Below are 56,574 nucleotides of genomic sequence, written 5' to 3' on the forward strand. Positions count from 1 at the left end.
GCGTCGGCGTCGCCGCCATCGCCGGCGCCAAGCTGGCCGGTGCGACCACGATCATCGCCGTCGACATCGACGCCAACAAGCTCGAACGCGCCAAGGAACTCGGCGCCACCCACACCGTGGACTCCTCCAGCCAGGACCCGGTGGAGGCCATCCGGGCCCTGACCGGCGGCAACGGGGCCGATGTGGTCATCGAGGCCGTCGGCCGGCCCGAAACCTACCGGCAGGCCTTCTACGCCCGCGACCTGGCCGGCACCGTCGTCCTGGTCGGCGTCCCGACCCCGGAAATGACCATCGAGCTGCCGCTGCTGGACGTCTTCGGCCGCGGCGGCGCGCTGAAGTCCTCCTGGTACGGCGACTGCCTGCCCTCCCGCGACTTCCCCATGCTGGTCGAGCAGTACAAGCTGGGCCGCCTCGACCTGGACGCGTTCGTCACCGAACGCATCAGCATCGACCAGATCGAGGAAGCCTTCCACAAGATGCACGAAGGCAAGGTCCTGCGCTCCGTGGTGGAAATCTGATGACCCCCGCACCCAACACAGCACAGAACGTACGCGTCGAGCATCTGGTCACCTCGGGGACGTTCTCACTCGACGGCGGCACCTGGGACGTGGACAACAACGTCTGGATCGTGGGCAACGACGACGAATGCGTGGTGATCGACTCGCCGCACGACGCCGAGGCCATCGTGAAGCAGGTCAGCGGGCGCAAAGTGACCGCCATCCTGCTCACCCACGGGCATGACGACCATATCCGCGCCGTCCAGGACGTCGCGGCGGCCGTCAATGCGCCGATCTACCTGCATTCGGCGGACATGATGCTCTGGGAGCGGGTCTTCCCCAACGTCGACCCCGACCATGAGGTCTCCGGCGGGGACGTCTTCGAGGTCGCCGGCACCCGCCTGCAGGCCATCCATACTCCCGGACACTCCCCCGGCTCCACGTGCTACTACCTGGAGAGCGAAGGCACCGTTTTCACGGGGGACACGCTGTTCAACGGCGGTCCGGGGGCGACCGGGCGGTCCTACAGCGACTTCGGCACGATCATCGACTCCATCCGGGACAATCTGCTCACGCTCCCGCCGGAGACGGTGGTCCGCACCGGCCACGGGGACAGCACCACCATCGGCGCCGAAGCGCCGCACCTGCAGGAATGGATCGACCGCGGCCACTAGGCTGTGTAGCTCACCTGCCGGTTTACCTGCAGTACGACGGCGGCGGTACCCTTTCCCGGGTGCCGTCGCCGTTTGCCTCCGGTAACGCCTACGGCCCGATTCCCGGCAAGCTGCCGTACAGCGGCTGGGTCAGGACATCCGGTACTGGCTGCTCCAGGGCAGCCGACCCGAATCGTCCGCCCAGACGGCCTGCAGCGGAATCCTCATGCCGGCCGTGAGCATCTGCTCGCCGGCGAAACCTGGGCGGCCAGGTCGTTCAGCAGCTCAACCGTCTCGGACTGCCGCCGGCCCGTCATGATGAGTTCGGGATGCCGGAGTTCGGTCAGGCCGACGGTGTAGCCGAAGGCGGGGCTGGTCCAGGAACCTTCGACGAATTGGAACTGCCAGCCGTGGCGGGCAACAGTGAGTTTGGCCTTCTCCACCACCTGCCGTCAGGCCATCCCGTTGCACATGTCGCACATCATGCCTCCTGGAGGAAAAAGCGTTGTGCGGTCAGTGTGCCCGCTCCTGCCGACGGATCATACACACGTTCGGCTGCCTGCGGATTATTTGGTCCCGTCGCGGCTGCCCATCCGCAGCTCCAGGCTGCGGACCGGAGGCAAGCTGCTCTGCCGGTAGTTCCGCTCGCTGGGCACAGCCGCCGGCGCATCGGCAGCCGGCTCCGGCAGGTCCTGCGGCTTGGCAGCGGTGAACAGCCACTCCTCGAACAGGGGATCTAGGTTCCGGCCGGACTCGGTCTCGGCCAGCTCGACGAATTCTGCGGTGGAAACGTTCTCTCCCTCATGGGCAGCGACCCATCCGGCCAGGATCCGGAAGAATACGTGGTCCCCCACTTCGGCACGCAGCCGGTGCAGGGTCATGGCTCCGCGCACGTATACCGGTTCGTCGAAGAGCGCTTCGCGTCCGGGGTCGCCAATGACCAGGTTCCAGAAGGGATCCTCGGCCGGTGTGCCGGCATGGAAATCAAAGAGTTCCTGGACTGTTCCCATACCTTCGCGCTCGCTCCACAGCCACTCCGCGTAGGTCGCGAACCCCTCGTTCAGCCAGGTGTGCTGCCAGGTATCAACCGCCAGGCTGTCGCCGAACCACTGGTGGGCCAGCTCATGGACGATGATCGATTCGCCCAGGACCGGGTCGAAGAAGAACACCTTGCCGTACACCGGACGCGTCTGGTTCTCGAGGGCGAACATCATCTCCTCCGCATCATCCACGATGGCGCCGGCGTCCCTGAACGGGTACTCGCCGAACAGGCCGGACAGGAAGCCGATGATCTCCGCCTGCCGGTCCAGCGAACCGCGGATCCTGGTGCCCAGCGGAGGCGGCAGCTGGGCCTCGGTGCTCCAGTCATTGGTATTTGCGGCGCTTCCCGGCGGCGCGCCGGGAACGGTCCAGCCGTCAAACCGGTCGCCGTCGTCCTCGAAGGAGGTGCTGTCGGGTCCGCCGTCGATCACGATGTCGTCCAGGAACACGCCGTCGCCCTGGACCTGCTCGTTGCTGGCGTAGGTAAGCGAGACCTCGACGTCCTGGCCGGCGTACGCCGCCAGGTCCACCTCCCACTGCTCCCAGCCGGTGCCGGCGCCGCTGGCCGCCCACCAGATGCCCGTCGTCCCTGCCGGCTCGCACCGCCCGTTCCCAGTGTCCGTCTGGTAGTGCGCCAGGAACGGGTGCACGGACAGCCACCCGGGGCAGGAAAAGCCGGTCGCCTGCATGGTGTGCCCGTTCCGGTCACGCAAGGTGGTCCAGTCCTCGGTTCCGGCCTTTCGTGCCTCGACGAAGAAGAAGTCCGCCCCGGGTTCTGTTAGCCGATAGGTGCTGAAGGACAGCCGGGCCCCTGCCTCCGGAACACTGATGGTTCCGGACAGCCGCTTGTAGGAACTGTCAGCGGCCTGGGACCAGGCCAACGCCGTACCGGACTGCGGGGACGCGATGGGGCCGAAGAGATCCGGATCCAAAGCATCGCTGAACCGGACCTGCCCGCTTGGGTAGGTGTCGACGTCGAACTCGCCGATTGCCACCGTCGCCAGATAGGAGGCCATAGGCTCCTCCGCCTCCCATGTCCACGCCGTCCACTCATCGTTCGTCCGCGTGTCCGCCAGCCGGCCGTTGGCCACCGCTTCGAGCCCCGTGGGAACCGAGATCCGGAACGTATAGGATGCCTTGTCACGTGGATGGTCGTTGACCGGGAACCAAGTGGCCGCGACATGCGGTTCACCTGCCACTACCGCGCCGTCGTCGGTATGCAGGAAACCGGAGGTGCCGAAGGGGGCGCTGATGGCCTTCGGGGTTCCGCCGTAGGCGACCACGGTACTGAAGCGCTGCCCTTCCGGGATGCCGCGGCGGGGCGTGACGGTCAGTTCGCCCCCCGACCGGGTCCAGACCGCTGCTTCCCCGTCCACTGCCACGGAGTGCACGGTCAGTCCGTCCAGGTCCAGGTTGAAGGCAGCCAGATCCTGCGTGGCCTCGGCGGTGATGGTAGCCGTTCCCTGCAGCAGATCCGCGGACGGGTCGTAGCTGAGATCCAGCAGGTAGTGCCGGGCGTCGTAGCCGCCGTTGCCGTCCAGTGGAAAATAGGGGTCGCCGAGCCCTGGCGCTCCGGGGCGGAAAGCCGGGTAGCGATGGTCCGCCGGGTCGTCCGCGGCGGCAGCACCCCCGCAACCGGCGGCAGCGAACATGATGATGAACAGGAGCAGGAAGACGCGCCGGCATGCCGGTGGCTCCATGCCGTCAGGACGGCGGACCGCCGTCCCGGATCTGGTTTTCATGGCTGCCAACTCTCGGTCTGCAGGCCCCTGTGAAATTGGATCGACAGAGGCAACGGTCCTCCGTTGGTCCCCGGCTGTCAATCAATGTTCAAGCAGCCGGCACTGCGGCAAGCAGTTCCGTCATTGAACGCTCAACGATCGCCGCATCCGCACCGTAGGCTGCCAGCACCGCTGCGGCCACGGCTTCGACATCCAGGTACGGGACCAGATCGTCCACTGCGCCCGCGGTCGCCGAATCCCAGTCGAGGCCGAGGGCCGCGTAGGCGCCGGTCATCACCTCCCGCAGCGGCCGGGAGTTCTCCACCACGATCACCGATGAGAACAGCCAGGCACCGGACACCACCCGCTGGGCGGTCCCGACGAGCTTGACGCGCCGCAGCCCATCCCGGGGGTCCGAGCCGTGCACGCTGAATTCCCCGGCGCAGTACTCGCCTGGAATCTCGCCGACCGCCGCCTTGACGCCGGCGGATTGCAGGGCTTCGGCAAACAGGTCGCCGAACCGTGCGAACCGGCGCCGGGCCCCCATGATCGCGTCCGGATCCGGCTCCACATGGTCAACGATCAGGCAGCCCTGGTGGTAGGCCGCTGCCCGGCCGCCGGCCTTGCGGACCAGCGGCTCGAACCCCTGCTGCCGGCACAATTCCGCGGCCTGATCGAAACCGGGCAGGCGGGTGTCACGCTGGCCAAAGGCGACCGTGGGCTGCGGCCGGTACAGCCGAAGCGTCGGTCCGAGCCGGCCGTGCTTGCCCGCGTCGAGCATCCGCAGCCCATAGTCCAGGTCTTCGGCGCGGCCCAGGGATTCGGTCTGCCGGACGACGTCAAGGACGGCTGGTTTCCCGTTCACGGCAGACATGGAACTCCGGTTTCCCTTCGATGGCGTACCTGTCAACTTTACCGTCCGGGCACGCGGCTCTGTCCGCCGGCTGCCGTCCGCAGATACGGCAGCGCCCCGGCTCCGCAGGGAACCGGGGCGCCGGACGGGCGGGCGGGCGGGTTAGAACTCCCAGTCCTCGTCCTCGGTATTGACGGCCTTGCCGATCACGTAGGAGGAGCCGGAGCCGGAGAAGAAGTCGTGGTTCTCGTCCGCATTCGGGCTCAGCGCCGACAGGATCGCCGGGTTCACGTCCGTGACGCTGGACGGGAACATGGCTTCATACCCCAGGTTCATCAGGGCCTTGTTGGCGTTGTAGTGCAGGAACTTCTTGACGTCCTCGCTCATGCCGACGCCGTCGTAGAGGTCGTGCGTGTACTGGACTTCGTTCTCGTACAGCTCGAACAACAGCTCGAAGGTGTAGTCCTTCAGCTCGTCCCGCTTCGCCTGGTCCACCCGCTCCAGCCCGCGCTGGTACTTGTAGCCGATGTAGTAGCCGTGCACAGCCTCATCGCGGATGATCAGCCGGATCAGGTCCGCGGTGTTCGTGAGCTTGGCCCGGGAGGACCAGTACATCGGCAGGTAGAACCCGGAGTAGAACAGGAAGGATTCCAGCAGGGTGCTGGCCACCTTCTTCTTCAGCGGATCGTCACCGGTGTAGTAGTCGACGACGATCTGCGCCTTCTTCTGCAGGTATTCGTTCTCCGTGGACCAGCGGAAGGCGTCGTCGATGTCCTTGGTGTTGGACAGCGTGGAGAAGATGGACGAATAGCTCTTGGCATGGACGGATTCCATGAAGGCGATGTTGGTGTAGACCGCTTCCTCGTGGGGAGTCAGCGCATCCGGGATGAGGCTGACGGCGCCGACGGTCCCCTGGACGGTGTCCAGCAGGGTCAGGCCGGTGAACACGCGCATGGTTAGCTGCTGCTCCTCAGGCTTCAGCGTGTTCCACGACTGCACGTCGTTGGACAGCGGCACCTTCTCCGGCAGCCAGAAGTTGTTGACCAGCCGGTTCCAGACCTCCGCGTCCTTCTCGTCCTGAATACGGTTCCAGTTGATCGCCTCCACGTGGCTGAGCAACTTGACCTTTTCCGTCATTTCTTACCCTCGGATTTCTGTGAGTGAAGTGTGGAACTGGTGCGACGACGGCGGGCGGCTGCAGCCGTCGTCGCACTTTTAGTTGTGGGTGACAACTAGAGCATGCAGCTGACGCAACCCTCCACCTCCGTGCCCTCCAGCGCGAGCTGGCGGAGCCGGATGTAGTAGATCGTCTTGATGCCCTTGCGCCAGGCGTAGATCTGCGCCTTGTTGATGTCGCGCGTGGTGGCGGTGTCCTTGAAGAACAGCGTCAGGGACAGCCCCTGGTCCACGTGCTGCGTGGCCGCGGCGTAGGTGTCGATGATCTTCTCGTAGCCGATCTCATACGCATCCTGGTAGTACTCCAGGTTGTCGTTGGTCAGGTACGGCGCCGGGTAGTAGACGCGGCCGATCTTGCCTTCTTTGCGAATCTCGATCTTCGAGGCCACCGGGTGGATGGAGGAGGTCGAGTTGTTGATGTAGGAAATCGAGCCGGTCGGCGGGACGGCCTGCAGGTTCTGGTTGTAGATGCCGTGCTCCATGACCGAGGCCTTCAGTTCCCGCCAGTCGTCCTGGGTGGGAATGTGGACGTCGGCGAAGAGCTCGCGGACGCGCTCGGTCTGCGGCTCCCAGGCCTGGTCGGTGTACTTGTCGAAGAACTCGCCGCTGGCGTACTTGGACTTTTCGAACCCGCCGAAGGTCTCGCCCTTCTCCATGGCGATCAGGTTGGACGCCCGGAGGCAGTGGTAGAGCACCGTGTAGAAGTAGATATTGGTGAAGTCCAGGCCCTCTTCCGACCCGTAGTGGACCCGCTCGCGCGCCAGGTAGCCGTGCAGGTTCATCTGGCCCAGCCCGATGGCGTGGGACTGGGAGTTGCCCTTGGCGATGGACGGCACCGAGGCGATGTTGCTCATGTCCGACACGGCGGTCAGCCCGCGGATCGCCGTCTCGATGGTCCGGCCGAAGTCCGGCGAATCCATCGTCTTGGCGATGTTCAGCGAGCCGAGGTTGCAGGAGATGTCCTTGCCGGTCTCGTTGTAGGACAGGTCTTCGTTGTACGTCGTCGGCTGGGAGACCTGCAGGATCTCGGAGCACAGGTTGCTCATGATGATCTTGCCGTCGATCGGGTTGGCCCGGTTCACCGTGTCCTCGAACATGATGTACGGGTAGCCGGACTCGAACTGGATCTCGGCCAGTGTCTGGAAGAACTGGCGGGCGCGGATCTTGGTCTTTTTGATCCGCGAATCGTCCACCATCTCGTAGTACTTTTCGGTGACCGAGACGTCGGAAAACGGCACGCCGTAGACGCGCTCCACGTCGTACGGCGAGAAGAGGTACATGTCCTCGTCCTTCTTTGCCAGCTCGAACGTGATGTCGGGGATGACGACGCCCAGGGACAGGGTCTTGATGCGGATCTTCTCATCCGCGTTCTCCCGCTTGGTGTCCAGGAAGCGGTAGATGTCCGGGTGGTGGGCGTGCAGGTACACCGCACCCGCGCCCTGGCGGGCGCCGAGCTGGTTGGCGTAGGAGAAGGAGTCTTCCAGCAGCTTCATGACCGGAATGACACCGGAGGACTGGTTCTCGATCTGCTTGATCGGAGCACCCACCTCGCGGATGTTGGTCAGCGCGAACGCCACGCCGCCGCCGCGCTTGGACAGCTGCAGCGCGGAATTGATGGAGCGGCCGATGGACTCCATGTTGTCCTCGATGCGCAGCAGGAAGCAGGACACGAGTTCGCCGCGCTGCTTCTTGCCGGTGTTCAGGAAGGTCGGAGTGGCCGGCTGGAACCGGCCTTCGATGATCTCGTCGACCAGCTTGGAGGCCAGTTCCTTGTCCCCCTGCGCCAGCCCCATGGCCACCATGCACACGCGGTCCTCGTAGCGCTCCAGGTAGCGCTTTCCGTCGAACGTCTTGAGCGTGTAGGACGTGTAGTACTTGAAGGCGCCCAGGAAGGTTTCGAAGCGGAATTTGTGGGCGTAGGCCTGCTTGAACAGCGACTTGACGAAGTCGAAGCCGTACTGATCCAGCACGTCCTTCTCGTAGTACTCGTTCTCGATCAGGTAATCCAGCTTTTCCTTCAGGCTGTGGAAGAACACCGTGTTCTGGTTGACGTGCTGCAGGAAGTACTGGCGCGCGGCGGCATGGTCGGCCTCAAACTGGATTCGGCCGTCCGGGCCGTACAGATTAAGCATGGCGTTCAGCTCGTGATAGTCCAGGCCCTTGAAGCGCTCGGGAATAGCGTCTTCCTTCTTGGCCGCGGCCGGTGCCGTCACTGTTGTCTCCAAAACGAATTCAATCCTTCATTGACGCGGGCGACGTCCTCGGGGGTGCCCATCAGTTCGAAGCGGTAGAGCAGCGGAACCTTGCACTTGGCCGCGACAATATCGCCGGCCAGGCAGTAGGTTTCGCCGAAGTTTGAGTTGCCGGCGCTGATCACTCCGCGGATCAGCGAACGGTTGTGTTCATCATTGAGGAATTTGATCACCTGCTTGGGCACGAGGCCCTTGCCGGACAGTCCGCCGTACGTCGGCAGCACCAGCACATAGGGCTTACTCGCGTGCAGGGTCTCATCCTTGGCGTGCAGCGGCAGCCGGGCCGCCCTGCGGCCCAGTTTCTCGATGAAGCGGTGGGTGTTTCCGGATATCGACGAAAAGTAGATCAGCGGTGCATCGGTTGCCGTTTCAGGCACAGGTTCCGCTGGTACCGGATCCGAATGGTCCGGCATCGTCAGCGTCATGGGAAGTCACTGTCCTGAGGTAGTGCGGAAGGGGAAGTTCAGGCCACCGAGGAAGCAGCGGAATCGGTCAGCCCGGCGATCTTGTCCGGACGGAATCCGGACCAGTGGTCCTGGTCCGTGACGACCACGGGAGCCTGCATGTAACCGAGGGACCGGACCCGCTCCAGGGCGGCGGGATCCTGCGAGAGATCGACACTCTGGTAGGCGATGCCCTTCTTGTCCAGAGCACGGTAAGTGGCGTTGCACTGCACGCATGCCGGCTTGGTGTAAACCGTTACAGTCATGGTCCCTCTCCTCTTGTGAAGCCCTAGTGCTTCTGCTGCAAAATTCTGCTGTAAGACTCTGCTGCGCGGCTTTCCTCGCCGGCGGTTTCAATACTACATCTAGTGCATCGCGCTGCAGCGGACCCCAAGATGATGTATTACAAGTATGTCATTTACCGCCACTTTAATCCACATTCCATGCACAGGCGGAGCCGCCGGAAACGGCTGAATCCGGGGGCCCGAAGGCACGTCATCCACACGTGTGGACGGCTTCCCCCACATATCCCCAGATTTAAAATCCCTGCGTGTCGCGGCGTGTGGGCGTGTCGGACGAGGGGGTCTGCAGCACCCCCTCGCTTACCCTTGGAGGGAGCGAGGAAAAGGAATCTTGATGGTCAATCCCGTGCATCTGCGTACCCTCCTGGAGGTCATCCGCCTGGGCTCCTTCGCCGCGGCCGCCGCCCGGCTCGGTTACACGGCCTCGGCCGTATCCCAGCAAATGTCCGCACTGGAGAAGGACACCGGCACCGTCCTGTTCGAACGGTCGGCGCGCAGCGTGCTGCCGACGGAGGCCGCCGTCGTCATGGCACGGCACGCTGCCAAGGTACTCACGGACATCGATGCCCTGCTGGCGGCCGCTGCCAGGACGCAGGCCGGCACGGAGCCGGAACTGCGGCTGGGCATCTTCCCCAGCCTGGCCACGCATGTGCTGCCCCGCCTGCTGCAGAGCCGGCGCTGGCGGGACCTCGGCCTCAGCCTGCGCGTGTCCGTAGCCGAACCGGGGCAGACCATCCATGGTCTGCGCACCGGCGGTGAACTGGACGTCGCCCTGGTCTACCAGGTGGGCCAGGGCGGACTCGCCTGGCCCTCAACCATCGACCGGCAGTGGATCGGCGACGACAACTTCCGCGTGGTCCTTCCGGAGTCCTGGGGCATCCGTCCCGGTGCGTCCGTCACTGCCGGCCAGCTGACCGGCATGCCATGGATCCTCCATCATCCCGGAACCAGCGATGCCGTGGTGATCGAGCGGCTCTTTGCCAGCTGCAACCTGCATCCTCGGGTAGTGGCCAGCTGCGACGACTTCAACGCGTCGCTGCAGTTGGCCGCCTCCGGGCTCGGCGCGGCGCTGGTACCCGAGCTGGCCATGACCAGCGGCACGGAGGGCGTCGTCGTGCTGGATGTGCCGGAGATCCGGCTGGCGCGCAGCATCTTCGCCCTCCGGATTCCCGCGCGCTCCGGCGCAGCCGGCACGAAAACGGTCGGCACGAAAGCGGCCGGAGCCATGGCCGCCGAAACGCAGCCGGCAGATGCCACGGCGCACGCGGCCAAGGCCGGCGTGCTTGTCGACCTGCTGGCCGAAACCCTGGCCGAAACCCTCTCCGGGACGCAGCAGGGCCGCGGGGCTGTACCACCCCGCGGCCCTGCCCGCATGAACACCGGAGTCAGACGCTGACCGCCAGCCGGCTGCGCACCGCCTTCGCCGCGGCCACCAGGTTGCGCAGGGACTCCCGGGTTTCGGCGTAGCCGCGGGTCTTCAGCCCGCAATCCGGGTTCACCCACAGCTGGCGGGCCGGCACGCTGCGCAGGGCGATCTCCAGCAACTCCTCGATTTCCGCCGCGGAAGGGATGCGCGGCGAGTGGATGTCGTAGACGCCGGGGCCGATCCCCCGCCCAAAGCCGGAACGTTCCAGATCGTCGACGACCTCCATCCGCGAGCGCGCGGCCTCGATGCTGGTCACGTCCGCGTCCAGCGCATCGATCGCCTCGATGATCTCGCCGAATTCGGAGTAGCACAGATGGGTGTGGATCTGGGTTTGGGCGCCGACGCCGGAGGTCGCCAGCCGGAAGGCATTGACGGACCAGTCCAGGTAGGCCGGCTGGTCCGCGCGGCGCAGCGGCAGCAGTTCGCGCAGGGCCGGTTCGTCCACCTGGATGATGCGGATCCCTGCCCGTTCCAGGTCCGCGACTTCGTCCCGCAGGGCCAGGGCCACCTGGTGGGCGGTCTCCGCCAGCGGCTGGTCGTCGCGGACGAAGGACCAGGCCAGGATGGTGACCGGGCCGGTCAGCATGCCCTTGAGCGGCTTGACCGTCAGTGACTGGGCGTACGACGCCCAGTCGACGGTGATCGGAGCGGGCCGGCTCACGTCTCCCCACAAGATCGACGGGCGCGTGCAGCGGCTGCCGTAGGACTGCACCCAGCCCTGTTCGGTGGTCGCGAAGCCGTCCAGGTTTTCCGCGAAGTACTGGACCATGTCATTGCGCTCCGGCTCACCGTGTACCAGGACATCGAAGCCGAGCTCCTCCTGCAGTTCCACCACGCGGCGGATTTCGCCGCGCATCAGCCGGCGGTATTCGTCCGCCGTCAGCTCGCCGCGGCGGGTCCGGGTCCGGGCCGCGCGCACCTCGCCGGTCTGCGGGAAGGAACCGATGGTGGTGGTCGGCAGGGGCGGCAACCCCAGCGCGTCCTCCTGGGCCGTCCGGCGCGCGTCATAGGCACTCCGGGTAAAGTCCGACGGCGCCAGCCCACCCGTGCGGGCCCGTACCGGACCACGGTGCACCCCATCCGCGGTGCGGCGCCCGGCCAGGACCGCGGCGGCGGCCCGGATCTCGGTGTCGATGGCCTCGGTGTCGACGACCGCTGGGTCTACCAGCACCCGGGACAGCGTGACGACTTCCTGGACCTTCTGGTCGGCGAAGGCCAGCCAGCTGCGCAGCTGGGGTTCCAGTGCCGTTTCCTCGGTCACGTCCAGCGGGACATGCAGCAGCGAGGTGGAGGTGGACACCGCCAGCCGGCGCCTGCCGGACGCGCTCCGGCCCAGCGCCGCGGACAGCTCCGCAAGCCGGCCGCTGGCGGCCTCCAGATCCGCCTTCCAGACGTTGTGTCCGTCCACGACGCCAGCCACCAGGGTGGCCTGCCCCAGCGGAGCCAGCCCGGCGCCATCCGGAACGGCGCCCTTGAACACATCGATATGCAGCGCCTCGATCGGCGCGGCGGCAAGCACCTGCAGCAGGCTGCCCAGCGAACCGTAGGGCGTGGCCACCAGCACGGCCGGCCGTTCCACCTCACGGCCCAGGAAGGCGTACGCATGGCGCACCGCCGCGGCCAGTTCCGCTGCGTCGACCGCCTGGTCCGCGGCCAGGGCCGGTTCGTCCAGCTGCACCCATTCGGCTCCGGCTGCTACCAGGCGCCGCAGCAGGTCGGCATACACCGGCAGCAGGTCGGCCAGCCGGGACAGCGGGTTGAAGCCCTCGGGGGCGCCGTCGGCGGCCTTGCTCAGCAGCAGGAAGGTGATCGGACCCACCAGCGTGGGCCGCACGGTGAAACCGGCCTCCTTGGCTTCGGTGAAGCTGCGGACCACGGCGTCGTTGGCCACCCGGAAGGTGGTGTCACGGCCGATCTCCGGAACCAGGTAGTGGTAATTGGAGTCGAACCATTTGGTCATTTCCAGCGGCTGGCGTTCCTTGTCTCCGCGGGCCAGCGTGAAGTAAGCGTCCAGCCCAAGCCGTCCGCCGCCGTCGTACAGGTCCGCAAACCGGGAGGGCACGGCGCCGACGGCCACCGCCGTATCCAGCACCTGGTCATAGTAGGAGAACGATGCGGGAATCGCGGAGTTGCCGGTGTCCAGTCCCAGTTCGCCCAGCCGCCGGTAGGAGTCCAGCCGCAGCTGCCGCGCGGCGGCTTCCAGATGGGCCTGACTGGAGGTGCCGGCCCAGTAGGCCTCGACGGCCTTTTTCAATTCGCGGCGGCGGCCGATGCGGGGGTAGCCGATGATGGTGGCGGCGGGGAATTCGGGGAAGCGCTGGGTGCTCATGGGAGAAGTCCTTTGACGTTCGGTTGGTTGGCTATTGGTTGGTCAGGCATGGGGTGGCCAGGCGTCAGTAGACCAGTGCCGGGGGCGCCGGACGGCTGAGCTGCAGCCTGTCCAGCACCTCCAGCGCGGACGAATGCTCGTTGAAGGTGTACAGGTGCAGGCCGGGAGCGCCGGCGTCGAGGGCGGCATTGGCCAGATCCACCGTGGCCTGGATTCCGATGCTGCGGCGCTTCGCCTCGTCGCCGGCGGAGACCAGCCGGTCGTAGAGCGCGTAGTCGATTTCGATGCCGGCCAGCTGGGTCAGGCGCTCCAGCCGCCGCACGCTGGTCAGCGGCATCACCCCGGGAATCAGGGGAATGTCCACGCCGGCCCGCCGCGCGGACCGAACCAGCCGCGCATAGTGCCCGGGGTGGAAAAAGACCTGCGTGATGGCGAAATCCGCCCCGGATCCCTGCTTGGCCAGCAGGACTTCCAGGTCGTGCCGGAAGCTGGGCGATTCCGGGTGCTTGGTGGCGTAGGCTGCGACGCCGACGGCGATCCGGCCCGCACATAAGTGCGCGGACCGCCTGCGCTCCACCTGGCGGATCAGCTCGACCAGTTGTTGGGCGTACCGCAGGTCGCCCTCGCGGGTCCCTTGCTGCTGCGGCAGGTCGCCGCGCAGCGCCAGGATCCCGCGGACACCGCGGTCGACCAGATCCTCGATCAGCCCGGTCAGTCCGTAGTGGCTGTTGCCGACGCAGGTCAGGTGGGCCAGCGGCCGGAGGCTGGTGGCGGTCAGCAGGTGTTCCAGGAGTTCGACGGCGGTGGTCCGGTTGGAGCCGTTCGCACCGTAGGTGACGGCGACATAGTCCGGCGCCGTATGCTCCAGTTCGCGGATGGTCCGCCGGAGCGCATCGTGGGCGGTGGTGTTCCTGGGCGGAAAGAGCTCGTAGGACAGGGCCGGATGCGAGTGCTGCGCTGATTCCGGATTCGGCTCCGGATATGGCTGTGCCAGGGTGGGTGGTGGCATTTGGATCCTCAGGGCTGGTTCGTTCCCCGGGTACGGCACGCAGGGCATGGCGGTCCGGGGAAGGATTTACGTGAAGGATGCACAGGAAGACGCACCGGCCGTGCGGCCGCAGGACCGGGAACTTCTGTGCGCAAATGTCAGGCCCACATGGGGGCACCCACACCCTCTGAGCAGAGGGTCGCTGACCTGTTACGGAAGTAACTTGGCTACGACGCTACGCCGGACCACCGGCCGCCTTCAAGGTCCGGGGGCCCATGACGCCACATTGCGTTCCGTTACGGCAGACGGCAAAAGATTACGGCAGGCCGGGACTACAGCAGGCCGAGCTGCTGCAGCTGCTGGGCCAGACCGGCTCCGTCCGGCGACTGCACCCACGGAACACCATGCAGATGACGGCTCTGGCCCACCGCGCGGCCGCCGGCCAGCACCGCCTCGCTGATGGAGAGCTGGCGGATGGCAATCGCGGCGACGTTCTCCGGATGGCTGGCCGCGAAGTCCGCATAGATCTGCGGGTCATGCTGGCCGTCATCGCCGATCAGGATCCAGCGGGTGTCCGGGAACTGCTGGGCCAGGCGCCGCAGGTTGCCGCGCTTATGCTCCACACCGCTGCGGAACCAGCGGTCCATGGTGGGTCCCCAGTCGGTCAGCAGCAGCGCACCGGCCGGATACAGGTTGCGGGTCAGGAAGCGGCTCAGCGTCGGGGCGACATTCCAGGCACCGGTGGACAGGTAGATTACGGGAGCGTCGCTGTGGCGGGCGGTTAGCCGTTCCATCAGGACGGCCATCCCGGGAGTCGGCGACCGCGCGTGCTCATTGAGCACGAAAGTGTTCCAGAAAGCCAGCAGCGGACGCGGCAGTGCCGTCACCATGACCGTGTCATCGATATCGGAGAGGATGCCCAGTTTCACATCCGGCGGCGCGACATAGACGGTGGCCTCGGCCGGGACGCAGTCTTCGACGCTGAGCCGGACGGTGTGCTCGCCCGGTGCCAACTCAACGGGAACGACGACGTCGACCACGCCTCCGCGGTCGGCCACCACCTCGTGCCGCACGGAGGCGACCTCGATGGTCACGCGCGCGTTGGCCATTGGAACGCTGGTGAAGCTGCGCCAGCCCCGGATACTGGGCACATGCTGCGGCTTCGCAGCCTGCTCCGGCGGTTCGGTGCCGGTACCGGACCGGGGATTGCCGGCGTCGTGCCCGCCCGGGTGGCGGCTGCGGCCGTTCGGATTGGCCAGCATCGTCCGCCCCAGCACCCGCACCCACCCGGAGGAACCATAACCGGCGTAGGGAATCATCGCGGGCTGGTAGCCGCGCCGGCGGGCGTTGCGCTCGCGGAAGGCATGGAGCCTGTCCTCGAGCCGGGCGGCAATGTGCTTGACGGACGCAGCCGAGCCGGCCGTCTGGTGAGGTGCGCGCATGGCTCCAGTCTTACACGAAGGACCGGCCCATGCGTGCCCCGGTCACGCATTCTCTGGGCGGCAGGCGCAGCGGACCGATGCGGCGTCCGGTGGCTGCGGTGCCATACTGGGGCCATGGCAGGAACCCGCACCGAACATCCGCACCGCTACCGCAGCCCGTCCGGAAAAGTCCCGAACAAACTGGGCCGCCTGGTCCGCGCCCTTTTCGCCAGCGGACGTCCCCAGCTCGCCTTCAAGGCGGCCCTGGCTGCGGGCATTGCCTGGTCCATCGCGCCGCTTATGCCCGGGGTGGCAGCGCAGTATCCGTACTACGCCCCGCTGGGGGCGCTCGTCTGCATGTACCCCACCGTGGCAGGGTCGGCTAAACAGGCGCTGCAGACGCTGCTGGGCCTGCTCATGGGCATCGCGCTGGCAATCCTGATCATCGCGCTGGGCGAGCCGACGGTGGTGACCGTGGCGGTCGTCGTCGGGCTCGGCGTGCTGATCGCCGGCCTGCCCCGGCTCGGCGCTGGGCGTGACTGGATTCCGATGGCGGCCCTGTTCGTCCTGGTGCTCGGCGGTACCGACAATGCGGATGAATTCTCCTTCGGCTACGCCTCCCAAATGCTGGCCGGCGTCGTGGTCGGCCTCACCGTGAACTTCCTGGTCTTCCCGCCCCTGCATTTCAGTCACGCCATCCAGGGCCTGGAAGAGCTTCGCTCAACCCTGGCACGCCAACTGAAGGAAATGGGCACGGCCATGAAGGAAACCTGGCCGCCGGAGCATGAAGAATGGGCTACCCGCGAATCAGGGCTGTCCCAGCTGAGCCGTGACGTGCATGCGGCGGTGAAGCTTGCCGAATCCAGCCAGCGGGCCAATGTGCGCCGGCGGATCCATCCCCGGGACATCACCACGGAACATTCGGCCCTGCAGGCCCTGGAACGCATGACCTTCTACGTTGAGGACATGACCGAGGTACTCTCCGGGGTCATCTGGCGCAGTCCCGAGGAAACGCCCGTTCCGCTGCCGCTGAGCGAACCACTGGGCAACGCCCTCATTGCCGCCGGCGAAGCGGTGGATGATTGGCATGACAAGGAACTGCTGGCGGCAGCCGAAGCAGCGCAGGACCACCTGGCTACGGAAATGAACAGGCTGGCATCGCCGGACGATCCCATTGACGCGACAGCATCGCTGGCGCTGGCGCTGCGCCGGATCGTGCGGACGATGCGCTCGCTCTCCCAGGACTGACCCCGCGGCATGCAAAAAGGGCCGCCCAGCGGGCGGCCCTTCGGAAAGTGGAGCTGAGGGGACTCGAACCCCTGACCCCCTGCATGCCATGCAGGTGCGCTACCAGCTGCGCCACAGCCCCCTTCGGCATCTGGCGGACACAGTCGATGACTGCCGGATGCCGTTGGCCGGAACCCACTGCAGTCCGAGGACCGCCGGTTCCGATAGAAAATGATCTGTCACCCCAGGGTGTTCCGGGGTGGTATCCACTTTTCCAGTGGAGCTGAGGGGACTCGAACCCCTGACCCCCTGCATGCCATGCAGGTGCGCTACCAGCTGCGCCACAGCCCCGTTACCGGTGGTTCCTTCTTCGCTGTCCGCTCCGAAGCAACTTGAATAGTTTAGATGAAAGCCGGCCCCGATACAAAATCGGGCCGCTGTGCCGGCCGTCAGCCTTCCTGGACGGTGACCGGCTGCGGGAGGGTGCCCGCGTTGTGTTCGCTCAGGCGCCAGCGCACTGCGTCATGCGCGGCTGTCCGCTCGATCTCCTCCAGGATGGACCAGTTGCAGTTCGCCAGTCCGGACAGCACGCTCCAGTGGTCATGCGGCAGGTCCAGCAGCTGTGCGATGCCCACGCGGGCGGCGCCGCCGTGCGTGGCAACTACCAGTGTCCCGTCCGGCTCCAGTCCCTGCGCAGCTTCCAGGACGGCGGCCGTGACGCGCTGGCTCACCTCCACGCGGGTTTCGCCGCCGCCGGGCCGTACGTCCACACGTCCGGCGGTCCAGTTTGCCTGTTCTTCGGGAAACTGCTCCCCGATCTGCGCGAAGGTCAGGCCCTGCCAGGTGCCGGCATAGGTCTCGCGCAGCCGCGGGTCCGGTGCCACTTCGAGCCCCGTCAGGGCTCCGAGCGCGAGCCCCGTGTCATGGGCGCGCTGGAGGTCCGAGGAGATGATCCGGGTGGGCGCCAAGGCCTGCAGCAGTGCCGCCGCCCGTGTTGCCTGTTCCTGTCCGACGGCGTCCAGCGCGATATCCGTCTGTCCTTGGAAGCGGCCCAGGGAATTCCATTCGGTCCGGCCATGGCGCCAGAAGATGATCCGGCGCCTGACCCGCTCCGGATGCCAGAATGGCAGCCTAGGCATGCTGCTCGCCGGGTTCGGCGGGCGTGCTGCCGCCGGCCTTCCGGCTGTCGTCGTCCAGCTGCAGATCGACCATCGGGCAGTCCTTCCAGAGCCGTTCCAGCGCGTAGAAGACGCGGTCCTCCTCATGCTGGACGTGAATGATCACCTCTGCATAGTCCAGCAGGACCCACCGTCCCTCGGACCGGCCCTCGCGGCGGACCGGCCTCAGGTCCCGTTTGATCAGCTCCTCTTCGATCCCGTCAACGATGGCGTTGACCTGCCGCTCATTGGGGGCTGAGGCGATCAGGAACACATCGGTGATGGCCAGCCGGTCGCTGACATCGATGGCCACAATGTCCTGGGCGATTTTTGCGGATGCCGCGTGGGCGGCTATGCGCGCGATCTCAATGGATTGTTCAGTGGCGGTCATGTGTCTCCTTTGGATTGGTCAGCAGCCTAGGCCACAAAAATCATGAGCAGTCCGGCGATCAGGGCGGTTCCGCCCAGCGCCAGGATGCCAAGCCGGACCAGGCGTTCCCGTTTCAGCCGGGCTAGTCCTGCCGTTGCCGCATCAAGCGGATCCAGACCGTAGGCGCGGGCCGCCAGGACCGGCTCCGCCTCCGTTCCCGGGCGGCGGATGTCCGCGTCCGGACCTCGGCTCAGCGTGGACGCTGCCGGCACGGCGAGCGGGATGTAGGTCGTCGGCGTTGTCAACACCGGCTCGTCCACTCCCGCGGCCGGGACAAACTTCAGCGGCGTGGCCACGGCGAGGTTGTCGGGGACCGTCGGGTCGTTCCGGTCGGAACCCGGTTGCTCCTGTTCCGTCGAACCGTGCTGCAGGTCCCCGGCCTGCCGGTTCAGCGCTGCTGCACGTTGGGCCAGTGCCTGTTGCTGGGCGAGCACCACCGGATCAATGGCCAGCGGATCCTCCTGCTGGCGCCCGGCAAGCGCAGCCGCGTGTTCCCGGACCTGGACCGCCAGCTCGTCCCGTGCCGCTGCGGCCTGCTGGGCGGTCATTCGGGTGGGCGCTTCGCCGGCCGTTCCTGCCGCCGCGCGGGCGGCCTCCTCGGCGCGGCGCTGGCGCCGGCCACCGGGAACCGGAGTCCGCTGCTTTGCAGAGGGTACCGACGGCGGAATGGCATCGACCGGTCCGCCGGCTGCGCGGCGCCTCCTGCGCGGGGCAGTTGTCTCGTTGCTCATTCCCATTCACCCGGTGATCGTTGTCAGGATGCCGGCGCGGGGCCGGCCTTGGCTGGATCCGGCTCATCCAGGTAGAGCCGGTGTTTTGCGATGTACTGCACCACCCCGTCCGGCACCAGGTACCAAACGGGCAAGGCTTCGGCCACGCGCTGCCGGCAGTCCGTCGAGGAGATGGCCATCGCCGGCACTTCCAGCAGGCTGACGTCCTTCCGGCCCATGCCGTCCAGGATGTGTCCGGGCCGCGTCACTCCGACGAAATGCGCCAGGGACCACAGTTCGTTGATGTCCTTCCAGGACAGAATCTGGGCCATGGCATCGGCGCCGGTGATGAAGAACAATTCGGCTTCGGGACGTGCCGCTCGAAGATCACGCAGCGTGTCGATCGTGTAGGTCGGTCCGGGGCGGTCGATATCCACCCTGCTGACGGTAAAGCTGGGATTCGAGGCCGTGGCGATCACGGTCATCAGGTACCGGTGCTCTGCCTCGCTGACCTTCCTGCCCGATTTCTGCCACGGTTCGCCGGTGGGAACGAAGACCACTTCGTCCAGTTCGAAGACAGCCGCCACCTCGCTGGCTGCCACCAGGTGGCCGTGATGGATCGGATCGAACGTTCCGCCCATCACACCCAGGCGGAACGGCCTGTCCCTGGCTGCTTCGTCGCCCGCCCGCGGGCGCGTGGAAGCCGACCTGGCAGCTGAAACCGAAGACAAGGCGGATTAGTGAGTGGTCTCGCCGTGGTCGTGCTTGTTGGGGTGCTGACGGTGCGGATCCGCATGCTCTTCAACGACCGAGTGGCGCTTGCCGACACTGCTGAAGGACATGGTGGCGAACATCATCAGGAGGAACGCGGCCATCATGCTGACGGCAATGACCCAGGCCGGGACCGGCAGTTCAACGTGGGTTTCGGCCGTCTCGGCGGCGGTGACTGCAAGCTGTATCAGCATCAGGTTCCCTTAGAAAACTCGTACGGCTGGCCGGATAGCGCCCAGCCAGAATGGAATCATTCCTATGTTACGCGGTGGAAGGCACAGGTCCCATCACGCCGGGCTGCCAGCGTGCCGCGGAACCCGGTGAGCCTTGGTCCGCTTACTGGCGGACCTGGCCTTCGCCCTGCACGATCCACTTGGTGGTCGTCAGCTCCTGCAGCCCCATAGGTCCGCGGGCGTGCATCTTCTGCGTGGAGATGCCGACCTCGGCACCGAAGCCGAATTCACCGCCGTCGGTAAAGCGCGTGGAAGCGTTGACGATCACCGCGGCAGCATCCACCTCGTTGATGAACCGTTCGGCGTTGGCCATGTCATTGGTGATGATGGCCTCAGTATGACCGGTCGACCACTTGCGGATATGGTCCATGGCCTCGTCGAGGGTGTCGACCATCGCCACCGCCAGGTCCAGGTCCATGTACTCCCGGCCCCAGTCCTCATCGGTTGCCGGCTCGGCGGCCACATCCTGCGGGAGCCGGCCCATGATCCGGTCATCGGCGTGGATACGGACACCGGCCCGCGACAGCGCGGCCAGGACGTCGGGCAGCGCCTCGAAGTCGCGGTGCACCAGCAGCGTTTCCACCGTATTGCACACGCTGGGCCGCTGGGTCTTCGCATTGAGCAGAATGTCAACGGACATGTCCGCCGACGCGCTGCGGTCCAGATAGATATGGACATTGCCCTCACCGGTTTCGATGACCGGAACAGCGGAATTGGTGACAACGGACTGGATCAGGTCATGACCTCCGCGCGGGATCAGGACGTCGATGTAGCCGCGTGCCTTCATCAGCGCGTTGGCGCCGTCGCGGCCGTAGTCGTCCACCGTCTGGACGGCATCGGCGGGAAGACCGGCTTGCTCCAGTGCGCCGCGGATGGTCGCTACCAAAGCCTTGTTAGTGCTGGCCGCGGCACTGCCGCCGCGCAGGATCACAGCATTGCCGCTCTTCAGCGCCAGGCCGGCGATATCCACGGTGACATTCGGGCGGGCCTCATAGATGGCGGCCACGACGCCCAGCGGCACCCGCACCTGGCGCAGCCGCAGCCCGTTGGGCAGCGTCTGCCCGCGGACCACGGACCCTACGGGGTCAGGCAGGGCAGCCAGTTCCTCAAGCGCCTTTGCCAGTCCGTCGATCCGTTCGGGGGTCAGGCTGAGCCGGTCCAGCAGCGCCTTGCTGGTTCCGTTGGCCTTGCCCTTCTCCAGATCCACGGCATTCGCCGCGAGGATTGCCTCGCGCTCCGCCACGATGGCGGCCGCGATGGCGCGCAGGACCCCGTCCTTGCGGGACCGGTTCGCGGCTGCCAGAGCCCGGGAGGCAGTCCGGGAGCGCTGGGCGATCGCCTGCACTGCAGCGGTGACCTCCGACGGCGGTGCGGCAGGTGCCGGGGCCAGGGCCTGCCCGGCCGGGCTGCCGGTGCCGCCCGCGGGCACGTTCGATGTGGGAGTCACAGCTGCTTCAGTCATGCGTCCCAGTCTATCGGCCCGCAGGCGCCCCGGTCGAAGCCGCGGCAGCCGCCGGCGTCTGCCGGTTCCGGCTGTACGGGCGCCGCAGCAGGACGACGTCGTCCGCGTGGACGACAACCCGCTCATAGTCGCTGCCGAAATTCTCGGCCAGTTCCCCTGTAGTCCGGCCCAGCATGCGCGGCAGTTCGAAGGAGGTGTAGTTGACCAGGCCGTGGGCGATCACTTCGCCGCTCTCCGTTGCCAGTGCCACGGGATCTCCGGAATCGAAGTCGCCGCTCACCGAGGTGATGCCTGCCGGCAGCAAAGAACGCCGCCGCTGCATGGCCCGCGCCGCCCCGTCGTCGAGGATCAGGGTGCCCTGGATCCGCGCCAGGTGCGCCAGCCACAACAGCCGGATGGGCTTGCGGTTTCCGGTGACGCTGAACCAGGTTCCTACGTCCTCGCCGTTCAGCGCGGCCCGGGCGTTCGGCGTCGACGTCACCAGGGCCGGGATGCCGGAGGCGGAAGCAATGGTCGCGGCTTCGACCTTGGTGACCATCCCGCCGGAACCGACGCCGGCACGGCCGATGGTACCGATCTTCACACCGTCAAGGTCCTCCGGACCGTGCACCTGCGGAATCCGCTTGGCGCCCTCGGACGGTGGCCCGTCATAGAGCGAGTCGACATCGGACAGCAGCAGCAGCGCCTCGGCCTTCACCAGGTTCGCCACCAGCGCAGCAACCCGGTCGTTGTCGCCGAACCGGATTTCCTGCGTCGCCACCGCGTCGTTTTCATTGACGATGGGTATGACGCCCAGGTTCAGCAGCCGTTCAAGGGACCGGTGGGCATTGGCGTAGTGCTTCCGGCGGATCAGGTCCTCCACGGTCAGCAGGACCTGGCTGACGGTGACGCCATGGGCGCCGAAGGCGTGCGTGTAGCGGGCCATGAGCAGCCCCTGGCCTACGCTCGCGGCCGCTTGCTGGGTGGCAAGGTCCCGGGGACGCCTGTCAAGTCCCAGCGGAGCCAGCCCGGCGGCGATCGCCCCCGATGACACGAGGATCACTTCGGTGCCGCGGTTGCGCAGTTCGCCGAGGACGTCCGCGAGCCCGATCAGCGCTTCCTCGTCGATGCCGCCGGCCAGGGAGGTCAGGGACGACGAACCGACCTTGACGACCACCCGCTTGGCCTTGGGCAGATCCGTCCTCGTGACTACGGGACTCTTCTCGCGCTTAATGCTGATCGCCCTCCACGTCCTTGGCAGCGTCACCGGCCGCATCCGCGGCACTATCCTCAGCGGCAGCCTGCCGGCCCTGCCGCCCGGCGGCCGACTCGGTCCAGATACCGGCCTGGCGTTCCGCCTCCAGTTCGGCGCGCGCGGCGGCCTTGGCATCCTTGCGCTCCTGGTATTCCTCGCGCTTCTGGCTGCGGGTGGGCCGTTCCCAGTCCGCGAAGCGCACGTCGGTGCCGCGCGGGCCTCCCAGCAGTTCCGCACCGGTGACCATCGTCGGTTCCCAGTCAAAGACGACGCCGTCGCCCTCGCCAATCACGATGGTGTCCCCCGGCTTGGCACCGCTCTTGAACAACTGGTCCTCGATGCCCAGCTTGGCCAGCCGGTCGGCCAGGTAGCCAATGGCTTCCTCGTTCGTGAAATCCGTCTGCTTGACCCAGCGCTCGGGTTTCTCCCCCAGAATGCGGAACAGCGGCTCCAGGTTCTTCTCCTCGCGGCGGATCGTGAAGCCGGCCTCGTTGACCGCCCGCGGGCGCAGCACCGGGGGCGCCACCTTCGGCGGTGCGGCCTTGACGGACTCCCGGGCGGCCTTCACGATTTCGGCCATGGCGAACCCCAGTTCGCGCAGGCCCTCGTGCGAGGCGGCGGAGACCTCGAATACCCGGTAGCCGCGGGACTCCAGTTCCGGGCGGACAAACTCCGCCATGTCCCGGCCATCCGGCACATCGACCTTGTTCAGGGCCACGAGCTTGGGGCGTTCATTGAGCGGCACCACAGCGCCGTCGGTGCCGGCGTAGCTCATGTCGACGGCGTACCTGTCCAGCTCCCGCTCGATGACGGCCAGGTCGTTCAGCGGATCCCGGTCCGGCTCCAGGGCCGCACAGTCCAGTACATGCACCAGCGCGGCACAGCGTTCCACGTGGCGCAGGAAGTTGTGCCCCAGTCCCTTGCCTTCGCTGGCGCCCTCGATCAGTCCGGGCACGTCGGCAATGGTGAAGCGCACGTCACCGGCCTGGACGACGCCCAGGTTGGGTATCAGCGTGGTGAAGGGGTAGTCCGCGATCTTGGGCCGGGCCGCCGACATGGCGGCGATCAGGCTGGATTTGCCGGCGGACGGGAAACCGACCAGTGCGATGTCGGCGATTGATTTCAGTTCCAGCACGATGTCCCGGGCTTCGCCGGGAATGCCTAGCAGTGCGAAGCCGGGCGCCTTCCGCTTCGCCGAGGACAGGGCGCTGTTGCCGAGTCCGCCCTGGCCGCCGGCAGCGGCCACGAATTCGGTTCCCTCACCCACCAGGTCCGCCAGGACCTGGCCGTCCGTGGTCTTGACCACCGTCCCGTCCGGAACCGGCAGGATGAGGGTCTCGCCGTTGCGGCCGCCCCGCCAGTCCCCCATCCCCGGGCCGCCGTTGGTGGCGTGCCGGTGGGGCGCGTGATGGTAGTCCAGCAGTGTCGTCGTCTGGGCGGAGACGCGAAGGATCACATCGCCCCCGTTGCCGCCGTTGCCGCCGTCGGGCCCGCCCAGGGGCTTGAATTTCTCACGCTTGACAGAGACACAGCCATGACCGCCCGTTCCTCCGGATACGTGCAGAACCACCCGGTCCACAAAGCTTGCCATGAGTCTCCTTGATGCAGAATTGCCTGACACCGATTCTAGTCGGCTTAAAAAACAGGTGGGGTGAGCCTCGAAGGCTCACCCCACCCTAAAGTTATTGCAACCTGGGCCTGCCCAGGGTCCCTGCCGCTCCCGGGACGACTGTCCAGGGAAGCGCCCGGGAATTATTCAGCTGCAGCAGCAGTGACGATGTTCACCACGCGGCGGCCACGGCGAGTACCGAACTCGACCGCACCGGCCTCGAGGGCGAACAGCGTGTCATCTCCGCCGCGGCCGACGTTAGCGCCCGGGTGGAAGTGGGTGCCCCGCTGGCGCACGATGATTTCGCCCGCGGAAACAACCTGACCACCAAAGCGCTTGACGCCCAGACGCTGAGCGTTGGAATCGCGACCGTTGCGAGTGGAGCTCGCACCCTTCTTATGTGCCATTTGAATGCCTACCTTTTGTGTCTGTGAAACTACTACCCAGAGGCCGGGCCGGCGGTGCCGGCGGCCACCGAAGTTCTACTTGATGCCGGTGATCTTGACCTTGGTCAGTTCGGAACGGTGACCCTGGCGCTTCTTGTAGCCGGTCTTGTTCTTGAACTTCTGGATAACAATCTTCGGACCACGCAGGTTTTCGACGACCTCGGCCGTAACCTTGACCTGTGCCAGGTCGCTCGCTGCGGAGGTGACCTTGTCGCCGTCAACCAGGAGCAGTGCAGGCAGCTCGAAGGTGCTACCGGCTCCACCGGGGACGCGGTCAAGGGTCACGAGGTCTCCAACGGAAACCTTTTCTTGGCGGCCGCCTGCGCGGACAATCGCGTACACCACTTGGGAACTCACTTCTCTCGACGTTTATACATTGCTGCGCGGGTTAGCAGGGGTCAATCCGATCACCGCATGTGGATCTTCGGCGGATCGCTGCATTGACTGGCTGCTTGCGCTTGTGCAGCCACGCCTTCGGGAAAATCCGATAGAAAGCGTTGGCACCGAAGATCTAGATTACGCTAGTGGGCCCATTCCCCGCAAATAGGCTGGTCACCGGCGTGGCGGCGGGGCGCATCGAAGAATTCCAGTTCGTAGCGGGCGGACGCGGCGAAGGCTTTCCGCATCCGTTCGCGCTCGGCGGCCCCGGCCGCGGCTGCTGCACGGTCCATGATCGCCACCGCCGTCCGGGTGGCGGCAGCGAAGACCTCATCGGCGTAGGTCTGAAGCCAGCCGCTGTACGGATGTTCTGCGCCCGCCGGCCCGCCGCTGTTCCGATGCTGCGTGTGCAGGGTCTCGCCCACGTGGGCATAGAGCCAGTAGCAGGGCAGCACGGCAGCAACCAGTTCACCGTAGCTGCCGCCCGCAGCCGTCGCAGTCAGATGGTCCACATAGGCCTTGGTCACCGGTCCGGGCACCGCTGCCGCCTGGGGATGCTGCGACAGCCACGTCCGGTGCAGCTCCGCTTCTACCTCGATGCAGTTCCGGGCACCCGACGCCCAGAAGAGCTGCTCCTCCTCGGACGGCGCCAGTGCGCTGGCGCGTGCCAGCACCCGGGAATACCCGTTCAGGTACAGCGCATCCTGCGCCAGGTAGTACGCGAAATGCTCCGTCGGCAGAGTCCCGTCGGCAAGCTGCCGGATAAAGTCCAGCTCATAGATGCCCTCCCGCCAGTGCTCCGTTTCCTGCCAGACCTCGCGGCTGAACTGGTCCCCCAGCGGCGCCGCCGCGCTGCGCAGGTGGTAGAAGTGGTGGATCGGACCGCTGCCCCGGCCCACCTCCAGCGCGTCCGCATGCTCCAAGGCTCCCTGCAGCCATGCCTTCACCCGGCGCAGCGAGGCCAGCCAGTCCCCCGTCTGCGCCTGGACCGTAGCCATGGCCGAGGACAGCGAACATCCCGTGCCATGGGTGTTGCGGGTAGCCACCCGCGGCGAAGTCAGTTCGAAGACTTCCCCGCCCAGCAGGCCTTGTGTGTTGACCAGGGCATCCGGGCTGTCCACCGTCGCGAAATGACCGCCCTTGACCAGGACCGTGGTTTTCATTCCCTTGGACAGGCGCTTGCCCTGCTCCACCGCCTCGGCCCAGCTCCCGGCCAGCGGTTCATTGACCAGCACTGCCAGTTCCGGCAGGTTGGGCGTGACCAGATCGGCCAGGCCCGCCAGTTCGCGCAGGGCCTCCTCGGCTTCGGCTGCCAGCAGCCGGTCGCCACTGGTGGCCACCATCACCGGATCCAGCACGACGACGGCGGGACGCACCGTGAGCAGCCACCGGCGCACGGTCTCGATCACCGCGGCATCGGCCAGCATGCCGATCTTCACCGCGTCGATGGCAACATCGTCGCTGACGGCCTCGAGCTGCTCCTGGAGGAACTCCAGCGGCGGCGTGTGGACCGAGCGCACTCCCTGGGTGTTCTGGGCTACCAGGGCGGTGACGACGGCCATGCCGTACCCGCCGTTGGCGCCGATGCTCTTCAGGTCCGCCTGGATTCCCGCCCCTCCGCTGGGGTCGGTGCCGGCGATGCTCAGCACCCTGGGGACGCTCCGCAGGGCGGGGCCGGTGGTCATGGCTGGGTCAAAAGAATTGCGAACGCTCATTCGCGACATCCCTCCGCTAGGTAATGCGCAGCAGTCTTCCTGCCGCCGCGGACTGATTTCCGCCGGCTCCTGCTGCGCGCTAGATCAGGTTCAACGGGTATGGATCTCAGCCCGGATCGGTCCGGACACCCCGTGTCACTGAGCACACTTTATAGCAACGGAGGTCCAGCAAGGGAACGGCCATACCCCCCGAACGTGTCCCGGGGCTTCTGCGGCTAGTCTCGATGGGGACAGGGCCCAGTTTCACTGCAAATCTATGAAGACGCGGGATTTCGTGTCGGTGGCTGCGCCGAACCGGCAGGTACCACAGGAGGCCGACTTCCGTCGTAGGCCGAATCTCGCACGTGATGGACAGGAGGCTGAGGTGGCCGAGACGACGATGGTGGCCGAGGTGATGGCCGAGCTGGCCGAGCTCGAGGATCCGAAAACACGCGAGGTGAACGAGAAACACGGTGACGATCACGGTGTGAACCTCAGCAAGCTGCGCGTGCTCGCGAAGCGGCTGAAGACGCAGAAGGAACTCGCGTGCCAGCTCTGGGAGACGGATGACACCGCGGCGAGACTGCTGGCGATCCTGATCTGCCGCCCGACGGCGTTCGAGCGTGACGATTTGGACGTCATGCTGCGCGAGGCGCGCACCCCCAAGGTGCACGACTGGCTCGTGAACTACGTGGTGAAGAAGAACCCACACGCCGAAGAGCTGCGCCTGGCCTGGTCCGCCGATCCGGATCCAGTGGTCGCGAGTGCCGGCTGGGCGCTGACCACCGAACGCGTGACAAAGAAGCCCGAGGGCCTTGACCTCGCGGGACTGCTCGATGTCATCGAGGCAAAGATGAAACACGCCCCGGATCGCCTGCAGTGGGCGATGAACCACTGCCTGGCTCAGATCGGGATCGAATACGCCGAGCACCGCACCCGTGCAATCGACATCGGTGAGCGCCTGGAGGCGCTCAAGGACTACCCGACTTCCCCGGGCTGCACATCTCCGTTCGCGCCCATCTGGATCACCGAGATGGTGCGCCGACAGCACGATAAGTAGGAAGGTTCGCGCTCACGCTCGTGCCGCCACGCGGCAGCGCGGTCACAGCGGTGACAAGGCGGTTCGACCTAACCGACCCGCATTGGGCGACGTGCGAAACGCAGAACAGCGGGCGGCCTCCCAAGGGGGACCGCCCGCTGGCTGTTGCCATCACTGGACCTGGGAAGCAGGTATCAGAGCTCCGACGCGGGAACGCCCACACCCAGGATCGTCGGTTCGGCGGCCGGTTCCGCGGCGGGCTTCCGCTGCGTCAGGGATGCCGCGTGCGTGTGCGTCTGGCCGCCGTCGGCCGCCGCCGCCCCACCCACCGTGGATTCGTGCCGCTCGATCCTGCTCTCGTCCGCCGTGCCCTGGGCGAGGCTGGCCGCGCGGCGCTTGCGGGGACGCCGTACTGTGCCGCTGGCCGGTGGCAGCTGGCCGCCTGGGCGCCCGGGCGGCACCTGGGCCTGTTCCCCCGCCTTCTCCGTAGTCTTGGCCTGCTCCCGCTGTGCCGCCGGCTCAGCCGTTCCGGCTTCCGCTTCCACGGGGAACCTGCTGAAAGCCGCAGTCAGGCTTTCCAGGGTGAGCGTCGGCTCCTCCCGCTGTGCCGCCATCGCATGCTCGCCGCGCGGCAGCTCAACAGTCTCCCCGCCGATGGTGAGCACCTCGGGCAGCCGGGCCTTTCCGCCGGTTCCGGCGTCAGGCGCTGAGGAGGCGGCCGGGGCTGCCGGGGCGCCTTCCGGGTGGGCAGCATGTTCCTGGGCCTCGTGCGCGGCGTGGGCGGCGGCAGCGATGTTGGCCAGCGCGGCACGGGTCGCCTGCGCGCGCGCCTGGCGGGCCGCGTCGTCGTCCGGCTTGTGCTCCTCCGCCACAGCGGCAGCCTCCGGCTGCTGGGCCTCCTTGCCGCGGCGGTTGCGCTTGCGTTCGCTGCGGGACTGCTTCTCCTGGCGCAGGTGCTGCTCGCGGTTCTCGGAGGCCACGGCACGGGCGTGTCGGTGCTCCACGGGCTCGTCATGCGTGATGACGCCGCGGCCGGCACAGGTTTCGCAGGCCTCGCTGAAGACTTCGAGCAGTCCCGTGCCCATCCGCTTGCGCGTCATCTGGACCAGGCCCAGGGAGGTGACCTCGGCCACCTGGTGCTTGGTGCGGTCCCGGCCCAGGCATTCAACCAGCCGCCGCAGCACCAGCTCGCGGTTGGACTCGAGGACCATATCGATGAAGTCGATTACGATGATGCCGCCGATATCCCGCAGCCGCAGCTGGCGGACAATCTCCTCGGCCGCCTCCAGGTTGTTCTTGGTGACGGTTTCCTCGAGGTTGCCACCGCTGCCGGTGAACTTGCCGGTATTGACGTCCACCACGGTCATGGCTTCGGTGCGGTCGATGACCAGCGATCCGCCGGAGGGCAGGAAGACCTTCCGGTCCAGCGCCTTGCTGATCTGCTCATCGATGCGGCTGGCGGCGAAAATATCCTCGTCCTTGGTCCACTTCTCCAGCCGCTCCACCAGGTCGGGGGCCACATAGGTCACGTAGGCCTCGATCGTGTCCCATGCCTCTTCGCCGGAGACAATCAGCTTGGAGAAGTCCTCGTTGAAGACGTCGCGGACCACCTTGATGGTCAGGTCCGGCTCACCGTACAGCAGTTCGGGGGCCAGCGTCTTGGTGGAGTTGGCCTTGCGCTCGATCTCTTCCCACTGCGCCCGCAGCCGGTTGATGTCGTGGGTGAGTTCTTCCTCGCTGGCGCCCTCGGCGGCCGTGCGGACAATGACGCCGGCGTTCTCCGGCAGGCGGTCCTTCAGGATCTTCTTCAGCCGGTTGCGTTCGACGTCGGGAAGCTTCCTGGAGATACCCGTCATCGAGCCGCCCGGAACGTACACCAGGTAGCGCCCGGGCAGTGAAATCTGGCTGGTCAGACGGGCGCCCTTGTGGCCCACCGGATCCTTGGTGACCTGCACAAGGACCGAATCGCCGGACTTGAGCGCCAGTTCGATCCGGCGCGGCTGCCCGTCCAGGTTGGCCGCGTCCCAGTTCACTTCGCCGGCGTACAGCACGGCGTTGCGTCCGCGTCCGATGTCGATGAACGCGGCCTCCATGCTGGGCAGCACATTCTGCACCTTGCCCACGTAGACGTTGCCGATCAGCGAATCCTGCTGCGTCTTGGAAACGAAATGCTCGGCCAGCACCCCGTCCTCCAGCACGCCGATCTGGATCCTGTCGGCGCGCTGGCGCACCACCATCTGGCGGTCCACGGACTCGCGCCGGGCCAGGAACTCCGCCTCGGTGATCACCTGGCGCCGGCGGCCCGACTCACGGGACTCGCGGCGGCGCTGCTTCTTGGCCTCCAGCCTGGTCGATCCCTTGACGCCTGCCACCCGGCTCGACGCAGGGGCCTCGGCGTGCTGCCGCGGAGCCCGCACGCGGGTCACCGTGTTCGGCGGATCGTCGTCGTGGCCGCCGGTCAGTTCCAGGTCCTGGTCTCCGCGGCGCCGGCGGCGCCGGCGGCGGGAGGTGACGCCTTCTTCGGCGGCTTCCTGCTCGTCGGGGCTGCCTTCCGGCTCCTCGATGGCTGCGACGGCTTCCGTGCCGGCCTCGCCGCGGCGCCCTCCGCGACCCCGGCGATTACGACGGCCGCGCGCGCCTTCCGCCTCTTCCTCGGCTTCTTCCTCAGCCGGTTTGGCGGAAGGAACAGCGGCCTGGACGGCGCTCAGATCGGGGGCATGGAACAGCAGGGATACTGGGGATTCGGGAATGGCGAAGGGGTTGAGGCTTTGGACGAACTCCTGCTTACCGGCGGGCTTCTCCTCCGTGGGCGTCTCCCCGCCCGCTTCGGCTGAGTCCGCTTCGGCGGTAACCGGTGCCGGCGCTTCCTGAACCGTATCTTCGGCCGCGGCCGCGGTGGCGCCGGCTTCCTCCGACGGACCCTCCGCCTCGGCAGCCTTGCGGCGACGGGCAGGCCGACGCTTCGACGCCGGCGGTACTGCCGGCTCCGTGCCGGCTGCCGGGGCCTCTTCCGAGGCCACATCCTCCGAAGCCGCTTCCTCGGAAACTGCCTCCTGAGGAGTCAGTCCGTCAACGATCACTGCCCCGGACTTCTCCGCCGCGGTCGTCCGGGCACGGGTGGTGCGGCGCACCGTCCGTTTCGGGGCCGGCTCTTCCTGCTCCGGCTCTTCCTGCCCGGACTGCATCTGCTCGTAGTGGGCTTCGGCCAGTTCGACAGCCTCACGGATCACGCGTCCCACCGCATCCGCAGGTTGTTCCCCGCCGGTCCCGCCGGCCGCGGACGGCTCCGGTCCAGCTGCGGCGGGGGCCGACGTCGTTGTCCGGCGCCGGGTGGTCCGCCGGACCGTCCGCTTCAGCGCCTCTGCGTCGGTATCGGTGGCGGCCGGGTCCGCGGCCTGCGCTTCGGCTGCCGGGGACACCGGCTGGGATTCCGCCGGTGCTTCTGTACCAGCGGGTACTTCTGTATCAACAGCTTCCAACTGTTCGCCGGATGCTGCAGTTGTCTCGTTATTTTCCATATGTGGCTATACTCCAGCCCTTGCGGCACCGTCCACATCCCGGTGCCCTCGGGGGCAGTTATGCCGGCTGTCCGCGGGCCCTGGGCCGCACGTCAGCCGGAAGACGTATTTGTGTCATCCGAGGTCGCGCCAGCTGTGGGGCGCGGCATCACTCGAAGACCAGCGGCGCTTTTCCTGCTGCCGTAATTTCTGTCTTCGGCAGTTCCAGCGGCGGATTCCGCACCCCCATCCGGATGATGGGCTCATCGTGCGGGAAGCATCGCCGTCGAAGCCGGAAGCCTGTCGCTGGACCAATAACGGAATGTGGTTCCGTCACCAGCCACAGTCATTGTCTCATACAGCCGGAAACCTGCACGGGATCTGCCCGGTCTACAATCGAGGAACGGCTACGAATGGTCAAGGAGGTTAGGTGAAAAACAATGCGCCCGGCGGAATGACGGCCCCGAATCCGGCTCCGGCCGAAAGTGTCCGTCCTGCCGGCGCGGGCTTCGCGAAACCCCGTACCTTCGGCATCGTGCTGCTGATCACCGGCGTCGTCGGATGGCTGGCTTCCGGGATCCTGGTCCTGGAGCGGCTTGCCGTCTATGCGGATCCGGGCCACGTCACCAGCTGCGATGTGAATCCGTTCGTCTCCTGCGGCGCGGTCTTCCAGACCTGGCAGGCATCGCTCTTCGGCTTTCCGAATCCGCTGATCGGAATCGTCGCCTTCGCAGTGCCCATCACGACGGCGATGGCCCTCCTTGGCGGCGCGCAGTTCCGCCGTTGGTACTGGATCGGCCTGCAGGCCGGCGTCACTCTGGGCTTCGCCTTCGTCGTCTGGCTCTGGAGCCAGGCGCTGTTCGATATCTATATCCTCTGCATCTACTGCATGGTCGTGTGGGCGGCCATGATCCCCCTGTTCGTCCTGACGACGATCCGGAACCTGGCCCACGGCGTCATCAAGGCACCGGCAGGACTGGTTAACGTCCTGTCCGACTGGGCGTGGATGATCGTCGTGCTGCTGTGGGTCGGCACCGCCGCATCGGTCTTCTTCCGCTTCATCAACGCGTTCATCGGCGTCTGACGGCGGGCAGAATCACGCAGGGGCCCGCATCACCGGTGTGATGCGGGCCCCTGCGTATGGTGCCTCGACTGCCGGTTCCGGCAGCGCCGCCGGCTACTGGAACCAGATCTTGATCTCCCGCTCGGCGGACTCGGGCGAATCCGAACCATGCACCAGGTTCTGCTGGACCTTCAGGCCCCAGTCCCGGCCGAAGTCGCCGCGGATGGTGCCCGGTGCCGCCGTCGTCGGATCAGTGGTGCCGGCCAGCGAGCGGAAGCCTTCGATCACGCGCTGCCCCTCGAAGACGGCAGCCACGAGGGGGCCGCTGAGCATGAACTCCACCAGCGGCTCGTAGAAGGGCTTGCCCGCGTGCTCGGCGTAGTGCTCTTCGAGCAGTTCGCGGGTAGCGGTCATCAGCTTGAGTTCCACCAGCTTGTAGCCCTTGGCCTCGATCCGTCCCATGATGCTTCCGGTCAGGTTCCTTGCCACGCCATCCGGCTTGATCAGCACTAGGGTGCGCTCAATGCTCACAGTTGCTCCTTGTCTTCCGAGATCGTCATCCGTTCCTTAGCCTACTGCTTGCTCAGCTGCCGTCCGCTTCCGGCTCCGGGTTATTGCCCGGCTGGGGATTGCTGCGCTCCCATGCCGCCTGTTCCCGATCCCGGCGGGCGTTCTCGCGGTCCAGCCGTCCGCCGGTGCGCAGCCCGTACCACCAGGCCGCGGCGAACATCGCCCCGACGATGAACATCATCGATTCGACGAAACCCGTCGCGATCAGCACGAGCTGGAGGATCCAGCCGAGTGCGTAACCGAACGGCCGGGTCAGCAGCGCGCAGGAGATCACCAGAACGATGCTCAGCGCGATACCGGCGGTAAGGATCACCGGCTGGGGAATCCTGTCATCATGCAGTCCGAATGCCACCAGCGTGGCGAAGAAGACGACGAATGCCTCCAGGGTCAGCACCACGGAGGAAAACATCACCTTGATCGACCGGCGCTTTTTGGGCATATCGGGGCGCCATTCACGCTGCGCCTTGGTTAGCCGTGCCATCTGTGTCCCTAATTCCTAACTGTCCTGCGCCTATTTGCCCAACAGCGTCCGTGCCTCGGCGACCAGCGTGATGGATCCGGTGACCAGCACCCCGCCGGCCAGGTCATTGTTCTCTTCGGCCCGCGCCACGGCCCACTCGATGGCGTTGTCCAGCCTCGGCTCAGTGAAGACATTCTCCTCCGTGAAGCCCGCCGCCATGGCGTCCTCGGCCAGGTCCTCCGCCGGGATCGCCCGCGGCGAACCGGACTGGGTGACGCAGATCTCCTCCGCCAGTTCGCCCAGTTCTTCGCGCAGCACCTCGAGGATGCCGGAAGCGTCCTTCTCCTGCAGCACGCCCACCACGAGCACGAGCTTGCTCAAGTGGAAGGCCTCCTTGATTGCCCGGGCCGTGGCACGGATGCCGTCGGGATTGTGCGCCGCATCAACCAGGATGGTGGGCGCGGTACGCACCGTTTCCAGCCGCCCGGGCGAAGTGACGTTCCGGAAGGCCTCCCGCAGGACGTCGGCGTCCAGTTCCTTGGTCCCGCCGCCGAAGAACGCTTCCAGGGCCGCGACCGCCACGGCAGCGTTCTGTGCCTGGTGCTCGCCGTGCAGCGGCAGCAGCAGGTCCTCGTACCGGCCGGCCAGGCCCTGGATGGTCAGCAGCTGGCCGCCGACGGCCAGCGTCCTTTCCTCGACACCGAATTCGACGCCCTGGAACCGGAACGGCACGCCCACCTGGCGGGCCTTCTCCAGCAGCACCTGGGCGGCGTCGACGGGCTGGGCGGCGCTGACCAGGAAGCCGCCCTCCTTGATGATCCCGGCCTTCTCCAGCGCGATCTCCCCCGGGGTTTCCCCCAGCAGATCGGTGTGGTCCAGGGAGATCGGCGTGACGACGGCGACCTGCCCGTCGGCGACATTCGTGGCGTCGGTGATGCCGCCCAGGCCCACCTCGATGACCGCCACATCCACCGGTTCGTCGGCGAAGACGGCGAAACCCAGGATGGTGACCGCCTCGAAGTACGTCAGCCGGGGTTCCCCCGCAGCCTCCAGCTCGCCGTCGACCATCAGCAGGTAGGGGCGGATCTCGTCCCAGATCCGCACGAACGTTTCATCGCTGACCGGCTCGCCGTCAATGCAGATGCGTTCGGTCACCTTGGACAGGTGCGGACTGGTGTACCGGCCGGTGCGCAGCCCGTGGGCGCGCAGGCCGGCCTCGATCATCCGTGCGGTCGAGGTCTTGCCGTTGGTGCCGGTGATGTGGATGACCGGGTAGGCCTTGTTCGGCTCCCCCAGGATTTCCATCGCCCGGAACAGCGGAGCCATGCGCGGCTCCATCTTGTTCTCCGGCGCCCGGCCCAGCAGCTCAGCGTAGACGCTCTCCACGGAGAACGACGCATCGCTCAGGCCGCTCATCGCTTCTCCACCGTGACTGCGAATTCCTCGCCCGCGCCGTCGGCCGTCAGCACCAGGTCGTCGGTAAGGGTTTCGGCACGGACCAGGTCCGCGTTGGCTTCCAAGGCGGCAACCGCTTCGGCGGAAGCGGACACGGTCGTTCGGATCCGGTCGCTGATGTGCAGATCCGCGTCGCGGCGCGCCTGCTGGATGGCGCGGATAGCATCGCGCGCCACGCCCTCGGCCGCCAGTTCCGCGGAGACTTCGGTGTCGAGCACCACAAAGCCGCCTCCCGGCAGAACGCTGACAGCACGGGCTGCTCCGCCGCCGTCGTTCGCCACCACCGTCTCCAGTGTGTATTCCTGCGGCTCCAGCGCCAGGCCGCCGGCGGTAACGTTTCCGGCGTCGTCCACGGACCAGTCCCCGGATTTGGAGGCCTTGATGGCCGTCTGCACATTCTTGCCCAGGCGCGGGCCCGCTGCGCGGGCATTCACCACCAGTTTCTGGCTGATACCGAACTCCTCCGGCTCCGCAGCCGCCGCATCCACCAGGCGGACGCTCTTGATGTTCAGTTCATCGGCGATGATCGCCTGGAAATTGCCGGACAATTTGTCCGCACCGGGTGCGACGACGGTCAGCTCCTGCAGCGGCAGGCGCACCCTCAGGTTCGCGCCCTTGCGCAGGCTGGAACCGACCGAGCAGATGGTGCGGGTGCGGTCCATCTGCTCGACCAGTTCGGGCAGCGCCGGGAAGGCGTCCGCGTCCGGCCAGTCCGACAGGTGGACGGAACGGCCGCCGGTTAGGCCGCGCCAGATCTCCTCGCTCACCATCGGCAGCAGCGGCGCGGCCACCCGGCACACGGTCTCCAGCGCCGTGTAGAGCACGTCGAAGGCGGACTCGTCCTCGTCGAAGAAGCGCTGGCGGCTGCGCCGCACGAACCAGTTCGTGAGCATGTCCAGGTAGTTGCGCAGCGCATCACAGGCGCCGCTGACATCGAAGCTGTCCAGCGAGGCGGTGACGCTGCGGACCAGGTCCCCGGTGTTGGCCAGCAGGTAGTTGTCCAGCGGTTCCTCGGCGGTGAACCGCTGCTTCGCCTCGTAGCCGGCTCCGCCGTTGGCGGCGTTCGTGTAGAGGCTGAAGAAGTGCCACACGTTCCACAGCGGCAGGATGACCTGGCGGACGCCGTCGCGGATGCCCTGTTCGGTGACGACCAGGTTGCCGCCGCGCAGGATCGGCGAGGACATCAGGAACCAGCGCATGGCGTCAGAGCCGTCCCGGTCCAGCACCTCGGACACGTCCGGGTAGTTGCGCAGGCTCTTGGACATCTTCTGGCCGTCGGAGCCCAGCACAATGCCGTGGCTGATGACGTTGCGGAAGGCGGGCCGGTCGAACAGCGCGGTGGCCAGAACATGCAGGGTGTAGAACCAGCCGCGGGTCTGGCCGATGTACTCCACGATGAAGTCGCCCGGGTTATGACTCTCAAACCACCCCTGATTCTCCATCGGGTAATGCACCTGCGCATACGGCATGGACCCGGAGTCAAACCACACGTCCAGCACGTCCGGGACGCGGCGCATGGTGGACTTGCCGGTCGGATCGTCCGGATTGGGCCGGGTCAGCTCGTCGATGAACGGGCGGTGCAGGTCCGGCTGGCCCTCGTGGTTGAGCGGGAGCCGGCCGAAGTCCGCCTCCAGTTCCGCCAGCGAACCGTAGACATCCGTGCGCGGGTAGTTGGGGTCGTCGGACTGCCACACCGGGATGGGGCTGCCCCAGTAGCGGTTGCGGCTGATGGACCAGTCGCGGGCGTTTTCCAGCCACTTACCGAACTGGCCGTCCTTGACGTTGCCGGGGATCCAGTTGATCTGCTGGTTCAGTTCGACCATCCGGTCCTTGATCTTGGTCACCTCGACGAACCAGGAGGAGACGGCGCGGTAGATCAGCGGGTTGCGGCAGCGCCAGCAGTGCGGGTAGGAGTGCTCGTAGCTGGCCTGGCGCACCAGCCGGCCGGCCGCCTTGAGCGCCTGGGTGATCGGCTTGTTGGCCTCGAAGACCTGCAGGCCGGCGATGGCCGCCAGCGGCCCCTCGGCGAAGAAGGGCAGGAACTTGGCGCCCTCGTCGACGGACAGGTTGACGGGGATGCCGTACTGCTCGCAGACCTTCTGGTCGTCCTCGCCGTAGGCGGGAGCCTGGTGCACAATGCCGGTGCCGTCAGTGGTTGTGACATAGTCGGCCACCAGGAGCTGCCAGGCGTTTTCGGTGCCCCACTTTTCGGCGTCGGCAAAGTAGTCCCACAGCCGCTGGTAGCGGATGCCTTCCAGTTCCTTGCCGGTGTAGGTGCCGACGACGCCGGCCTTCGCCTCCTCCGCGGATGTGTAGCCCAGGTCCTTGGCGTGGGAGCCGACCAGCTCCTCGGCGATCAGGTACCGGGTCGCGGCGCGGTCCTCGACGCCGTGCAGCGCGTCCTGGGGGCCCGCCTGGACCACGGCGTAGCTGATGTCGGGTCCGACGGCGAGCGCCGAGTTGGTGGGCAGGGTCCAGGGCGTGGTGGTCCAGGCCAGGGCGTTGACGCCGGCCAGCTCCCGGCTGAGGTCGCTGTCCCCGGCCAGCAGCGGGAAGGTGACCGTGACGGTCTGGTCCTGGCGGTTCTTGTAGACGTCGTCATCCATGCGCAGCTCATGGTTGGACAGCGGCGTCTCGTCCTTCCAGCAATACGGCAGCACGCGGTAGCCGCTGTAGGTCAGGCCCTTCTCGTATAGGGTCTTGAAGGCCCAGAGCACGGACTCCATGTACTCGATGTTGAGCGTCTTGTAGTCGTTCTCGAAGTCCACCCAGCGGGCTTGGCGGGTGACGTAGGTCTTCCACTCTTCGGTGTACTTGAGCACGGAGGAACGGCAGGCGTCGTTGAACTTGTCGATGCCCATGGCCTCGATGTGGGCCTTGTCGCTCATGCCCAGTTGCTTCATGGCTTCCAGTTCGGCGGGCAGGCCGTGCGTGTCCCAGCCGAAGCGGCGCTCGACCCGGCGTCCGCGCTGGGTCTGGTAGCGGGCCACCAGATCCTTGACGTAGCCGGTGAGCAGGTGTCCGTAATGCGGCAGGCCGTTGGCAAAGGGCGGGCCGTCGTAGAAGACGAATTCGTTGGAGCCGTTGTCGCCGGCGGAACGCTGGTCGATGCTGGCCTGGAAAGTGCCGTCCGCGTCCCAGTACTTCAGGACGCGCTCTTCGATTTCCGGGAAACGGGGCGAGGCGGAAGAGCCCGCTGCGGAGGAGGCTGCGGTCGTGGCCTTGGGATAGATCTGGGGCATGTTCGTCATCCTGTAAGAAACGCGTATAACAATCCGGGATTGCAGGATGCGAGGGCGTGTTCCTGTTGTACGGCTTCCCAGCCGCTCCGCGGAACCCGCGGTACCACCTCACTTGCCGCCGTCGCCGCCGGTCCGCAGCGGAACAGGTTCCGCCAAGACCGGGCAGCGCAGCTGCCGCTCATTGACTGCTGTGACGGGCGTACCCGTCCGGTTCTACTGGGCGGCACATGTGCCGGGCCTGCGTCTGCAGCGCGCCGCTGTTCTTCCGGAAGCTCGCCGGTGATGGCCGGGTCAAAGCTGCTTCCCTCAGTTTATGGGACAGTCAACCAGGTTGTCGAAACCGACGGCGGCACCAGGCTACTGCGTGCTGCGGATGAGCTTGTGCGGCGCGGCCTGCGCCACGGGCTTCACCACGATCTGGTCCAGGTTCACGTGGTGGGGAAGGTTGAGAGAGTAGGCGATCACATCGGCGATGTCCTCGGCCCGGAGCGGCTTTTCCACCCCCGCGTACACCCTGTCCGCAGCCGCCTGGTCTCCACCCAGACGGTTGAGGGAGAACTCCTCGGTGTGGACCATGCCCGGAGCGACCTCGATGACGCGCACATTGTGCTCGGCTTCCTCCAGGCGCAACGTAGCCGCCATGGCCCGCTCGGCATGCTTGGCGGCAACATACCCGCCGCCGCCCTCATACGGAACCAGGCCGGCAATCGAGGTCAGGAAGAGCACGCTGCCCTCGCCGTTGCCGCGCAGGGCAGGAAGGAAGCCCTGCGTCACCCGCAGCGCACCGAGGACGTTGACCTGGTACATCCAGTCCCAGTCCTCGAATTTTCCGTCAAGCACGGAATCGACGCCGAAGGCCCCGCCGGCGTTATTGACCAGGGCATCGATCCCCCCGCCGGCCAGCACCTCGCGTACGAGGTTGTCCACCGACGCCTGGTCGGTCACGTCGGCCGCGATGGCGCGGGCCCCGGTTTCCGCGGTGAGCGCCTCAAGCCGGTCGGCCCGGCGCGCCACAGCGGTCACGTCCCAGCCGGAGGTCCGCAGCGCCCGCACAGTGGCCGCGCCGATTCCTGAACTTGCTCCTGTTACTACTGCGCGCTTGGTCATGGGGCTCACAATACTGAGCCTGGGAGGCTAAGCCGAACCGGTGAGGTAATTGAGTAACACAACGGCGTGGTTGATGGCGGGGTCCTTCGCCGCATATACCAAGGTGACCGTCTCCTGGCTCTCGCCCAGCTCCACAAGCTGCTGGACGGCGTCGTTCCCGTCGAGTTCCTGCTCATAGTCGGCGGTGAAGCGTTCGAAGCGTTCAGGCTTGTGGTCGAACGCCTTCCTCAGGTCCGGTGAGGGCGCAACGTCCTTCAGCCACAGGTCCAGCGCCGCGTCCTCCTTGGCCAGGCCGCGCGGCCAGAGCCGGTCCACCAGGACCCGGCAACCGTCGTCGTTCGCTGGCGGGTCATAGACCCGCTTGATCCGGAAATGGCCCATACCGGGCAGTCTAGTCCTGTTGCATGAAAGAATGAGCCCCATGGCTGAACAGAACCCGGGCACAGACACGCCCGCTTCCGAATCCGTGACCGTTTCCGTGCCCGAAAAGCCGGCGCTTGAGGGACTCGAGGCTGCCCTCACCCGGCGCTGGCGCCAGGACGGCACCTACAAGTTCAACCCGAAGACGACCCGGTCCGAGGTCTACTCCATCGACACTCCCCCGCCGACGGCTTCCGGCTCGCTCCACGTCGGCCACATGTTCTCCTACACGCAGACCGACGTGCTGGCCCGCTACCAGCGGATGAGCGGCAAGAATGTGTTCTATCCGATGGGCTGGGATGACAACGGCCTGCCCACCGAACGCCGTGTGCAGAACTACTTCGGCGTCCGCTGCGATCCCTCCCTGCCTTACAACCCGGACTACCGCCCGCCGGCCACGCCGGCGAAGAACGAGCGCGACTTCGACCAGGTTTCCCGCCGCAACTTCATTGAACTGTGCGAGGAACTGGCTGTCGAGGATGAGAAGGTCTTCGAGGACCTGTTCAGCACCCTGGGCCTGTCGGTCGACTGGGACCTGACCTACCGCACCATCGACAGCACCTCGCGGGCCGTGAGCCAGCGCGCCTTCCTGGCGAACCTGGCCGCCGGGGACGCCTACATGTCCGAGGCCCCGACCCTCTGGGACGTCACCTTCCGCACCGCCGTCGCCCAGGCTGAACTCGAGGACCGCGAGCGTCCGGGCGCCTACCACCGCATCAGCTTCCACCGGCATGACGGCCGCAAGGTCTTCATCGAAACTACCCGGCCCGAACTGCTGGCAGCGTGCGTGGCCCTGGTGGCCCATCCCGACGACGAGCGCTATCAGCCGCTGTTCGGCCAGACCGTCACCTCACCGCTGTACGGCGTGGAGGTCCCAGTCATGGCCCATCCGCTGGCCAAGCCGGACAAGGGTACGGGCATCGCCATGATCTGTACCTTCGGCGACCTGACCGACGTGACCTGGTGGCGTGAACTGAACCTGCCGACCCGGGCGATCGTGGGCCGCGACGGCCGGATCATCGGCGAAACACCGGAATGGATCCAGGGCGCCGCGGCCGCCGAAAACTACGCGGCGATTGCCGGCAAGACCGTCTTCAGCGCCAAGGAAGCGGTCGTGGAACTGCTGCGCGCCAGCGGCGAACTGGACGGCGAGCCCAAACCGATCGTGCACCCGGTGAACTTCTACGAGAAGGGCGACAAGCCGCTCGAGGTCGTCACCAGCCGGCAGTGGTACATCCGCAACGGCGGCCGGGACACGGACCGCCGGGAGCGCCTGGTGTCCCGCGGCCGGGACATCGATTTCCACCCGGCGTTCATGCGGTCCCGCTACGAGAACTGGGTCGAGGGGCTCAACGGCGACTGGCTGATCTCCCGCCAGCGGTTCTTCGGCGTGCCGATTCCGGTCTGGTACCCGATCGATGCCTCCGGGAACCCGGACTACGACAACCCCATCCTGCCCTCCGACGGGATGCTGCCGGTCGACCCCGCGGGCGAACCCGCACCGGGCTTCGAGGAATCCCAGCGCAACCAGCCCGGCGGCTTCACCGGCGATCCGGATGTCCTGGATACATGGGCAACCTCCTCGCTCACCCCGCAGATCGTCGGCGGCTGGGGCCGCGACGAGGAACTCTTCGGCAAGGTCTTCCCGTTCGATCTGCGCCCGCAGGGGCACGACATCATCCGGACCTGGCTGTTCTCCTCGGTGGTCCGCGGCGATGCCCTCCAGAAGACGGCGCCGTGGAACCACGCCGCGATTTCCGGCTGGATCCTGGACCCGGACCGCAAGAAGATGTCCAAGTCCAAGGGCAACGTGGTCGTCCCGACCGATGTCCTGAACGAATACGGCTCCGATGCCGTGCGCTACTGGGCGGCCTCCGCCAAGCTGGGCGCGGACACCGCCTACGAAATCGGCCAGATGAAGATCGGCCGGCGTCTGGCCATCAAGCTGCTCAATGCGTCGAAGTTTGTACTGAACCTCGGGGCCACCGCGGATTCGGTGCTCACGGCCGCCAATGCAACAGTGGTCACCAATCCCCTGGATCTGGCCCTGCTCGCACAGCTTGCCGAGGTGGTCGAACAGTCCACCAAGGCCTTCGAAGGCTATGACTACGCCCGGGCCCTGCAGATCACCGAAAGCTTTTTCTGGTCGTTCACCGATGACTATGTCGAGCTGATCAAGGACCGCGCCTACGGCGCCGCCGGCGAGGCCGAGCAGGCCTCCGTCCTGGCCGCCCTGGCCACCACCCTCGACGCGCTGCTGCGGCTCTTCGCCCCGTTCCTGCCCTTCGCCACCGAGGAGGTCTGGAGCTGGTGGCGTGCCGGTTCCGTCCACCGGGCGCAGTGGCCGACGGCGGCGGTCCTGGCCCCGGTGGCTGCCGGCGCCGATACCGCCATGCTCGCTTCCGTGGGCCAGGCACTCGGCGGCATCCGCAAGGCCAAGTCCGAGGCCAAGGTCAAGCAGCGCACGGAGGTCCTGACCGCGACCATCAATGCTCCCGCCGACGTGCTCCAGCAGCTGAAGGCCGGCCTGGGCGACCTGAAGGCCGCCGGCAATGCCAGGGAACTGAATCTGGTCGAAGCCGACGGCGAGCTCACTGTCACCGCCGTTGAGCTGGCCGCGCCGGAGGAACCGGCCAAGGCCTAGCCTGCAGGTTCTGCCGCACCTCCCCGGCTGCGCCGGTCCGGAGCCGTTGCTCCGGACCGGCGCGGCTCCAGGCGGGCGCAGCAGTGGGGCCCGTCCGGGTCGGGGACCACCAAATGCGCCGAATCGCCGGAGCCTTCAACCGCACCCTGCAGCAACCCGGCATTCAAAGCACAGACAACCTCCGAATGGTTGCGGGAAAGACGGTGGAACGGGCAGTTGCCCAGCATGTAGCCGCCGTCTTCGCGCGGTATGGGTTCGTACCCGTTCGCCTCCAGCGCGGCAATCAGATCTTCCGCTTCCTGCCCCAGCGTGACGCCAGCGTCGTGCGCCAGGCGCTCCATGGCCGCCTGCACGTTACCGCCGGTCCGCATGGTTTCCTCGATGGCTGCCGCCATGAGTTCGGCGGCCAGATCGTAGCGCCGCTGGGGAACCGAAACGGCAATCTCGCTCTCGGACGGGCGGTACAGCTTGGACGGCCTCCCCGAGCCCGGGCCCTTCCTGCCGCCCAGTTTACGGAACTCCACCGCCAGCAGGCCCTCCTGGACCAGCTTGTCCAGGTGGAATGACGCGGTACTGCGGGGCATGCCAAGCGCAGCCGCCGCATCATCCCGGCTCACCGCTGCCTCGCTCCTGCGCACAAAGGCGTATAGGGTGCGCCGCGCAGGATCGTCCAGGCTGCGCACGGCGGAAATCGCCCGCCGCCTCGGAATGCTCATCGCATCGACCCATCTCTAAAAACAAAGACCATTGCTTAAAGTATCCCACGCTTCTAAAATCAAACTTACAAGATTTTAGAAAGGGTGAGGGAAATGTCAACCTTCTCACAACGGATTCCGCAGCGCCTGATGCACCGCACGCATGGCGGTACGGCGGCTGCATCACCGACCCTGCAGGCCTACCACCTGCTGCGAACAGTCTTTGTCGTCGCTCCGATCCTTTTCGGATTGGACAAGTTCACGAACCTGCTGACGGACTGGACCCAGTACCTGGCGCCGCTGGCCACCCAGATTGTGCCGATTCAGCCCCAGACCTTCATGTACATTGTCGGTGCGGTTGAGATCATTGCCGGCCTGTTGGTGCTGGTGAGGCCGAAATGGGGTGCATTGGTCGTAGCCCTTTGGCTGGCCGGCATCATCACCAACTTCCTGGTCCTGGGCAGCTTCTTCGATGTAGCGCTGCGCGACTTCGGCCTGCTCGTGGCGGCACTGGCACTGTTCCGGCTGGCCACCGCCTATGGCCCGCGGCGGCGGAACGCGGCCGATTGAGGAGAAACAAACCGGCTGAGGCAGAAGGATTAAAAAGGGGAAGCCCCTTCAGCGTATTGCCGTTGGAGGGGCTTCGACTTTTCGATCCAGGTGTGACGATCCTGGGTCTATCGCGAACTCCTCAGATCTTCAGGTCTTCCTGTCGCGTCACCGACTGGTGCAAGTGGACGAATCCACTTCTAATCTCTGAATCTTTGGTGTTCGTTTGCGCATTCCTTACGGAATGCGTATATCTATTGTTGCTCCCGCACCGCGGACATACAAGGGGTCGGCGCAGGAAATTTTCATTCCGCGCCGGCCCCTTGCGGCACCGCTCACTGCGGGCCGTGAAAACTAGTCGAACTGCGGGCTTGACGTCCGGGAACGCTTGAGCTCGAAGAATTCGGGGAACTCCGCCAGGGCCAGCGCGCCGTCGAAAATCCGGCCGGCGTCCTCTCCGCGCGGAATACGCGTCAGCACCGGGCCGAAGAAAGCGGTGCCGTTGAATGCGACAACGGGAGTTCCGACGTCGTCCCCCACCTTGTCGATGGCCTGCTGGTGGGAGGCACGCAGCTGGGCATCATACTCCGTGCCCGTGGCGTAGCCGGCCAGCTCCGCCGGCAAGCCGACCTCATCGAGTGCCTCCTTGATGACCAGGTCGAGATCCTCGTAACCGCCTGGGTGGATGCGGTTGCCCATGGCATCGTAGAGCTTCTTCACGAACTGCGGACCGTGCAGTTCACTGGCCGCGATGATGACCCGTACCGGACCCCAGGCGCGGTCCATCAGTGCGCGGTAATCCTCCGGCAGGTCCCGCCCTTCATTCAGGACCGACAGGCTCATGACGTGCCAGTCCACGGAAATATCCCGCACCTGCTCGACCTCGCCGATCCAGCGGGAGGTAATCCAGGCGAAAGGACACACCGGATCGAACCAGAAGTCCGCCTTACCCTGTACGGAACCTGTTTGCGTCATAGTTCTGTTTCCTTTCAATCGCGCCGCGGGCAGCTGGGGCTACTGCCCCGCATAGGTGTCACGGCCCTGCTTATGGTTGATCACCACAGCGCCGAACATCTTGTCCTGCCACGCCTGGTACCAGCCGGACGTGCTGTCGAACAGCGGGGACAGGAGAAAGAGGATGTTGCCGATGCCGGCTGTCACCACGCCGACGACATACACAACCAGGAAGCGCAGGAAAATCTTCCCCCAGCCGAGCGGCTGGCCGGTCTCTGCGGACACCAGGCGCAGGCCGAAGATGGCGTAGCCGATCGACTTCCCTTTGACAGCCAGCCACCACCAGAAAAAGATGCCGACGGCGATCGACAGTACGGCCGCGATGCCGAAGGACAAGAAGGCTGCGCCTAACAGTTCGGCCGCCTGGCTGTCCGTCAGCTGGTTGCTCGATGTGGTGGCCACGGACGCAATCGCGCTGAACATCGGAATCATGGACAGGACAACGACGAGCGTTGCGGGCACCGAGAGGATCACCCACTCGACGAGCTGAGCGCCGATCTGCGTTCCGGCACCGGTGGGGGCCGCGCCCTGGAGCGCAGGATGATAGGCCGGGCCGCCTGCGTAGTTCACATAGCCGGGCTGGGCGTACTGGTTCTGGCCGTACTGCTGCTGGCCGTACCGCTGGCCGGGACGCTGCTGTGCTTCGTCGTTCCCGCGCGGGTTGCCGGAGCCGGGCGGATGTGGATAGTCGGACATACGGATCCTTCCAATGCAACGAAACCTGCAGGCCCATCAAGCATCAACCATCGCCGGACGCAGGCCGTGCGCGGGCGGACGAACTATGTGCCTTCCGGGCAGCGTCGCAGCCGGCGGCGGATTCGGATATCAGGCGGACTTGTTGCGGCGTTTGGCCACTACATCGTGGGAGATCAGCGTCGGTTCGGCCAGCTTGTTGACCACATCAGCACTGATGACTACGGCGGCGATGTCTTCGCGGCTGGGCAGATCGAACATCACCGGAAGCAGTACTTCCTCCAGGATGGCCCTCAATCCGCGGGCGCCGGTGCCGCGCTCGAGCGCCTGGTCGGCGATCGCTTCCAGCGCGTCCTTGTCGAAGGACAACTCGACGCCGTCCAGCCGGAACATCTTCTGGTACTGCTTGATCAGGGCGTTCTTCGGCTCGGTCAGGATCTGGATCAGCGCGGAGCGGTCGAGGTTGGACACGGTCGTGATGACCGGAAGGCGGCCGATGAATTCGGGGATCAGGCCGAACTTGAGCAGGTCTTCCGGCATGACGTCACCGTAGCTGCTCTCCTCCTTCTTCAGGGCACTGAGCGGAGCGCCGAAACCGATGCCCTTCTTGCCGGAGCGGGAGCCAATGATCTCCTCCAGCCCGGCAAACGCGCCGGCTACGATGAACAGCACGTTCGTCGTGTCGATCTGGATGAATTCCTGGTGCGGGTGCTTGCGCCCACCTTGGGGGGGAACGGAAGCGACGGTTCCTTCGAGGATCTTCAGCAGCGCCTGCTGGACGCCTTCACCGGAAACATCGCGGGTAATCGACGGGTTCTCGCTCTTGCGCGAAATCTTGTCGATCTCGTCAATGTAGATGATGCCCTGCTCAGCCTTCTTGACGTCGTAGTCCGCGGCCTGGATGAGCTTCAGCAGGATATTCTCGACGTCCTCGCCGACATAGCCGGCTTCCGTAAGAGCCGTGGCATCAGCGACCGCGAACGGAACGTTGAGGCGCCGGGCAAGGGTCTGTGCCAGATAGGTCTTTCCACAGCCGGTTGGGCCGATGAGGAGGATGTTCGACTTGGCAATCTCCACATCCTCGCTGCCGCCGTCGGAGAGGGTTCCCGACTTCGGTGCGTGGCCGGCCTGGATCCGCTTGTAGTGGTTGTAGACGGCAACTGCGAGGGACCGCTTGGCTGGTTCCTGCCCGATGACATATTCCTGCAGGAAGTCGAAGATCTCCCGCGGCTTGGGTAGCTCGAAGCTGCCAAGGTCCGCGACCTCGGAGAGTTCCTCTTCGATGATCTCGTTGCACAGGTCGATGCACTCGTCGCAAATATAGACCCCGGGGCCCGCGATCAGCTTGCGCACCTGCTTCTGGCTTTTGCCACAGAAAGAGCACTTGAGCAGGTCCGTGCTCTCACCTATGCGAGCCATGAGCGAAACCCCTAACTGGTTGTTGCATTTCGTAGTGGAACCGCGCCCCGGACAACCACAGCGGATTCGACTATTTCTACTGTAGGTCAGTTTTTGCCGAGGAACAGCAACCTGCGCCCCGCAGGCCAAGGATTACGTAACGGGACTACGCAACCGCGGGGCGCAGCGGTCCAACAGCAAACTGATGCTAGACCGTTACCCTACCAGCTAACTCTTGATGGCCGGCGTCTTGATCTTGCGCGGTGAAAGAACCTCGTCGATCAGGCCGTAGGCCTTGGCGTCCTCTGCGGTCAGGATCTTGTCCCGTTCGATGTCCGTGTTGATCTGGGCTGCTGTGCGTCCCGAGTGCTTGGCCAGCGTGTCCTCCAGCCAGGTCCGCATGCGCATGACCTCGTCTGCCTGGATAGCCAGGTCGGTGGCCTGGCCGCGGTCGCCGCCGGCCAGTGCCGGCTGGTGGATCAGGACGCGCGCGTTGGGCAGCGCAACCCGCTTGCCGGGCGCTCCTGCGGCCAGCAGCACCGCGGCCGCGCTGGCGGCCTGGCCCAGGCAAACCGTCTGGATCTCCGGACGGATGTACTGCATCGTGTCGTAGATCGCAGTCATCGCGGTGAAGGAGCCACCCGGGGAGTTGATGTAGATCGTGATGTCGCGGTCGGGATCGGTGGACTCCAGAACCAGCAGCTGCGCCATGACGTCGTCGGCCGAGGCATCATCGACCTGGACACCCAGGAAGATGATCCGGTCTTCAAACAGCTTGGTGTAGGGATCCTGCCGCTTGAAGCCATACGGGGTACGCTCTTCGAACTGCGGGAGCACGTAACGGCTGGAGGGCATGTTCGCAGCGAGGCTGCCGGCGGTGGAACCGAAATTGTAGTTCATTTCACTAACTCCTGATGGAAATCTGTGGCTATGCGTTCTTGCTGGAGTTCTGCGTTCCGCCGCCGCCGGACACCGAGCCCGCGTGTGCCGAGATCTTGTCAAAGAACCCGTACTCCAGCCCTTCCTCTGCGGTGAACCACTTGTCGCGGTCGTTGTCCTTGAGGATCTTGTCCACGGTTTGTCCGGTCTGCTGCGCAGTCAGTTCCGCCATGACCTGCTTCATGTGCAGGATCAGCTCCGCCTGGATACGGATATCCGAGGCGGTGCCGCCGATGCCGCCGGAGGGCTGGTGCATCAGGATGCGGGCGTGCGGGGTTGCATAGCGCTTGCCCTTGGTGCCGGAGGAGAGCAGGAACTGTCCCATCGACGCGGCCAGGCCGGTTGCCACAGTCACCACATCGTTCGGGATGAACTGCATCGTGTCATAAATGGCCATGCCGGCCGTCACGGATCCGCCCGGAGAGTTGATGTAGAGGTAGATATCCTTTTCCGGGTCCTCAGCGGAGAGCAGCAGCAGCTGGGAACAAATCGCGTTGGCGTTCTCATCACGCACCTCGGAGCCGAGCCAAATGATCCGCTCCTTGAGCAGCCGGTTGTAGATGTAGTCATCCCGGCTGGCGGCTTCCACAGTCGCCATCATTGGAGTGGCAGGTTCGTTTGACATTGAATGACCTCTCGCTCTGGCCCGGCGCGCCCACGCGAACCGCCCGGCCGTTTATCTCTCCTTGGACACTAACCCGATCCCGTCCGCTTTTGCTCCCCTTTCGGGGCCTGTTCGCTGACGGCGCACCAGCGGGGGCGCAGGATGCAGCAAAGGCCGCCAGCACTGTGCTGACGGCCTTTGCCCATGCTCATGGCTAGGACTTGGCTGCGGCCTCGTCCTCGGCGCCTTCGGCCTGGGCCGCCTCAGCCTGGGCTTCTTCAGGCTGGGTCTCTTCGCCCTGGGCCGCTTCGGCGGTTTCCCCGGCGGGAGCTTCCTCTTCGCCGCCCGGACGGACGAAGTCGCTCAGGTCGACCTCGCTGCCGTTGGTGTCGGTCACCTTGGCCAGCTCCAGCACCTTGGCCAGCGCCTTGCGGCGGCGGACCTCGGAAACCATCATCGGCACCTGGCCGCTCTGGTCGAGGATCTGGGCGAACTGGTTCGGATCCATGCCGTACTGGCTGGCGGTGGACACGATGTAGTCGATCAGCTCGTTCTGGCTGACACCGATCTCTTCCTTGTCGGCAACGGCGTCGAGGATGATCTCGTTCTTGAAGGCCCGCTTGGTGTTTTCGCGCACCTCTTCACGGTGTTCCTCAGTGTCGTGCTCGCCCTCGCCGTGGCTGTTGGCCGGGTTGAAGTGCTGTTCCAGCTGCTCTTCGACCACGGAGTCGGGGACGGGAACCTCGATCAGTTCCACCAGCTTGTCCAGGACCTTGTCGCGGGCCTCGACGCCCTGCTCGACAACCTTGGACTCGGCAACCTTCTTCGCCAGGTCCTCGCGGAGTTCGGCGATGGTGTCGAACTCGCTGGCCAGCTGGGCGAAATCGTCATCCGCCACGGGCAGCTCGCGCTCCTTGACGGCGGTAACGACGACCGTGACCTGGGCGTCTTCGCCGGCGTGCTCGCCGCCGGCGAGCTTGGTCTCGAAAATGGCCGATTCCTCGGCGCTCAGGCCGGTGACGGCTTCGTCGAGGCCTTCGAGCATGGTGCCTGCGCCGACCTGGTAGGAAAGGCCGGTTGCGGAATCCACCTCTTCGTCGCCGATCTTGGCGCTCATGTCCATGGTGATGAAGTCCTGGTCCGCGGCGGGACGATCGACGGTCTTCAGCGTGCCGAAGCGGCCGCGCAGGTCGTCAAGGGCCTTGTCCACGTCGGCGTCGGAGCCCTCCGAGGCTTCGACAGTGACCTCGAGGCCGGAGTAGTCGGGCAGCTCGATCTCGGGACGGATATCCAGTTCGGCGCTGAAGACGAGCTGGCCGTCGGTCGCGGCCGGATCCGGAACCTCGGTGATTTCGACCTCGGGGCGGCTCAGCGGGCGGATGCCGGCTTCCTGGACGGCGGACTGGAAGAAGCCGTTCAGTCCTTCGTTGATGGCAGTCTCGATAACGTATCCGCGTCCGACGCGCTGATCGATGATCCTGCTGGGAACTTTGCCCTTGCGGAACCCTGGAACCTGCACCTGGGAAGCAATCGTCTTGTAAGCCTCATCGATACCTGGCTTCAGTTCCTCGAAGGGAACCTCGACGTTGAGCTTCACCCTCGTCGGGGTGAGGTTTTCGACAGCGCTCTTCACAGCGTAGTACTCCTGATCGAATATGGGATGGGTTCTGCACTGGAAATACAGAGTCGGGGCGACAGGACTCGAACCTGCGATCTCCTGCTCCCAAAGCAGGCGCGCTAGCCACTACGCTACGCCCCGTAGTGCACAGGCTAGTCTACGTCACAATTCCGCGCGCACGCACATTTGACAGCACCCGCCCCCGGTGTGGTGTAGTTATATCCGTCCTGATCACGGATGAGGACTTTTTGCGGGGATGTAGCTCAATGGTAGAGCCTCAGTCTTCCAAACTGATTACGCGGGTTCGATTCCCGTCATCCCCTCCACAGCCAAGGGCTTCCACTGATGTGGAAGCCCTTTTTGCTGTGCCGGCCGGTGCAGCCGTCTTAGTGGATGCAGGTGGCGGACGTTACTATTTGGACGTAGTCCATATTTGGATACTGTCTAAACTTCGTGCCGCCCAACAGCGCGACTTCATCTCCGACCGCCGCCGACCGCCGCCGACCGCCGAGAGGCCTAGCCCATGAACAGCGATCATCGCCCGGAGCGCCACACGTTGCCCGCCTGGGAGACGGCGCAGCCAGACGCCAGACAGCAGGGCCCGGTGCGCTCCATCGACGAACTCAGCGGGCGGCTTCGCGCCGAGGGACTGCGCGTGACCGGTCCCCGGCTGCTGGTCTACCAGACTCTTGAGCGGCTTGGCGGCCACCATTCCGCCGATGAAATCGCCGGCGCGATCACCGACGCCGGGCCTGGCCTGCCGCGCACCAGCGTCTACAACGCCCTCAAGGCCCTGGTCGACGTCGGCCTGGTCCAGGTAGTCGACGCCGGTCCGGGCACCACGCTCTACGAAGTCCGCCGCGAGGACCATCACCACCTGCTGTGCCGGATCTGCGGCCAGCTGAGCGATGTGCCGGGCGGCCAGCAACTGGACGGCATCCTGCAGGCCGGGGCGCCCGGCGCCGTCATCGAGTCGGCCCAGGTCCTGCTGCGCGGCATCTGCGCCGTCTGCACCGGCGGGAAGGCGGCAAACGGCAGCAGCGCCCCTGTCTGACGCTCCGGAGCTGATGGTTCTGAGCTGATCATCCGCCTGCGTGCGCCCGTCAGTTCTGGCAGCCGGGGCACCAGTAGAGCTTGCGGGCCGCCATCTGGGCCAGGGCCACCGGAGCTGCGCACCAGCGGCACCCGAGTCCGGCGCGGTTGTACACGTAATGCGCGTCCGCGGTCGACGCCGGTCCCGCCGGGTTGCCCCTGTCCCGCGGTGCGGTGGTGACGATGCGCCCGTCCCGGACCCCGTCCTCCATCAGGCTGACGACATCCGCCCACATGGCCAGCACCTTCTGCTCCCCCAGGCTCTTCCCCGGCAGCCAGGGGTCGATGCCCTGCCGGAACAGCGTCTCCGCCCGGTAGATATTGCCCACGCCGGCGATGACTTCCTGGTTCATCAGCAGCTGGCCGATCGGGCTGCCCTTCGTGCGGACGCGGCGGACAAACTCGGCCGGGTCCGACTCCGGGCGGAGCGGATCCGGGCCCAGCCGGCCGATGACGGCGGCCAGCCCGCTGCCAGTGATGACTTCGCAGGCCGTGGGACCGCGCAGGTCCGCCCAGCCATGGTCGGAGACCAGCCGGACCCGGACGGCACCCACCGGATCCGGCGGCCCGGCGTACCCGGCGGCGGAGGCGAGGCGTGCCGCCTTCGGCGACGTGCCGCCGTCGTCCTTGATTTCGCGTTCGCCGATCCGTCGCGGTGCCCCGATGCTGGAAGCGCCGCGGAAGGTCTCGTCGCCGCCGAAGTCCCAGGCGCCGTAGAGACCCAGATGGACCCGCAGGTAGAGCTCGTTGTCGAACCGCAGGAACAGCTGTTTGCCGTGCGCCAGGCTTCCGGTGAAGATCTGGCCGTCGAGGCGGGCGGCCCCGGCTGTGAAGCGCCCTTGGGGACTGCTCACGGACAGGCGCCGGCCGCCGAACACGGAATCGAATTGCCTTTTCAGGCGGTGGATTGAATGCCCTTCAGGCACGGTGGACTACCTCTGTGGAACGGACTATTTGCCGGCAATGGTGCCGGTGGACTCGAACTCGGCGATCTGGGCGATGCGGCGGCTGTGCCGCTCCGCCCCGCTGAACGGCTCGGCCAGGAAGGCCTCGATCAGTGCCGTTGCCTCGTCGACGCTGTGCTGGCGGCCGCCCACGGCTACGACGTTGGCGTCGTTGTGCTGGCGCGCGAGCTTGGCCGTGTCGCGGTTCCAGACCAGTGCCGCCCGCACACCCCGGACTTTGTTCGCGGCGATCTGCTCACCGTTGCCGGACCCGCCCAGCACGATCCCAAGGGCTTCAATGCCGGCTTCCTGGTCCGCCACGACCGCCTTGGCCGCGTCGATGCAAAAGGCCGGGTAGTCGTCCTCGGCGTCGTACTCCTGCGGTCCATGGTCGACGACGTCGTAGCCCTTGGCGGCAAGGTGCTTGATGAGGTGGGCGCTCAGCTCCATGCCGGCGTGGTCGGTTCCGATGTGTACGCGCATTGAAGGTCCGTTCTGCTGCGGGTGGGTAATGCCGCAGACCAGCCTACTGGGAATTCAGGACGGTGTAGCCGTTGACCAGGCCGGCCATCACTTTCGCATCGAGGGGCGTTGAGCCGCTGATCACCACCGCATTGCCGTTCACGTCCAGGACCACCGAGGAGCCCTCCGCGGTCACGAACGCGGTGGATTCCGGTGAGATACGGTATCCCCAGCCGCCGTACTGTAGTGGCTGGATTGTTCCGGTCCGGGCCGAATCGATCTCCTCCATCGGGAGGAACAGCACCCGCAGGAAGCCGCCGGCATAGACGCTGACCCCCCGGGGCCGGGTGACCACCCGGGCGCTGACCAGGCTCACCGTCGCCAGCCCGATCACGACAGCAACGGCGGCCAGCCACCAGGCAGCCAGGACGCTGATGGCCGCGGCGGCCAGGGTCAGGGCGGCGACCGCGCGGTAGGTCCGGGGGCCGGCCTTGATGCGCATGGTCATGACGTCGCCGGTGGCGGCGAGTTTGACGTCGGCCGGTTCCGGCGGAGGCTGGTCCACGAAATAGCCGACGCGCTCCGGTGTCATCGGCTTGTAGGCGAAGGCCATGATGATGCCCAGCGCCACCGCCGCCCCGGTCCCCATGCCCAGCGCCGTCTGGTCCAGGGGTGCGGCAGCGGCCTCGGCCAGGCCGCGCTGGCCCAGCAGGCCCGAGGTGAACCGGGCCGAGGTGTACAACGCGGCGCAGATGCCCAGGCCCATGAGGAAGCGCCGCGTCGGTGCCGGCGGATAGTGGAGCGCTCCGAGCGCCAGCAGCACGAACCCGATGGCCCAGATATGGACCGCACCCGCGGCAACGTAGCCGCCGAAGGACGTCCGGCCGCCGGCCAGGGCAGCATCGAGCATCAGCGGCTCAGGAAGTTCCGCCCGCAACCCCACGGCGGCAAGAATGAAGGCCACGGTGAGCAGGAGCGGAAATCCGGCGGCGAACACCAACGTCCGGATATCGAAAACAGGCTTGTACGCTTCGATCACCTGCCCATCGTCTCCCCCGGCGACGGGGGAGGCAATGACCGGCCTCGGCTGACTTGGCATCGGCGGCCGGAGTGAGAGAATGGCAAAACCGCTGCTAGTCCACGACCGGTCGCGGAGAATCGCTATCCGACTTTGGAGGTACCACCTTGCCAGGTTTGAACCTGACCCGGGCCGAGGCCCGTGAACGTGCCGCGCTGCTGAACGTCGAATCCTATGACGTGAATCTTGATCTGACCCGGGGCGGGACGGTCTTCGGATCCACCACGGTGGTCAGGTTCAGCGCGGCGGCAGGTGCTTCCACCTTCATCGATGCCGTCACGGCCACGGTACGCCGGGTAACGCTGAACGGCGTCGAGCTGGATCCGGCAGAGGTATCCGACGGCGTACGCATCCAGCTGCCGAATCTCGCCGCCTCGAACGAGCTGGTCGTGGACGCTGATGCCTTCTACATGAACACCGGTGAAGGACTGCATCGCTTCGTTGACCCCGTGGACAACGAGGTCTACCTCTACACGCAGTTCGAGGTTCCGGATTCCCGCCGCGTGTTCGCGGTCTTCGAACAGCCCGACCTGAAGGCGACGTTCCGCTTCACCGTGACCGCGCCGTCGCACTGGGACGTCATCTCCAACTCGCCGACCCCCGAACCGGTGGACGCCGGTTCCGCCGCCGACGGCAGTGCTCGGGCCACCTGGTCCTTCGACCCCACGCCGGTGCTGTCCTCCTATGTCACCGCACTCATTGCCGGACCGTACCAGTCGGTCCGCAGCGAACTGACAAGTTCGGACGGCAGGACCATCCCGCTGGGGGTCTTCGCGCGCAAATCGCTGATGGAGCATCTTGATGCGGAGAACATCTTCACGCTCACCCGCCAGGGCTTCGAGTTCTACGAAAAACAGTTCGGTCTGCCCTATCCGTTCCAAAAGTACGACCAGCTGTTCGTTCCCGAATTCAATGCGGGCGCGATGGAGAACGCCGGGGCGGTCACGTTCCTGGAAAACTACGTCTTCCGCTCGAAGGTGCCCGAGGCCACCGTGGAACGGCGCGCCATCACCATCCTGCACGAACTGGCCCACATGTGGTTCGGCGACCTGGTCACGATGCGGTGGTGGAATGATCTGTGGCTCAATGAATCCTTCGCCGAGTTCATGTCCACCCTCGCCGCAGCCGAGAACACCGTGTACCGCAATGCCTGGACCACTTTTGCCTCGCTGGAGAAATCCTGGGCCTACCGGCAGGACCAGCTCCCCACCACGCACCCAATCGTCGCCGAGATCAATGACCTGGAAGATGTCCAGGTGAATTTCGACGGCATTACCTACGCCAAGGGTGCCTCCGTGCTCAAGCAACTGGTGGCGTGGGTGGGCCAGGAACAATTCATGGCCGGGGTCCGTGAATACTTCGGCAAGCATGCCTGGCAAAACACCGAGCTGGCCGACCTGCTGGGCGAGCTGGAAGCGGCCAGTGGCCGCGATCTGAAGCAATGGTCCGCGCTCTGGCTGGAAACCGCCGGCGTCAATACCCTGCGCCCGGAGATCACGGTCGACGGCGGCGAGGTCATCACCTCCTTCCACGTGCTGCAGAGCGCCCCGGCGGACTACCCCATCATCCGTCCGCATCGGGTGGCCATCGGCTTCTACGACGTGGATGACGAGTCCGGCAAGCTGGTGCGGAACCACCGCATCGAACTCGATGTCGACGGGGAACGGACCGAAGTTCCGGAGCTGGTTGGCTTGGAATGCCCGGATCTGGTCCTGCTCAACGATGATGACCTGGCCTACGCGAAGGTCCGCCTGGACGATTCCTCGCTGGCGACCGCCAAGCGGCACCTGAAGGACTTCGCCGAGTCCCTGCCCCGCGCCCTCGTCTGGGCCTCGTCCTGGGACGCGGCCCGCGACGGCGAAACCCCCGCCCGCGGCTACGTCGAACTGGTGCTGCGGAACATCGCCCACGAAACGGATTCCTCCGTCGTCCAGGTGCTGCTGCGCCAGTTGGCCTCGACGCTGATGTTCTACATTGCCCCGGCGGACCGCACCGGAATCACGATCGCCACTGCCGATACGCTGTGGGACCTAAGCCGGGCAGCCCAGGCCGGCTCCGATGCGCAGCTGCAGTTCGTCAAGGCCTTCGCCGGCCAGTCCCGTTCCGCCCGGCAGCTGGACACCGTTGAGCTGCTGCTGTCCGGCGAAACGACCCTGGAGGGCCTCACCGTTGACACGGATCTGCGCTGGGAACTGCTGACGGCCCTGGTGGCCGGCGGGCGCTTCGGCCAGGCGGAGATCGACGCCGAACTCAAGCGTGATGCAACTGCGACCGGCCAGCGCGCAGCCGCCCTTGCCAAAGCCGCCGTTCCGACGGCGGAAGCCAAGTCCGCTGCCTGGGAAGCCGTCGTCGTCAGCGGCAAGCTGCCCAACGCGATCCAGCAGTCCATCATCTCGGGCTTCAACCGCGTGCACGACACGGCCTTGCTCGAGCCCTATGCGGACAGGTATTTCGCGGCGGTGGAGGACATTTGGTCAAGCCGGACGCATGAGATCGCCCAGCAGATCGTGGTGGGGCTGTACCCGTCGCAGCTGACGACCCAGGCCACCATCGAGAAGACCGACGCTTTCCTCGCGGGCCTGGCCGACCGGACTCCGGCCCTGCGCAGGCTGGTGCTGGAAAACCGGGACGGCATCGTGCGCGCCCTGAAGGCCCAGGCAGCGGACCGGTGAATCTTTCCGAGCACCGGTACGCCGTGGCCCTGGAATGGACCGGCAATCGAGGCGCCGGCACGTCGTCGTACCGGGGCTACGGAAGGGACCATGTGATCAAGGCCGAAGGCCTGCCGGACCTGCAGGGCACGGCGGACCCGACCTTCCACGGGGACAAGGACCGCTGGAACCCGGAACAGTTGCTGCTCACCGCCCTCGCCCAGTGCCATATGTTGTCCTACCTGCACGTGGCGGTGAAGAACGGCGTCGTCGTCACGGACTACACGGACCGCGCCGAAGGCACCCTGCGGCTGAACCGGGACGGCAGTGGCGAATTCACCTCGGTGACGCTTCACCCGCGGGTGGTCATCACGGATCCGGCGCAGGCTGGGCTGGCCGAGCGGCTGCACCGTGACGCCAACCAGGTCTGCTTCATCGCCCGGTCGGTCAACTTCCCGGTGCGGCATGAGCCGGAGACTGCCGTCGCCTGACTGTAAAGCCGATGGTTTCCGCCAACGGCCTCCACCGACTGCTTCCGCCCCGCTCTGCCCGCCCAGCGGTACGCTGGTTACCGCTTGCGAAAGGAACAGATGTTATCCCTGCAGACCTTTGAAACGATTGAGGACCTCAGCGACAGCGGCGAAAAGCTCGGCAGCCAGCTGGTCGAGGCCGCGGTGGTCATCGGCGTCGGCTTGCTCTTCTGGCTGGTTGCCCGCTTCATAATCGGCCGCATCACCGAACGCGTCAAGAACGGCTACGGCGTCCTGAAGAAGCCGCTGTTCCGGTGGGCCAAGCCGGTGATGCGCCCCTTCGAGGCCGCCCGCCGGGTGCAGCGGGCCGAGACCGTCGGGTCGCTGCTGCGCAGTGTGGTCAGCGTCGTCGTTTCG

General features: G+C 66.1%; 50 protein-coding genes and 4 tRNA genes (1 of these 54 only partly in view). 13 read left to right on the plus strand and 41 right to left on the minus strand.

The window, feature by feature from the left end:
* Positions 1-518: zinc-binding dehydrogenase (locus tag AC5RWU_RS14940; protein WP_494032299.1), on the plus strand; the 518-nt coding region annotated here is incomplete at its 5' end.
* Positions 518-1,171: an MBL fold metallo-hydrolase gene (locus AC5RWU_RS14945; RefSeq protein WP_494032298.1), complete on the plus strand. Its 654-nt coding sequence runs from the start codon at positions 518-520 to the stop codon at positions 1,169-1,171. The genes AC5RWU_RS14940 and AC5RWU_RS14945, both read left to right, overlap by 1 nt.
* Positions 1,172-1,374: 203 nt before the next feature.
* On the opposite strand, the gene AC5RWU_RS14950 is transcribed toward AC5RWU_RS14945, so the two are convergent.
* The 7 genes from AC5RWU_RS14950 to nrdH all read right to left on the minus strand — a co-directional run bounded on the left by AC5RWU_RS14950 (position 1,375) and on the right by nrdH (position 8,902).
* A complete protein-coding gene (locus AC5RWU_RS14950) occupies positions 1,375-1,593 on the minus strand; it encodes a DUF4262 domain-containing protein (RefSeq protein WP_494037050.1) in 219 nt (72 codons plus the stop codon).
* 123 nt (positions 1,594-1,716) lie between these two features.
* On the minus strand, positions 1,717-3,933 hold the full coding sequence (locus AC5RWU_RS14955) for a M1 family metallopeptidase (protein WP_494032296.1): 2,217 nt from the start codon (positions 3,931-3,933) through the stop codon (positions 1,717-1,719).
* 88 nt (positions 3,934-4,021) lie between these two features.
* Positions 4,022-4,786, minus strand: coding sequence for a lipoate--protein ligase family protein (locus tag AC5RWU_RS14960; RefSeq protein ID WP_494032295.1), 765 nt, complete (start codon positions 4,784-4,786; stop codon positions 4,022-4,024).
* A gap of 141 nt (positions 4,787-4,927) precedes the next feature.
* Positions 4,928-5,902: a class 1b ribonucleoside-diphosphate reductase subunit beta gene (nrdF, locus tag AC5RWU_RS14965; protein WP_494032294.1), complete on the minus strand. Its 975-nt coding sequence runs from the start codon at positions 5,900-5,902 to the stop codon at positions 4,928-4,930.
* Positions 5,903-5,997: 95 nt separating this feature from the next.
* Positions 5,998-8,154, minus strand: a complete 2,157-nt coding sequence (gene nrdE / locus AC5RWU_RS14970; protein WP_494032306.1) for a class 1b ribonucleoside-diphosphate reductase subunit alpha — start codon at positions 8,152-8,154, stop codon at positions 5,998-6,000.
* Positions 8,151-8,606 (minus strand): class Ib ribonucleoside-diphosphate reductase assembly flavoprotein NrdI, encoded by a 456-nt coding sequence (gene nrdI / locus AC5RWU_RS14975; protein WP_494032305.1) that lies wholly within the window; start codon positions 8,604-8,606, stop codon positions 8,151-8,153. Before nrdI ends, nrdE begins: the two co-directional genes overlap by 4 nt.
* A gap of 50 nt (positions 8,607-8,656) precedes the next feature.
* Positions 8,657-8,902 (minus strand): glutaredoxin-like protein NrdH, encoded by a 246-nt coding sequence (gene nrdH / locus AC5RWU_RS14980; protein ID WP_494032293.1) that lies wholly within the window; start codon positions 8,900-8,902, stop codon positions 8,657-8,659.
* A 370-nt stretch (positions 8,903-9,272) separates the two neighbouring features.
* On the opposite strand from nrdH, the gene AC5RWU_RS14985 reads away from it, so the two are divergent.
* Positions 9,273-10,334: a LysR family transcriptional regulator gene (locus AC5RWU_RS14985; RefSeq protein WP_494032292.1), complete on the plus strand. Its 1,062-nt coding sequence runs from the start codon at positions 9,273-9,275 to the stop codon at positions 10,332-10,334.
* On the opposite strand, the gene metE is transcribed toward AC5RWU_RS14985, so the two are convergent.
* From metE to AC5RWU_RS15000, 3 genes are all read right to left on the minus strand, one after another.
* Positions 10,324-12,693 carry a 5-methyltetrahydropteroyltriglutamate--homocysteine S-methyltransferase gene (metE, locus tag AC5RWU_RS14990; RefSeq protein WP_494032291.1) on the minus strand — a complete coding sequence of 790 codons (2,370 nt, stop codon included), beginning with the start codon at positions 12,691-12,693 and terminating at the stop codon, positions 10,324-10,326. The genes AC5RWU_RS14985 and metE overlap by 11 nt on opposite strands.
* A gap of 64 nt (positions 12,694-12,757) precedes the next feature.
* Positions 12,758-13,702 carry a methylenetetrahydrofolate reductase gene (locus tag AC5RWU_RS14995; protein ID WP_494032290.1) on the minus strand — a complete coding sequence of 315 codons (945 nt, stop codon included), beginning with the start codon at positions 13,700-13,702 and terminating at the stop codon, positions 12,758-12,760.
* Between the two features lie 311 nt (positions 13,703-14,013).
* Positions 14,014-15,123, minus strand: a complete 1,110-nt coding sequence (locus AC5RWU_RS15000) for an App1 family protein phosphatidate phosphatase (protein ID WP_494032289.1) — start codon at positions 15,121-15,123, stop codon at positions 14,014-14,016.
* A 114-nt stretch (positions 15,124-15,237) separates the two neighbouring features.
* Here AC5RWU_RS15000 and AC5RWU_RS15005 point away from each other — a divergent pair, with 114 nt between their 5' ends.
* Positions 15,238-16,350, plus strand: coding sequence for an FUSC family protein (locus AC5RWU_RS15005; RefSeq protein ID WP_494032288.1), 1,113 nt, complete (start codon positions 15,238-15,240; stop codon positions 16,348-16,350).
* 48 nt (positions 16,351-16,398) lie between these two features.
* Here the strand turns inward: AC5RWU_RS15005 and AC5RWU_RS15010 are convergent.
* From AC5RWU_RS15010 to thiD, 13 genes are all read right to left on the minus strand, one after another.
* Positions 16,399-16,471: transfer RNA gene (locus AC5RWU_RS15010), tRNA-Ala, on the minus strand.
* Positions 16,472-16,607: 136 nt separating this feature from the next.
* Positions 16,608-16,680 (minus strand) — tRNA-Ala (locus AC5RWU_RS15015).
* 98 nt (positions 16,681-16,778) lie between these two features.
* Entirely contained in the window at positions 16,779-17,468 is a 690-nt protein-coding gene (locus AC5RWU_RS15020; RefSeq protein WP_494032287.1) for a histidine phosphatase family protein, read from the minus strand.
* Complete coding sequence (gene rsfS, locus AC5RWU_RS15025) at positions 17,461-17,877, minus strand: ribosome silencing factor (protein ID WP_494032286.1); 417 nt, start codon at positions 17,875-17,877, stop codon at positions 17,461-17,463. The genes AC5RWU_RS15020 and rsfS overlap by 8 nt, the downstream gene beginning before the upstream one ends.
* Positions 17,878-17,903: 26 nt before the next feature.
* On the minus strand, positions 17,904-18,647 hold the full coding sequence (locus AC5RWU_RS15030; protein WP_494032285.1) for a hypothetical protein: 744 nt from the start codon (positions 18,645-18,647) through the stop codon (positions 17,904-17,906).
* 23 nt (positions 18,648-18,670) lie between these two features.
* Positions 18,671-19,276, minus strand: coding sequence for a nicotinate-nucleotide adenylyltransferase (gene nadD, locus AC5RWU_RS15035; RefSeq protein WP_494032304.1), 606 nt, complete (start codon positions 19,274-19,276; stop codon positions 18,671-18,673).
* An 87-nt stretch (positions 19,277-19,363) separates the two neighbouring features.
* Positions 19,364-19,591, minus strand: a complete 228-nt coding sequence (locus tag AC5RWU_RS15040; protein ID WP_494032284.1) for a hypothetical protein — start codon at positions 19,589-19,591, stop codon at positions 19,364-19,366.
* Positions 19,592-19,733: 142 nt separating this feature from the next.
* Complete coding sequence (locus AC5RWU_RS15045) at positions 19,734-21,092, minus strand: glutamate-5-semialdehyde dehydrogenase (protein WP_494032283.1); 1,359 nt, start codon at positions 21,090-21,092, stop codon at positions 19,734-19,736.
* Between the two features lie 10 nt (positions 21,093-21,102).
* The gene (gene proB / locus AC5RWU_RS15050) at positions 21,103-22,305 is read right to left on the minus strand and encodes a glutamate 5-kinase (RefSeq protein ID WP_494032303.1); all 1,203 of its coding nucleotides are present in this window, start codon (positions 22,303-22,305) and stop codon (positions 21,103-21,105) included.
* On the minus strand, positions 22,301-23,917 hold the full coding sequence (obgE, locus tag AC5RWU_RS15055; RefSeq protein WP_494032282.1) for a GTPase ObgE: 1,617 nt from the start codon (positions 23,915-23,917) through the stop codon (positions 22,301-22,303). Before obgE ends, proB begins: the two co-directional genes overlap by 5 nt.
* A 161-nt stretch (positions 23,918-24,078) precedes the next feature.
* Entirely contained in the window at positions 24,079-24,342 is a 264-nt protein-coding gene (rpmA, locus tag AC5RWU_RS15060) for a 50S ribosomal protein L27 (RefSeq protein WP_494032281.1), read from the minus strand.
* A gap of 75 nt (positions 24,343-24,417) precedes the next feature.
* The gene (gene rplU / locus AC5RWU_RS15065) at positions 24,418-24,726 is read right to left on the minus strand and encodes a 50S ribosomal protein L21 (protein ID WP_494032302.1); all 309 of its coding nucleotides are present in this window, start codon (positions 24,724-24,726) and stop codon (positions 24,418-24,420) included.
* A gap of 176 nt (positions 24,727-24,902) precedes the next feature.
* Positions 24,903-26,474, minus strand: a complete 1,572-nt coding sequence (gene thiD / locus AC5RWU_RS15070) for a bifunctional hydroxymethylpyrimidine kinase/phosphomethylpyrimidine kinase (protein ID WP_494032280.1) — start codon at positions 26,472-26,474, stop codon at positions 24,903-24,905.
* A gap of 379 nt (positions 26,475-26,853) precedes the next feature.
* Between thiD and AC5RWU_RS15075 the strand changes: the two genes are divergently transcribed.
* A complete protein-coding gene (locus AC5RWU_RS15075) occupies positions 26,854-27,513 on the plus strand; it encodes a DNA alkylation repair protein (RefSeq protein WP_494032301.1) in 660 nt (219 codons plus the stop codon).
* A 173-nt stretch (positions 27,514-27,686) separates the two neighbouring features.
* Here AC5RWU_RS15075 and AC5RWU_RS15080 read toward each other — a convergent pair whose 3' ends face one another.
* Positions 27,687-31,010, minus strand: a complete 3,324-nt coding sequence (locus AC5RWU_RS15080; protein ID WP_494032279.1) for an Rne/Rng family ribonuclease — start codon at positions 31,008-31,010, stop codon at positions 27,687-27,689.
* 433 nt (positions 31,011-31,443) lie between these two features.
* Here AC5RWU_RS15080 and AC5RWU_RS15085 point away from each other — a divergent pair, with 433 nt between their 5' ends.
* Positions 31,444-32,073 carry a vitamin K epoxide reductase family protein gene (locus AC5RWU_RS15085; RefSeq protein WP_494032300.1) on the plus strand — a complete coding sequence of 210 codons (630 nt, stop codon included), beginning with the start codon at positions 31,444-31,446 and terminating at the stop codon, positions 32,071-32,073.
* A 93-nt stretch (positions 32,074-32,166) separates the two neighbouring features.
* Here the strand turns inward: AC5RWU_RS15085 and ndk are convergent, their stop codons facing one another.
* From ndk to AC5RWU_RS15115, 6 genes are all read right to left on the minus strand, one after another.
* A complete protein-coding gene (ndk, locus tag AC5RWU_RS15090) occupies positions 32,167-32,583 on the minus strand; it encodes a nucleoside-diphosphate kinase (protein ID WP_494032278.1) in 417 nt (138 codons plus the stop codon).
* Between the two features lie 52 nt (positions 32,584-32,635).
* The gene (locus AC5RWU_RS15095; RefSeq protein WP_494032277.1) at positions 32,636-33,103 is read right to left on the minus strand and encodes a DUF4233 domain-containing protein; all 468 of its coding nucleotides are present in this window, start codon (positions 33,101-33,103) and stop codon (positions 32,636-32,638) included.
* Positions 33,104-33,133: 30 nt separating this feature from the next.
* Positions 33,134-34,498, minus strand: coding sequence for a bifunctional folylpolyglutamate synthase/dihydrofolate synthase (locus tag AC5RWU_RS15100; protein WP_494032276.1), 1,365 nt, complete (start codon positions 34,496-34,498; stop codon positions 33,134-33,136).
* The gene (gene ileS / locus AC5RWU_RS15105) at positions 34,495-37,788 is read right to left on the minus strand and encodes an isoleucine--tRNA ligase (protein ID WP_494032275.1); all 3,294 of its coding nucleotides are present in this window, start codon (positions 37,786-37,788) and stop codon (positions 34,495-34,497) included. The genes AC5RWU_RS15100 and ileS overlap by 4 nt, the downstream gene beginning before the upstream one ends.
* Positions 37,789-38,136: 348 nt before the next feature.
* The gene (locus AC5RWU_RS15110; protein WP_494032274.1) at positions 38,137-38,886 is read right to left on the minus strand and encodes an SDR family oxidoreductase; all 750 of its coding nucleotides are present in this window, start codon (positions 38,884-38,886) and stop codon (positions 38,137-38,139) included.
* 27 nt (positions 38,887-38,913) lie between these two features.
* Entirely contained in the window at positions 38,914-39,267 is a 354-nt protein-coding gene (locus AC5RWU_RS15115) for a DUF488 domain-containing protein (protein WP_494032273.1), read from the minus strand.
* A gap of 40 nt (positions 39,268-39,307) precedes the next feature.
* Between AC5RWU_RS15115 and valS the strand changes: the two genes are divergently transcribed.
* Positions 39,308-41,950 carry a valine--tRNA ligase gene (gene valS / locus AC5RWU_RS15120; RefSeq protein WP_494032272.1) on the plus strand — a complete coding sequence of 881 codons (2,643 nt, stop codon included), beginning with the start codon at positions 39,308-39,310 and terminating at the stop codon, positions 41,948-41,950.
* Here valS and AC5RWU_RS15125 read toward each other — a convergent pair.
* Entirely contained in the window at positions 41,947-42,666 is a 720-nt protein-coding gene (locus AC5RWU_RS15125) for a helix-turn-helix transcriptional regulator (RefSeq protein ID WP_494037051.1), read from the minus strand. The two genes, valS and AC5RWU_RS15125, sit on opposite strands and share 4 nt — an antisense overlap.
* A 93-nt stretch (positions 42,667-42,759) precedes the next feature.
* Between AC5RWU_RS15125 and AC5RWU_RS15130 the strand changes: the two genes are divergently transcribed.
* The gene (locus AC5RWU_RS15130; RefSeq protein ID WP_494032640.1) at positions 42,760-43,215 is read left to right on the plus strand and encodes a DoxX family membrane protein; all 456 of its coding nucleotides are present in this window, start codon (positions 42,760-42,762) and stop codon (positions 43,213-43,215) included.
* A 333-nt stretch (positions 43,216-43,548) separates the two neighbouring features.
* Here the strand turns inward: AC5RWU_RS15130 and AC5RWU_RS15135 are convergent, their stop codons facing one another.
* The 7 genes from AC5RWU_RS15135 to AC5RWU_RS15165 form a co-directional block, all read right to left on the minus strand.
* Positions 43,549-44,169: a mycothiol-dependent nitroreductase Rv2466c family protein gene (locus AC5RWU_RS15135; protein WP_494032639.1), complete on the minus strand. Its 621-nt coding sequence runs from the start codon at positions 44,167-44,169 to the stop codon at positions 43,549-43,551.
* A 39-nt stretch (positions 44,170-44,208) separates the two neighbouring features.
* On the minus strand, positions 44,209-44,904 hold the full coding sequence (locus tag AC5RWU_RS15140; protein ID WP_494032638.1) for an RDD family protein: 696 nt from the start codon (positions 44,902-44,904) through the stop codon (positions 44,209-44,211).
* A gap of 129 nt (positions 44,905-45,033) precedes the next feature.
* A complete protein-coding gene (clpX, locus tag AC5RWU_RS15145; protein WP_494032637.1) occupies positions 45,034-46,320 on the minus strand; it encodes an ATP-dependent Clp protease ATP-binding subunit ClpX in 1,287 nt (428 codons plus the stop codon).
* Between the two features lie 207 nt (positions 46,321-46,527).
* Entirely contained in the window at positions 46,528-47,199 is a 672-nt protein-coding gene (locus AC5RWU_RS15150; protein WP_494032636.1) for an ATP-dependent Clp protease proteolytic subunit, read from the minus strand.
* A gap of 28 nt (positions 47,200-47,227) precedes the next feature.
* Positions 47,228-47,836: an ATP-dependent Clp protease proteolytic subunit gene (locus tag AC5RWU_RS15155; protein ID WP_494032643.1), complete on the minus strand. Its 609-nt coding sequence runs from the start codon at positions 47,834-47,836 to the stop codon at positions 47,228-47,230.
* Between the two features lie 220 nt (positions 47,837-48,056).
* Complete coding sequence (gene tig / locus AC5RWU_RS15160) at positions 48,057-49,475, minus strand: trigger factor (RefSeq protein ID WP_494032635.1); 1,419 nt, start codon at positions 49,473-49,475, stop codon at positions 48,057-48,059.
* Positions 49,476-49,528: 53 nt separating this feature from the next.
* Positions 49,529-49,601, minus strand: a tRNA-Pro gene (locus AC5RWU_RS15165).
* Between the two features lie 111 nt (positions 49,602-49,712).
* On the opposite strand from AC5RWU_RS15165, the gene AC5RWU_RS15170 reads away from it, so the two are divergent.
* Positions 49,713-49,786: transfer RNA gene (locus AC5RWU_RS15170), tRNA-Gly, on the plus strand.
* 197 nt (positions 49,787-49,983) lie between these two features.
* Positions 49,984-50,514, plus strand: coding sequence for a Fur family transcriptional regulator (locus AC5RWU_RS15175; protein WP_494032634.1), 531 nt, complete (start codon positions 49,984-49,986; stop codon positions 50,512-50,514).
* A 49-nt stretch (positions 50,515-50,563) separates the two neighbouring features.
* Here AC5RWU_RS15175 and AC5RWU_RS15180 read toward each other — a convergent pair whose 3' ends face one another.
* Genes AC5RWU_RS15180 through AC5RWU_RS15190 form a run of 3 tightly spaced genes read right to left on the minus strand, consistent with a single transcriptional unit; the run spans position 50,564 to position 52,997 of the window.
* Positions 50,564-51,478: an Fpg/Nei family DNA glycosylase gene (locus AC5RWU_RS15180; protein ID WP_494032633.1), complete on the minus strand. Its 915-nt coding sequence runs from the start codon at positions 51,476-51,478 to the stop codon at positions 50,564-50,566.
* A 24-nt stretch (positions 51,479-51,502) separates the two neighbouring features.
* Complete coding sequence (locus tag AC5RWU_RS15185; protein WP_494032632.1) at positions 51,503-51,979, minus strand: ribose-5-phosphate isomerase; 477 nt, start codon at positions 51,977-51,979, stop codon at positions 51,503-51,505.
* 43 nt (positions 51,980-52,022) lie between these two features.
* Positions 52,023-52,997: a hypothetical protein gene (locus AC5RWU_RS15190; protein WP_494037052.1), complete on the minus strand. Its 975-nt coding sequence runs from the start codon at positions 52,995-52,997 to the stop codon at positions 52,023-52,025.
* Positions 52,998-53,152: 155 nt separating this feature from the next.
* Here AC5RWU_RS15190 and pepN point away from each other — a divergent pair, with 155 nt between their 5' ends.
* The 3 genes from pepN to AC5RWU_RS15205 all read left to right on the plus strand — a co-directional run.
* Positions 53,153-55,708, plus strand: coding sequence for an aminopeptidase N (gene pepN / locus AC5RWU_RS15195; RefSeq protein WP_494032642.1), 2,556 nt, complete (start codon positions 53,153-53,155; stop codon positions 55,706-55,708).
* Positions 55,705-56,178: an OsmC family protein gene (locus AC5RWU_RS15200; protein ID WP_494032630.1), complete on the plus strand. Its 474-nt coding sequence runs from the start codon at positions 55,705-55,707 to the stop codon at positions 56,176-56,178. The genes pepN and AC5RWU_RS15200 overlap by 4 nt, the downstream gene beginning before the upstream one ends.
* 99 nt (positions 56,179-56,277) lie before the next feature.
* Positions 56,278-56,574: the start of a mechanosensitive ion channel family protein gene (locus tag AC5RWU_RS15205; protein ID WP_494032629.1), read on the plus strand. The gene runs 381 nt beyond the window's last position; the window shows 297 of its 678 coding nt (coding positions 1-297); its start codon is at positions 56,278-56,280; its stop codon lies off the right edge, out of view.

It is taken from the genome of Arthrobacter sp. B0427-1-12, assembly GCF_059092905.1.

Bases quoted from the DNA above. Each gene is read 5' to 3' on its own strand.
- AC5RWU_RS14945 (WP_494032298.1), top strand. From the start codon at position 518: ATGACCCCCGCACCCAACACAGCACAGAACGTACGCGTCGAGCATCTG.
- AC5RWU_RS14955 (WP_494032296.1), bottom strand. From the start codon at position 3,933: ATGAAAACCAGATCCGGGACGGCGGTCCGCCGTCCTGACGGCATGGAG.
- AC5RWU_RS14960 (WP_494032295.1), bottom strand. From the start codon at position 4,786: ATGTCTGCCGTGAACGGGAAACCAGCCGTCCTTGACGTCGTCCGGCAG.
- nrdF (WP_494032294.1), bottom strand. From the start codon at position 5,902: ATGACGGAAAAGGTCAAGTTGCTCAGCCACGTGGAGGCGATCAACTGG.
- nrdI (WP_494032305.1), bottom strand. From the start codon at position 8,606: ATGCCGGACCATTCGGATCCGGTACCAGCGGAACCTGTGCCTGAAACG.
- nrdH (WP_494032293.1), bottom strand. From the start codon at position 8,902: ATGACTGTAACGGTTTACACCAAGCCGGCATGCGTGCAGTGCAACGCC.
- AC5RWU_RS14985 (WP_494032292.1), top strand. From the start codon at position 9,273: ATGGTCAATCCCGTGCATCTGCGTACCCTCCTGGAGGTCATCCGCCTG.
- metE (WP_494032291.1), bottom strand. From the start codon at position 12,693: ATGAGCACCCAGCGCTTCCCCGAATTCCCCGCCGCCACCATCATCGGC.
- AC5RWU_RS14995 (WP_494032290.1), bottom strand. From the start codon at position 13,702: ATGCCACCACCCACCCTGGCACAGCCATATCCGGAGCCGAATCCGGAA.
- AC5RWU_RS15000 (WP_494032289.1), bottom strand. From the start codon at position 15,123: ATGCGCGCACCTCACCAGACGGCCGGCTCGGCTGCGTCCGTCAAGCAC.
- AC5RWU_RS15005 (WP_494032288.1), top strand. From the start codon at position 15,238: ATGGCAGGAACCCGCACCGAACATCCGCACCGCTACCGCAGCCCGTCC.
- AC5RWU_RS15020 (WP_494032287.1), bottom strand. From the start codon at position 17,468: ATGCCTAGGCTGCCATTCTGGCATCCGGAGCGGGTCAGGCGCCGGATC.
- rsfS (WP_494032286.1), bottom strand. From the start codon at position 17,877: ATGACCGCCACTGAACAATCCATTGAGATCGCGCGCATAGCCGCCCAC.
- AC5RWU_RS15030 (WP_494032285.1), bottom strand. From the start codon at position 18,647: ATGAGCAACGAGACAACTGCCCCGCGCAGGAGGCGCCGCGCAGCCGGC.
- AC5RWU_RS15040 (WP_494032284.1), bottom strand. From the start codon at position 19,591: ATGCTGATACAGCTTGCAGTCACCGCCGCCGAGACGGCCGAAACCCAC.
- AC5RWU_RS15045 (WP_494032283.1), bottom strand. From the start codon at position 21,092: ATGACTGAAGCAGCTGTGACTCCCACATCGAACGTGCCCGCGGGCGGC.
- obgE (WP_494032282.1), bottom strand. From the start codon at position 23,917: ATGGCAAGCTTTGTGGACCGGGTGGTTCTGCACGTATCCGGAGGAACG.
- rpmA (WP_494032281.1), bottom strand. From the start codon at position 24,342: ATGGCACATAAGAAGGGTGCGAGCTCCACTCGCAACGGTCGCGATTCC.
- thiD (WP_494032280.1), bottom strand. From the start codon at position 26,474: ATGAGCGTTCGCAATTCTTTTGACCCAGCCATGACCACCGGCCCCGCC.
- AC5RWU_RS15075 (WP_494032301.1), top strand. From the start codon at position 26,854: ATGGTGGCCGAGGTGATGGCCGAGCTGGCCGAGCTCGAGGATCCGAAA.
- AC5RWU_RS15080 (WP_494032279.1), bottom strand. From the start codon at position 31,010: ATGGAAAATAACGAGACAACTGCAGCATCCGGCGAACAGTTGGAAGCT.
- AC5RWU_RS15085 (WP_494032300.1), top strand. From the start codon at position 31,444: ATGACGGCCCCGAATCCGGCTCCGGCCGAAAGTGTCCGTCCTGCCGGC.
- AC5RWU_RS15095 (WP_494032277.1), bottom strand. From the start codon at position 33,103: ATGGCACGGCTAACCAAGGCGCAGCGTGAATGGCGCCCCGATATGCCC.
- AC5RWU_RS15100 (WP_494032276.1), bottom strand. From the start codon at position 34,498: ATGAGCGGCCTGAGCGATGCGTCGTTCTCCGTGGAGAGCGTCTACGCT.
- ileS (WP_494032275.1), bottom strand. From the start codon at position 37,788: ATGACGAACATGCCCCAGATCTATCCCAAGGCCACGACCGCAGCCTCC.
- AC5RWU_RS15110 (WP_494032274.1), bottom strand. From the start codon at position 38,886: ATGACCAAGCGCGCAGTAGTAACAGGAGCAAGTTCAGGAATCGGCGCG.
- AC5RWU_RS15115 (WP_494032273.1), bottom strand. From the start codon at position 39,267: ATGGGCCATTTCCGGATCAAGCGGGTCTATGACCCGCCAGCGAACGAC.
- valS (WP_494032272.1), top strand. From the start codon at position 39,308: ATGGCTGAACAGAACCCGGGCACAGACACGCCCGCTTCCGAATCCGTG.
- AC5RWU_RS15125 (WP_494037051.1), bottom strand. From the start codon at position 42,666: ATGAGCATTCCGAGGCGGCGGGCGATTTCCGCCGTGCGCAGCCTGGAC.
- AC5RWU_RS15130 (WP_494032640.1), top strand. From the start codon at position 42,760: ATGTCAACCTTCTCACAACGGATTCCGCAGCGCCTGATGCACCGCACG.
- AC5RWU_RS15135 (WP_494032639.1), bottom strand. From the start codon at position 44,169: ATGACGCAAACAGGTTCCGTACAGGGTAAGGCGGACTTCTGGTTCGAT.
- AC5RWU_RS15140 (WP_494032638.1), bottom strand. From the start codon at position 44,904: ATGTCCGACTATCCACATCCGCCCGGCTCCGGCAACCCGCGCGGGAAC.
- clpX (WP_494032637.1), bottom strand. From the start codon at position 46,320: ATGGCTCGCATAGGTGAGAGCACGGACCTGCTCAAGTGCTCTTTCTGT.
- AC5RWU_RS15150 (WP_494032636.1), bottom strand. From the start codon at position 47,199: ATGAACTACAATTTCGGTTCCACCGCCGGCAGCCTCGCTGCGAACATG.
- AC5RWU_RS15155 (WP_494032643.1), bottom strand. From the start codon at position 47,836: ATGGCGACTGTGGAAGCCGCCAGCCGGGATGACTACATCTACAACCGG.
- AC5RWU_RS15175 (WP_494032634.1), top strand. From the start codon at position 49,984: ATGAACAGCGATCATCGCCCGGAGCGCCACACGTTGCCCGCCTGGGAG.
- AC5RWU_RS15185 (WP_494032632.1), bottom strand. From the start codon at position 51,979: ATGCGCGTACACATCGGAACCGACCACGCCGGCATGGAGCTGAGCGCC.